We start from the raw sequence: 57,671 nt of genomic DNA, 5'->3' as shown, positions 1-57,671 counted from the left end.
GCGAATGAGCGGTTGGTCATCGACCAGCAGGACACGGATCACGCCGGGGCCACCGGAAGTTCCGCGCGGACGCCGAAGCCACCCTCGCTGCGCGGCGCCGCAGATAAGCGTCCGCCCAGTGCCGCGACTCGTTCGTGCATCCCGAGCAGCCCGACCCCGTACGCCGGCGCACCATCGAGCATGGCCTTGCCGTCGTCATCAACCTTCACGACCACCAGGTCGGGGCAGTAGTCGATGTGGACCGAAGCCGTCGCCGCGTCTGCGTGCCGGGAGATGTTGGTCAGCGATTCCTGAACGATCCGGTAGACGGTTCGGTCCACAGCGGCCGGAACGTTCCGATGTTGTCCCTCGATAGTCAATGTTGCGTCCAAACCCGTTGCGCCGAACCGTTCCAGCAGCTCCGGAACATGCTCAAGACCGTACCGAGGCGCGGCCACGTCCTCGCGCAGTGCCTCCAATGTCGCACGTAGTTCCCGGGCTGCTTCCCTGCCGGCCTCCCGGATCGCCAGCAGCGCCTCCGGCACTTGTTCGCCGCGTTTGCGGGCGACGTGAACCGCGGCCTCGGACTGGATCTTGATCACCGAGATCTGGTGGGTGAGCGAGTCATGCAATTCCCGCGCGATATGCAACCGCTCCTCATCGGCTCGGCGCCGCGCGGTCTCCTCCCGAGTGCGTTCGGCTTCATCAGCGCGCCGCTCGGCTTGGCGCAGCGCCTCACCGGCCGCACCGGCCGCGATCAACCACGCCAGTTGCAGCGCGTCGCGTGCCTGGGCGAAAGCCTCACCCAGCGGCCAATGGGGATGAGCGAGCAGCATCGCGAACGGCAGCGCGAGCACCATCAGTATCGACCCCGCCACTGCGACGAGTCGCTGCCCCGCCCGAACAGTGGCGTACAGCGCGACCAGGAACCCGATAGCGGGAATCTCGAAACCGATTGCCTGATAACCCAACACACACAATCCCGAGATCGCCAGGACAGCGATCGGAGCCCGCCTACCCGCGGCGAGCGAGAGCCCGGCGATCATCAACAGCGCATAGCCAAGCGCATCGAGATTCGTGGAATCCCGGTGCCCGGACAATGCGGTGACCAGCAGCACGGCCGAGACCGCGACGGAGACCGCCCAGTCTGCGATGCCGATCCGCGCCCTGCTCATGGGTGCACCCTAGCCGCAATCGCGTAGCAGCAAATCCGGCGCACGGACGATCAACCGCCTACCACGAACGCGGTAGTTCCGCGACGGCTACGGCATACGCAGCAGTCGACTACCGCACCGAACTCAGCACGAATTGTCCACGCCTGCACGACGATCAGCGGTGTCTCCGGCGACATGATGAAGCGCGAGCACGTCACCGAACGTTGAAGGAGCGCCCGATGTCTGTCCGTTATCTCCCTGCCGTCGTTGCAGCGGCCCTACTCGGAAGTATCGCGGTTGCCGCACCGGCTGCGGCCGAGGTCGAACGCAGCGCCGCCGATGCCGGGTTGACCTCCGGCCGACTCGGGCCCACCGTGACTGCGCTGCTGGGACTCACAGCAATAGTGATCGGCACCCGCGCGTTCACTCGGGTCGGCCGAAGCGGCATCGGCAACGGCCGGTACCAGGCTGTGCTGGCGCTGGTCTCAGGGCTGGTCAGCCTGGCTCTGGGGAGCTGGTTCGCGGTCACAGCCGAGGGTGGTCCCGGTACCGGCAACGGGATAGTCGGGGCCTGGGCAGCCATGGTGTTCGGACTGATCGCGCTGGTCCTCGGCGCGCTGACACTGAACCGATCCCGCCAGGCCATTTCCACGCCGCCCGCGAATCCCTCGTGATCGGAATCCGCTGACCGCCAAACAAATCCGCGACCGGCCCCTGCGACCCGGTGGCCAGGCCGGGGAAGTGCTCGGCCTGGCCACCGTCGCGAATCTCGTGCAGCACAACGACTGGCCGCCGTCGGAGCCCCGATGCGGTTCGTAGCGATCGGCGAACCATGCGTCAACTAGTAGTTGACGATACGCCATTCGTCAACTACTAGTTGACGCATGGCGATAGTTCGTGAGTGGTTTCGCCGACAGCACATCGAACCGAGGAGTCGCAATGGAAGCCTTCGAAAGCGCAGCGCGTGAGCAAGCCGAGTCATCGGGCAGGCGGGCGACGGTCGTCGGCGCAGGGATCGCAGGCTTGGCTGCCGCGTTGCGATTGCGTCAGCAGGGCTGGGACGTCGTCGTGGTCGAACGCGCGCCGAGTCGCCGCAGTAGCGGTTACCTGGTGAACCTGCATGGACCCGGATATGCCGCTACCGAGCGGCTCGGGCTGCTACCGGCGTTGACCCCGCGCGATATCGGATTCTTCACCTCGGTCCTCGTCCACGCCGACGGCCGGGAGAAGTTCAGGATTCCCGCCGCTGTCACCGAGGCCGCCGTCGGGAACCGGGCCTTGAGCTTGTTCCGCGGCGATTTGGAGTCAGCGCTGTACGACGCGGTCGCCGAGTTCGCCGATATCCGTTTCGGCACCACGGTGCGGGCCATTACCCAGACCCCGGGGGCGGTCGAAGTCACCCTCAGCGACGACACCCACCTCCACACCGAACTCCTCGTCGGCGCCGACGGCGTGCACTCCCGGGTTCGGGAGCTCGTATTCGGTGCCGAGTCCGAGTATTTCGTGGACCTGGGCCATATGGTCGGCGCATTTCCGCTGGAAACACCGTCCGCCCACATGCCCGATGGTGTCGGCACCACGTATATCGGTCCCGGACGTACGGCCGCGGTGATGAACCTGGGACCGGAAAGGTCCTCGGCGTTCTTCGCCTACCGCAGCCCCGCCCCTGACACCGAACTCGCTCTCGGTGCCGCACCCGCCCTTACCCGAGCGTTCGGGGATCTCGGCGGCGGTGTCGCCGACGCACTCCGTCAGCTCGACGCCGAGCCCGGCACCGCCTACTTCGATTCGGTCGGCCAGATCGTGATGGACCGCTGGAGTCGGGGCCGAGTCGTCCTGCTCGGCGACGCGGCCTGGTGCGTAACGGTATTCGCCGGTTACGGCGCCGCCCTCGCCCTCGACGGCGCCGACCGGCTCGGCACCGCGCTGGCGACACACGGCGACGACATTCCCGCCGCCCTCGACACCTGGGAGACCGCGTTGCGCCCGGAGGTGAAGAAGCGACAGGCGTTGGCGCGGAGGGGAATCAGCCGATTCGCCCCGCCGTCACGCACCCATGTGTGGGCGGGCGAACTAGTGCTCCGCGCAATCCAGCTCCCCGGCATCCGCAGCCTGGTCCGACGCTCCATCCAACGCGCCAACAACTAACCGCCGAGTCCGCTGATCGGCCGGGCTCAGCGGACTACTCGGCGGCGAGCCCGGCGCACGAGGCCGCGGACAATCTCCGCGACTCGGCCGGTCGTGCACAACGCCCGTCACGAAGCGCGCCTTTGCTCCTCCACTCGATGCACCCCCACAAACGGTAGACCCGTAGATCAACGACTGAAGTGCGGTGAACAGGACCGACGGAACGTGGCTGGGGCTGGTCAGCTTCACGCTGGTCACCGGCAATGGGCACGAACAGCTTCAGCTCCATCAGTGGTGTCCCGCGCATGTGCTGAGCCCAGTGGAACAGCAGACGACGATTCCTTGGTCTCCGCCGTCCTTCTCGGCCACACTTTCCACAACTGCCGAGCTCACGGGACTACCCCACGGTTGCTGATGGATTCGTTCTCGCACAGGTCGCGGAGTAGCGCAAGAGCACCGCGTCGGGGAGTTATCCCTGAGCCCATGTCCACTCCCGCAAAGATGCCTTGGGTAATGCTGTTCACCAGGGCGAACGACGCGCATTCGCGAACGACCATGCAGTCGCCGCAGATGCGCCGAGCCACCGTCACGTATCTGGCTCGGTTTATGCGTGGTGGAAAGAAGACGTCCGGGTAGACATTTTGACATGCAGCCCGCTGCCGCCATTCCGCTTGCATCCACACCTCACTTGGTCGGACCAATTGTCTACTGCTGTCACAGCTTCCATTTGCGCCGCCGACCTGGCAAAGGGCCTTCCGGCCTCGACTCAGAGGACCGAAGTCCCATCGGCGAAACCAGCAGATCGGTCGCCGCGCGCGTGTTCCTGGCTGAGAGGATTGTGAGGAAGTGCCAACGCGAATCATCTTGTGTAACAGTCTTCCTCGATTCGACATCGAGCTCTGTCGGTGACGGCACGATCGGACTCTCGCGCCACAGGTAGGAAATGACGAAAGTCCCTATGCGGATAGACCGTCGGCTCTGCACTGATGTCGACGGCCGCGGCAGTGTGGTGTGCATTGGCACCACCTCGGTGGTGCGGGTGCAAGAGCTGAGGACGAAGAGTTGCTACCGATATCGCAAGCGTGGTCTACGACGAGATATCCAGAGATAGTCGTTTTCGCCGCCGGGTGTGTGCCGAAACTCGAGGGTCAACGTTTCGCTGGAGCGGTTGCCCGGCTGCTCCGCAAGGAGGGTGTCACCGGTGGCTGTCGGCTGCGGATCGCTGGTGCGCAGGGCCGCGAAGCGCCGATGTTGGTGCAGGTCAATCTGAGTATCGGTGGCCCGGCTCGAATCCAGGTTCCGACGAGCGGTCCAGGCGATGCGCTGCCGGTTGTTGCTCGAGTCGAAGAAAGACTGGCCCGGCGGGGGGTGTGCTGGCGGCCCCGTCCGTGGCCGGATCCGACACGGCCTGCCCTCGCGGTGGCGGGGCCGGGACGCCTGACGCGTCGAAAGATGGTGGCTCCGGTCACGTGCGGCCCATACGCGGCGGCACAGGTGATGGACGCGATGGACTACGACGTGCATTTCTTCGTCGATGCCGAGACCGGCCAAGATGCTGTCGTCTACCGCGCCGGACCGTACGGAGTACGCATGGCCCGTCAACGCGAGCTCCGTCCGCCACGTGCGGGTGTCGGTGTGGACACCACACCGATCATCCTGACCCCTCGGTGTGCACCGGTTCTCACCGAACCCGAGGCCGTGATTCGGATGTGCGGGTACGGGCTGCCGTTTCTGTTCTATACCGATGACGGCTCCGGGCGTGGCCATCTGCTCTATCGCCGATACGACGCCGACCTGACCCTGCTCACCCCCGCTGATTCCGGGGCCTGCGACAGCACTCGAACCTGCTGAATCCCTTCCTCGACATCGAAAGGCAGACAAGGACAGTGGCACGCCTGCTGACCCAACGCGAGATCCTCACCGAGCTCGAACCTGTTGCCGAGACCGCGGTGAACAAGCACCTGGCCATGGCCAAGGACTGGCATCCGCACGACTATGTCCCCTGGGAGGACGGCCGCAACTTCGCCTTGCTCGGTGGAACCGATTGGGAGCCAAGACAATCCAGGCTCTCCGAGGTCGCCAAAGCGTCACTGATCACCAACCTGCTCACCGAGGACAATCTTCCCTCCTATCACCGTGAGATCAGCGAGAACTTCTCCCGCGACGGTGCGTGGGGGACCTGGATCGGACGGTGGACTGCCGAAGAAGCCCGCCATTCCATCGTCCTTCGTGACTATCTTGTCGTGACTCGTGGCGTCGACCCGGTCGCGCTCGAGAACGACCGGATGACACATGTGGGGGCTGGGTTCAGTGCGCCCGCCGACCAGGCCATAGCCGGCCAGCCCGGATTCCTGTACTCGGTGGCGTATGTGTCGTTCCAGGAATTGGCCACCCGTGTCAGTCACCGCAATACGGCAGCCGTGTGTGAGGATCCGGTCGCCGACCGGATGCTCGCCCGGATCGCCGCCGACGAGAACCTGCATATGATCTTCTATCGGACCCTCTGCGGGGCTGCCCTGGATGTGGCGCCCGACCAGACCATCGATGCCGTCGCGGCCATCGTGCGCAACTTCCGGATGCCTGGCACCGGAATGCCGAACTTCCGCCGCCACGGCGTCCTGATGGCCAAACACGGCATCTACGACCTACGCCAGCATCTGGAGGAGGTCCTCCAACCGGTGCTACGGCACTGGAGGATCTTCGAGCGCGACGACTTCGGCCCGGTGGGTGAGCGGGCACGCGACGATCTCGCAGAATTCCTCCACGATCTCGAACGCACCCGCGTTCCCCGGTTCGAGGAGCAACGGGACCGGGCGCTCGCCCGGGAGAAGGCCAAGGCCGGGGCCGACCCGCGCTGACCTACCGCCGCCTGGCGAGTCCGACTCGGACAATCTGAGATGTGAGGGTGGATCGACGGCTGCGATCGAGCGGTCGGGCAAGGTGGACTATCTGGTTCGTGTGTCCGTCGGGTCGCTCGCCGCCGCAGCATGCACCTTGTAGAGCACGACCTGCTCATTGGTGAACGGTATGACAGTGGCTGGGCTGGCGTTCGCCTGGCGCGGCACCATGTGCACCGGGAGGTTCGGCCGAAGCTCGAGCACGAAGTCGCGCATGGCATTTCGGTCGGGATCGTCGAGTCCGCCGCCGATGACGACCAGATCGACTGAACCATCGGTTACCGTCGCCTCAACGATCGCGCGATCGTTGGTTGCCATGACGTCGCGGCCGAATCTGCGCAGCTCTTCCGCGAGCACATCGAGTGTCGACTGCCGTCGTCCGATGAGCAAGATCCTGGGTTCGGTCATCGTGAAATCCTAAGGCGGGCATTACGGCATTGTCGACGATGCGTGCGGTAGGGCAGGGCCGCGACCCGCCACACCACCGATCGGTTCCCGAAACCCTCTCCGCCCCCATGCAACAATGCCGAACATGGACCACTCGTCGGCGACCAGTGGGCGGCCCCCGGTGACGGAAACCCTGTCCCAGCTGCGGTTACGTGAACTTCTCGCTGAGGTGCAGGAAAGAATCGCCCACTGAGGGATGGACTTGACACAGCACAGCGAGAACGCGCACCGCTCGACGTCGGCTCCCGTCGTCGTCGGCATCGATGGCTCCGACGCATCGGCCGCAGCCCTGCGATGGGCTGCCCGTCTCGCCGCCGATCGGGACCGCGAGCTGCACATCATCCACGCCATGAACCCGGTGGCCGCGGTGACACCCCACAATGCCTACGACGCGTTCGCGTTTGCGACCATGCAGGACATCCGGCTCGCCGCCGAACGCGAGCTCGCCGCCGCGAGCGACCAGGCCAAGGCCGCCGCGCCGGACATCTCGGTGACCACCGAGCTCAGCACCGGAAACCCGGCCGCGACGCTCATCGAATGCTCGGCCACGGCCTACCTTGTCGTTCTGGGCGCGACAGGATCCACCGGCACCCTCGCCCATCTCGGCTCGACCCTGCTTGCCGTGAGTTCGCACGCGCGCGGTGCGGTCGTCACCGTCCGCGGCCCCGATCCTGACCGACGGACGGGCCCGGTCGTCGTCGGTGTCGACGGCAGCGAGGTCGGTGAGCCCGCCATCGGGGCGGCGTTCGCGGAGGCGTCTGCGCGGGGGGTCGAACTCGTCGCGGTCCACGCGTGGAGCGATCTGTCCCAAGGTGCCTTCGGCGGCTCGGGCTACCTCGAGTTGCCGATCGCGGACTTCGAGGAGGCCGAATCGGCGCTGCTCGCCGAGCGGCTGGCCGGGTGGACGGAGCGTTTCCCCGATGTCGCGGTGCGGCGAGAGGTCGAGGTTTTCGGACCGCGCGAACGACTGGCCACGTGGTCGCGGACCGCTCAACTCCTGGTGGTCGGCAGCCGGGGCAGAGGTGGTTTCCGCGGATTGCTGCTCGGCTCGACCAGCAATTGGCTGGTACAGCACGCCGACTGCCCGGTAATGGTCGTCCACCCCGGCTGAAGTGACATCGAGAGCTCAGAAAGGCGAACCATGACCCCGCACTCCGATCGGAATCGCCCTGTCGTCGTCGGAACCGACGGTTCCGAACAATCGCTGACCGCGCTTCGCTGGGCAGCGCGGTATGCCGCGCACCACCGCGCGCCGTTGCAGATCGTCTACGTCATCGATGTCCCAGTGGAGTACGGACCTGGTGTTTCCGGGCCGCTCTTCGACCAGGAAAGGCTGCGTGAGCACGGCGAGTCCGTTGTCGCGGCGGGCGCCGCAGCCGCCGCGGAGGTCGTCGGGCCGATCGCCGACATCCCGATCGAGACGGCCGCGGCAATGGGAACGACGGTGGCGGTCCTGCGCCACTACAGCGCGTCAGCGCGATTGCTCGTCGTCGGCAGCCGAGGGCGCGGCGCGATACGACGCACCCTGCTCGGATCGGTCAGCACATCGCTTGCTCGACACTCCGACTGTCCGGTAGCGGTGATCCCTGAGCAGGAGGCCGATTCCGGCGGCCGCGTGGTTGTCGGTGTCGACGGGTCCGCCTGTAGTGCCGACGCGGTCGCGATCGCGTTCGAAGAGGCCTCCCAGCGCGGGGCCCGGCTGGTCGCTGTCCATGCGTGGTCGGAGTTCTTCCGTTACGAGGCCCGCGCCACCATGCAGACCGAAGGCGAGGCGCTGCTGGCGGAGAGCCTGGCCGGGTATGCCGAGAAGTACCCCGGTGTGGAGGTCGGACGTCTCGTGGTCGAAGACAAACCCGCCAGGGCGGTACTCGACTTGTCCGCCACAGCTCAACTCGTGGTGGTCGGCAGCCGAGGCAGGGGCGGGTTCTCCGGGATGACTCTCGGATCGGTCGCCCAGGCGGTCCTGCACGGCGTGGCTTGCCCGCTGATCATCGCCCGGTGCGAAGCTGGAGACGACTGACGGTCACGGCACAAGCACCGCCGCACCGTCGAAACCGCCTCGTGCCAGGTCGACCAGTGCGCGATCGGCCTGATCGAGTGGATACCGATGTGTGGTGACTGCCAGCCGATGCCGTTGTGCCACCGCGAGGAATTCTCGGGCCTGCGCCCGGGTATTGGCGGTGACACTGCGAATCTGGCGTTCTCGGAACAGGTGTCGCTGGTAGTTCAACGGCGGAACATCGGTCAGATGGATGCCGGCGATCGCCAGTGTCCCGCCGGCGTCGAGGGCTTCCAGCGCGTGCGGCACCAGTTCACCGACCGGCGCGAACAGGATCGCCGAGTCCAGCGCTTCCGGGGGGTGATCCGCCGCGCCTTGCGCTGAATCCGCGCCGAGCGCAAGAGCCAGTTCCCTGGCCGCGGCGTCCCGGGTCATCACATGGACCCGGGCACCTCGGGCAAGGGCTACCTGCGCGGTCAGGTGCGCGCTGCCGCCGAACCCGTAGATTCCGAGCACCCCGTCCGCGGGGACCTCGGCGCGCGTCAACGCGTGGTATCCGATGATCCCCGCACACAGCAGCGGTGCCAGCTCCTCGTCGCTGTATCCCTCGGGCAAGGGCAGGGCGAACTCAGCGGGAACGGTGGTGAATTCGGCGTATCCGCCGTCGGCATCCCACCCCGTGTAGCGCGATCGCGGGCACAGATTCTCAGCTCCGCGCGTGCAGTAGTGGCACACTCCGCATGTGTACCGCAGCCAGGGAATACCGACCCGGTCACCCACCGCGATGTCGGCGTAGTCGCGGGGAGCCTCCACCACCTCGGCGACGATCTCGTGTCCCGGGATCACCTGCTGCCGGTGGACCGGCAGATCACCTTCCACCACGTGAAGATCGGTTCGGCAGACTCCGCAGGCGAGCACACGCACCAGCAGCTCGCCGACGCCGGGTACCGGGACAAGCTCCCGTCGCCACCGAAGGGGGCCGGTTGCGACCTGGCCGGGGTGATCGACTCGCCATGCTCGCATCATGTCGTCGCTCCGAGGATAGGTTCGATCGTCACCGTCGACCCTGGCACCCTCAGCCGCGAACCGACAAGGGGCGCAGGTCCTGAGGAGGGGCATTCGGCAACACACCAAGGACCCTTCGGTGAGGGCGTTTGTGCCCTGCACCCGAGGGGGAGTTGTCCAGGAAGATCGAAGGCAGTGCCTGTCGAACGCGAGAGGGAGGCCATGAGATGCCAGCACGTCATGCATCCCCCGTTGTGGTCGGCGTCGGCGGCTCGGACGCGAAAGGACGTGAGTGCGTGCACTCGGGTGCTGCCGGCTAGCCCTGAATCTGTGATCGGCCGCCAGATTTGGGATGCTCGCCTGGTCGAGCATTCGGCGCGCAGCTCAGCTCCTCGGACTGCATCCGAATCCGGGGCGCTAGCCGCGTTCACCGAGTGGCGGCCAGTACTGCCGCGAGGCCTTCTCGCAGGTCCTTGACGAAGTACTCGGGAACCTCGAGCGATGGGAAGTGTCCCCCGGTCGCGGGCGTCGTCCATCGGACGATCTGCCGGTACCGCTGCTGTGCCCAGGGTCGCGGACACTTCTCGGTATCGCGGGGGTACATGGTGAGGGCCGACGGGACATCGACCCGGAGTTCGGGGTCCAGCGAGTTGTGACTTTCGTAGTAGAGACGGGCCGCTGATGCGCCGGTCCGGGTGAGCCAATACAGGGTGACGTCGTCGAGAATGCGGTCTCGGGACATCGTCTCGAACGGGCTGTCCTCGGTATCGCTCCACTCGGCGAATTTGTCGAGGATCCAGGCGAGGAGCCCCACCGGTGAGTCGACGAGCGAGTAGCCGATGGTCTGCGGTCGGGTCGCCTGCTGCTTGGCGTATGCCGCACGGTGGCGCCAGAAATCGCGGGTTTCCTCGGTCCATGTGCGCTCGGCCGCCGTCAGCCCGTCCGTAGTCAGCCCGGGTGGTGCCTCCGCGAACGTTGTGTGGATGCCGAGAACCTGTGCCGGGAATCGGCCGCCGAGAACTGTGGTGATATTGCCGCCCGAGTCGCCGCCGTGGGCTACGAACGTGCCGTAGCCGAGCCTTCCCATCAGTTCCACCCATGCGGCCGCGATCTTTTCGGTTCCCCACCAGGTCGTGGCCGGCTTGTCGCTGTAACCGAAGCCCGGTAGCGACGGAACCACAACATGGAACGCCGGCGCGCCTGCCTCTTTCGGGTCTGCCAGCTCGTCTATGACATCGATGAATCGAGCAATGCTGTCCGGCCAGCCGTGCGTCAGGATCAGGGGAGTGGCATCTGCGCGCGCGGAGCGGCGGTGCAGGAAATGGATCCCCAGACCATCAATGAGCGTGCGGAACTGGCCAATTCGGTTGAGGCGCTCTTCGAACGATCGCCAGTCGTACCCGGTGCGCCAGTAGTTCACGACCTCGACGAGGTCGGCTAGCGGCACACCCTGGCCCCATCGGCGAGCGTCGGGTGCGGCGCGATAGACCGTTTCAGCTTCCGGCAGTCGCGCCGCAGCCAATCGCGCGCGCAGATCGTCGAGGTCGGCGTCGGTTGCGTGGGCTTCGAATGCTCGGACGCGCATTCCCACGCCGCAGCGACTCGTCGACTGGCTGGCCGAGTACGGCCTCGGTGTGGACTCCTGCACGACCGCCCAGCTCGAACGTGCTCGGGAACTGAGGGAATCGATTCACGCCGCCGCGACAGCGGCCGCGATCCACGACGTCCTTCCTGTGTCTGCAGTCCACGTCATCAATGACTTCAGCATCCAGGGTCGGGCCGCGGCCGTCCTGACGGCGGAGGGCAACCGTCGATGGCAACTCGGCTCGGCTTCCTGCGTCGAAGATGCCCTGGGTGTCATCGCTGTCGACGCGATCAGCATCATCGCGGTGAACGAGACGGAAGATTGGCCTTGTGCGCAGCGCCGACCTGCCGGGCTGCCTTCTTCGACACCAGCCAGAGCCGCACCCGCAAATGGTGCGATATGAACACGTGCGGGAATCGCCAGAAGAAGGCACGCTTCAACGCCAACCAGCGCAAATAACCAGAGGCTGACAACGCGCGGGCGACCTCGCGCGGGCCGCCGACCTGTACGTGAAGGCGGCGGATACGGCGACCAGTGTCCCGGAACGCGACCACCTCACCCGCGAGGCCGTGGACGTGCGGGAGACCCTGCGCGCGTAGCCGGTACGCCGGTGCCGGCTACAGGAGTCCGGGCCGGTGAACTCGGATAATTGGGAGTTTTCACTCGGGCAATCGGTGCTACTCGCAGCGCCTTCCCGGTGCTGTCGGCGCTTGGTTTGATACTGGCGCGCGATGTGGACCGACCTGCTCGAACCAGCAGTTCAGCACCTGGAATCGCGCTATCGCGAGCCGGAGGAAGACTTGCTGGAGATACGGAACATCACCGTCCGGTTCGGTGGGGTCACCGCCTTGGACGACGTCGGCTTCGCCGTCGGCGAGTCGGAGATGCTCGGGCTGATCGGCCCGAACGGAGCAGGCAAGACCACCCTGTTCAACTGCCTGACCGGCCGCGGCAAGCCCGTGTCGGGCACGGTCACCTACCGCGGGCTGCCACTGCTGCGGCGCCGCCCCGATGAGCTGGCCGGACTCGGCATCGCCAGGACGTTCCAGAATCTAGGTCTCTTCGAGCACATGTCCGTCCGCGACAACGTGCTGGTCGGCGCACATCACCGGGCGAAGGCGGGATTCGGCGCGGCGGCGGTGCGACTGCCCGTGGTGCGGCGCGAGGAGAAGCGCCTCGCCGCCGACGTACACCAGGTGCTGGAACGCCTGGACCTGCTCGACGTCGCCGACCACCCGGCCACCGGATTGCCGTTCGGCACCCTCAAACGCATCGAACTGGCCAGAGCGCTGGCCTGCCGCCCGCGGCTGCTGATGCTGGACGAGCCGGTCAACGGGCTCAGCCACGGCGAGGTGGCCGAGTTCGCCGCGCTCGTCCGCGAGCTGCGGGCCGAACTCGGGCTCACCGTCATGGTGGTCGAACACCACATGGGTTTCGTGATGGGGATCAGCGATCGGGTGGTGTGCCTGGACTTCGGCCGGGTGATCGCCGAGGGCACGCCCGCCCAGGTGCAGCAGCACCCCGACGTGATCGCCGCCTACCTGGGGAAGCCGGCATGAGCGAGTTTCTCGTCGTCGACGACCTGCACGCCGGTTACGGCGCGGCGCAGGTCCTGCACGGGGTGAGTGTGACGGTGGGGCGCGGTGAGGTGTGCGCGATCCTCGGACCCAACGGCGCGGGTAAGACCACGTTGTTGCGCACGCTGAGCGGGATGGTGCGCGCGCGGGCGGGCAGCGTGCGGGTCGACGGGGTGGTGCTGGGCAAGCGCAACCCCGAAGCGGTGGCGCGGCTCGGCATCGCGCATGTGCCGCAGGGGCGTGGCACGTTCGCCCCGCTCAGCGTGGCCGACAATCTGCGCGTCGGCGCGTTCACGCGGCGCGATGCCGCGGCGATCCGCGCGGACCTCGACCGGGTCTTCGGTTACTTCCCGATCCTGAAGGACAAGCTGCATCAGCAGGCGGGCGGGCTGTCCGGCGGACAGCAGCAGATGCTGGCCATCGGGCGCGCCCTGATGATGCGGCCGCGGGTGCTGCTGCTCGACGAGCCGTCGCTGGGTTTGTCGCCGCTGGTCACCCAGGAGCTGTTCGGCATCATCGCCGCCGTCAACACGGCGGAGCAGACCACGGTGGTGGTCGTCGAACAGAACGCGCACCTCGCGCTGGCCATCGCGGATCGGGCGCACGTGCTCGAGACGGGCCGGGTCGTGCTGTCGGGCACGCCGGAACAGATCAACGCCGACGAACAGATCGCACGCTCCTATCTCGGATACCAGGTATGAATCAATTGCTCGAACACACACTGGGCGGTCTCACCGCGGGCGCGATCTACGCGAGCCTCGCGCTGGCGCTCGTCCTCATCTACCGATTCACCGGGGTGGCGAACTTCGCCCAGGGTGAACTCGCCATGTTCTCGGCGTTCCTGGCCTGGCAGTTCGGCCAGAGCGGAATGCCGTTGTGGCTGGCCATGATCACGGCCCTCGCGGTCTCCTTCGCCGGCGGCATGCTGATCGAGCGGGTGGTGATCCGGCCGGTCGAAGGCGCGCCGGAACTGACCCTGGTGATCGTCACGGTCGGGCTGTACTTCTTCGTCAATGCCGCCGCGGGCTGGATCTGGTCGTTTCAGCTCCAGTCGTTCCCCAGTCCGTTCCCCGGCGGCGCGATCAGTACCGGCGGGGTGAGCGCGAGCTATCAGAGTCTCGGGGTGCTCGCGGTGGTCGCGGTGGTGATGACCCTGCTGTTCGCGCTGTTCCGCTTCACCAAGATCGGGCTCGGAATGCGGGCGGTCGCCGCGAATCCGGAGTCGGCCCGGTTGACCGGCATTCGGGTCGGCGCCGTGCTGGCGCTCGGCTGGGGCTTGGCGGCGCTGGTCGGGGCGGTGTCGGGAATTCTCGCGGCGCCGATGCTCTTCCTCGAACCCAACATGATGGGCGGCGTGCTCATCTACGCCTTCGCGGCGGCGACGCTGGGTGGGTTCGACTCCCCGGTCGGCGCGGTCGCGGGCGGTCTGATCGTCGGTGTCACCGAGACGCTGGCAGGCGCCTATATCGAGGCGATCGGCACCGAACTCAAGATCGGCGTGCCGCTGTTGATCATTCTTCTGGTCCTGCTGGTTCGTCCGCAGGGTCTGTTCGGTACGGCGGCGGTGCAACGAGTATGAGCGACATCGAGATTCGGGAATCCCGTCCGGCTGCCGAGGCGACCGCACAGCCGGTGCGCCGGAGCGGGTTCGTGCTGCGGAACCGGACCGCGCTGGTGCTCGCGGCGGTGGCCGTGGTGGCCTGTGTGGCGCCGTTCCAGCTGGCGCCGTTCTACACCTTCCAGCTGTCGATGGTGCTGGTCTACGCCGTCGCGCTGCTCGGCCTGAATCTGCTCGTCGGCTACACCGGGCAGATCTCGCTCGGGCACGGCGCGTTCTTCGGTGCCGGTGCCTATGTGACGGCGGTGCTGATGCAGCGCTGGGACACACCGTATCTCGCGGCGCTGCCGGTGGCGGCCGCGGTGACCTTCGTGCTCGGTGTCGCGGTCGGCATTCCGGCGCTGCGGCTGCGTGGGCTGTATCTGGCCCTGGTGACGCTGGCCATCGCCATCTTCACGGTGCCGCTGCTGAAACGCTTCGACTCGATCACCGGCGGCTCGATGGGGCTGACCGTCGCCAAGCCCGCCGCGCCCGCCTGGACCGGACTGGCCGAGGATCAGTGGCTGTACTTCCTGGCCTTGGCCACGGCGGCAGGGTGTTTCGCGCTGGTGGCCGGACTCTTGCGGTCGCGCGTCGGGCGGGCGCTGCGGGCGATCCGTGACAACGAGATCGTCGCCGAAATGATGGGTGTACGCCTGGCGTACTACAAGACCCTCGCCTTCGCCTGGAGCGCCATGCTGGCCGGCATCGCCGGGTGCGTCTACACCTGGGTGATCGCCTATGTCTCGCCGGACTCGTTCACCGTCGGCCTGTCGATCACGCTGCTCGCGGGCATCGTCGTCGGCGGTCTCGGATCGCTGTGGGGTGCGGTGCTCGGCGCCGCGTTCGTGATGTACGTGCCGAGCCTGGCGCAGGACGTCAACGACGCCGCGCCCGGGGTGATCTTCGGTCTTGTCGTGATCGCCCTGATGTACATCGCACCGACCGGATTGGCCGGACTCGCCGGCCGTCTCAGCCGTCAGATCATTCCCGTGCTTGTTCGGAAAGGCGAGAAATAATGGGAACCAAGGCAATTCGGATCGCCGGCGTCGCCGCGGCGGCGCTGCTCACACTCACCGCCTGCGGTGGGCGTGGCGACACGGCGACCACCGCCGGCGGCGACTGCCAGGGGCAGCAGACCGTCGGCATCACCGACACCAGCGTCAAACTGGGTGGGGTGTACCCGCTGTCGGGGCCCGCGTCGGCCTACGGCGAGGCGGGCAAGGCCGGACGCGCCTACTTCGACTATCTCAATGCCGAAAAGGGCGGGATCAACGGCCGGAAGGTGGAGTACCTGGTGCGCGACGACGCGTATCAGCCGCCCAAGACCGTGGAGGAGACCCGGCGGCTGGTCGAGCAGGACCAGGTGTTCGCGATCTTCCCGACCCTGGGTACCGCGACCTCGTCCGCGGTGTGGGACTACCTGAATCAGCGACAGGTTCCGCAGGTGTTCGTCGCCGGTGGCGCGACGAAGTGGGGCGCCGACACCGCCCACCCGTGGACCATCGGCTGGCAGCCCAGCTACCGGTCCGAGGCGCGCGCGTACGCCAGCTACGTGCGTCAGGAACGGCCGGACGCCACCGTCGCCGTGTTGTATCAGAACGACGACTTCGGCAAGGATCTGCTCGACAGCTTCCGCGCCGCCGTCTCGGGCAGTGGTGTGCGGATCGTGGCCGAGCAGAGCTACGAGGTGACCGACCCGACCGTCGAACCGCAGCTGCGCACCCTGTCCGGATCGAAGGCCGATGTGCTGCTGAACTTCTCGACGCCGAAGTTCGCCGCGCAGGCGCTGGCCGCGGACGCGCGCGCCACCGAGTGGAACCCCCGCCACATCGTGACCACCGTCGCCAACTCGGTGACCACGCTGAAGTCGGTCGGCTTCGACAACGTCCAGGGCGTCATCTCGGCCGCCTACACCAAGGACCCCGCCGACCCTTCCCGCGACACCGACCCGGCGATGCGCGAGTACAAGGACAAGCTGGCCCGCTACGGCCAGGGCATCGATCCGACCAGCGTGTACGCGATCATCGGCTGGGCGAGTGCGGACAGTTTCGCCAAGACCCTGGCGGCGGCGAGCTGCCCGACCCGGGAGGGGCTGCGCGATTCCATGCGCAACCTGAACAACATCCCGGTCGATCTCCTGCTGCCGGGCGTGACGCTGAAAACGGGCGCAGGCGACGCGTTCCCGATCGAGGCGCTGCAGATCCAGCGTCTGACCGGTGACCGGTGGAGTCTCGTCGGCGACATCATCGACACCACCAAGTAGGCCGTCCCAGGGCGACCCGGCGCAGCGAGTTCCCCTCGCCGCGCCGGGGCTGTCTGAGGCGCACTTCCGGGGGTCGGCTTCTGTCGCCGAAGCTCAGTCGGGAGCGAAAGATTCGTCGAATGATGCAGTGACACAGCTCATTCGCGCATCGATACTGGCTCCGACCCGGGTTGCGGGAGGCACCGGCGCCGACCCCGACACGCCCGAACCGCGGCGGTGAGATGGTCGTCGCGCCGAGACCGGCGCCGGAGTGCCTGTGCGGTGCCCGCGAGGAGATGAGGGACAGTGCGAGTACTCGCGCGGCTGACTGTGGGGCGACCGAAAACGGTGGTCGCGGTGGTGGTGTTGCTGCTTCTCCTCGCCGGCGCGGGCGGCGCGTCGGTGCAGCAGCGGCTCTCCGGCGGCGGGTTCTGGAACGCGGATGCCGAATCCGCGCGCGCCGCCAGGATCCTGGCCGAAAAGTACACCACCGGAACTCCGAATGTCCTGGTGCTGGTGGAGGTTCCGGCCGAGGTGGGCACCGTGGACACGCCCGCGGTCGCCACCGCCGGTCGGCAGCTGACCACCGAGCTGGCCGCCGTGCCGGGTGTGCGTTCGGTGAGCTCGTACTGGTCCACCGGATCGCCCGAGTTCCTCCGCGACGCCGACCGTGGAAAGGCGCTGGTCGCCGTAGATATTCCGGGTGACCAGATCGTGGTGGAGTCGGTGGTCTCGCGGTTGGTCGACAGCTATCGGGACCGGGACTACGGCGTGCTCCACCTGCGCCTGGGTGGCGCCGCGGTGAGCTATCACGATGTCACCGAACAGCTCTCGCGTGACTTGAAAGTCGGTGAGGCGGTATCGATCCCGATCCTGCTCGTCCTGTTGGTGCTGGTTTTCGGCAGCCTGGTCGCCGCTGGACTGCCGCTGGTACTCGGGCTGGTGTCGATCATCGGCACCTTCGGAATCCTGCGCGTGCTCACCGAGTTCACCCAGGTCTCCAGCTACGCATTGAATCTCACCACGGTGCTCGGTCTCGGTCTCGGCATCGACTACAGCCTGTTCGTGGTCAGCCGGTTCCGCGAGGAACGGCGCGCCGGCCGCGACGTGCCGAGCGCAGTGCGGGCGACCGTGACGACCGCCGGTCGCACCGTCCTGTTCTCGGCCGCCACGATCGTCATCGCGATGCTGGCGATGCTGGTGTTCCCGATGCCGTTCCTGCGCTCGCTGGCCGCGGCCTGTCTCTCGGTGACACTGCTGGCCGCACTCGCCACAGTGACCTTGCTCCCGGCCTTGCTGATGCTGTTCGGTCACCGCATCGATGCGCTCGATCTGCGTCGCGGCCTGCGACGGCTGCGCGGGCGGCCCGAACCGGCGCCGACGCCGCCCGAGCAGGGCTTCTGGTACCGCATCGCGCGGCGAGTCACGATGCGTCCCTGGCTCTTCGGCGGTGCCGCGTTGCTGGTGGTGATCCTGCTCGGCCTGCCGTTCACCGGCCTGCGGCTTGGCCTGACCGACGATCGGGCCCTGCCCCCCACGGTGGAGAGCAGACAGGTCGGCGACGTCCTGCGCGCCGACTTCCCGGCGACCGCGGCGGGCCGCTTCGATGTGGTGGTCGACGGGCCGATCTCCACGGCCGAACTGTCCGACCTGACCCAGCGGCTCCAGAACCTGCCCCACGTGCGGCTGGTGCGCGGTCTGCCCGGGCCCGACGGCGCGCACCTGACGGTCATCCCCGACCTCGATCCGTATTCGCAGGCAGCCGAGGTCCTGCTCGACGACATCCGCCGCACGGCCTCGCCCGCGCCGCTGCTGGTCGGTGGCGCCACGGCCGAGAACGCCGATACCAAATCCGGGTTGGCGGGGCGCCTGCCCCTGGTCGTCGCGCTCATCGTGATCGCGATGCTGGTGCTGTTGTTCGCGTTCACCGGCAGCGTGGTGATCCCGCTGAAGGCGGTGCTGCTCAACACGTTGAGCCTGTCGGCGACCTTCGGCGCGATGGTCTACATCTTCCAGGACGGGCACCTGAAGTGGCTGGTCGGTGACTTCACCGAGACGGGCTATCTCGCCGCGCCGGTGCCGGTGCTCGTCTTCTGCTTGGCTTTCGGGTTGTCGATGGACTACGAGGTGTTCCTGCTGTCGCGGATCGCCGAGGAGTACCGGATGCGCGGTGTGACCGCCGACGCGGTCGCCTACGGACTGGAGCGGACCGGCCGCATCGTCACCGCCGCTGCCGCCCTGATGGCGATCGTCTGCCTCGGGCTGGCCTTCTCCCAGGTCGCTTTCACCAAGCTGATGGGCGTGGGCCTGACGCTGGCGGTGCTGATGGACGCCACGGTGATCCGTGGCGTGTTGGTGCCCGCCTTCATGCGCCTGCTCGGCGCCGCCAACTGGTGGGCGCCGGGCGTGCTCCGACGAGTCCATCGTCACATCGCCGTCCGCGAGAACTGATCCGGCTGCCGGGCGGCGGTTTGGTTCCTGATGCAGTGTTCCGTCCGCCGCTTCGTCGCGCGCGACCAGCGATCCGGACAATTCCCCACCGATCCGGCCGATTTTCCCCTATAGGTGACTTCCGTTACCGCACAACAACATTGGCTATCAGCCAGCGTGCGTGACACAGTGGCCGTAGTGCCAGTCGAGCACACGGATCATTTGTGACATCGCCCGATCAGCCGGGCGAATACCACCACCGGACGGAACTCCGATCGCAGCAGTGCCGCGCGATCGAGCACACTTCAGCGCTTCACCTCAGGGGTATATCCATGTCCGTTTCCATGCGCTATCCACTCACCGCCTACCAGCGCGACATCTGGACCGTCGTGGAACACTTTCCCGGTCTGCCCAGCTATCTCTCCAGCGTGGTCGGCCGCTTCGCCCTCGCCATCGATGACGCCGCGATGATCGCCGCGATCGAGCGGACCTGGGCGCGCAACGATGGGCTGCGGCTGCGCTACCGCGTCGTCGACGGTGTCCCGGCCCAGGAGTTGTCGACCGGGCCGATGCCGCCGGTCCAGGTGATCGACGTCGGCGACGCCCCCGATCCGCGCGCCGAGGCGCAGCGCCGGATCGAGCAGTGCACCGGCTCCGCGATCGACCTCCTCGGCGCGGTGCCGTTCCGGGCGCACATCATCCACGCGGGAGCTGGCTCGTCCTACGTCGTCCTGACCACGCACCATGTCGCTGCCGACGCGACGGGACTGTTCCACATCGGCGCCCAGGTCCTCACCGACTACGCCACGACGATGTCGGGGAACCCGATCGAGTTGCCGGGATCGTCGTTCCTGCGGTGCCTGGCCTTCGAACGCGACTACCGCGCGAGCGATCACTACGGCATCGACCGTGACGCGGTGGTGTCCCAGCTCGCCGGGACGACCCCCGCCCTGTTCGACCGACCGCGCGCGACCGAGGGGCTGGCACCGGTCGCGGCCTACGAGTTCACCCTGGATCGGTTGCTGGTCAACCGTATTCGCGCGTCCGGCCTGTCGCTGTACCCGTACTTCTGCGCGATGCTCGGCCTCTACCTCTCGCGCGTGCTGCGCGCCGAGGACGTCGTCATCGGCATCCCCTTCGGTAACCGCAACAACCCCACCGAGCAGGCCACCATCGGCCACTTCGCCAACACCCTCCCGCTGCCGATCCACACCGGCGGCCGCGCCACCGTGCGCGAGCTGGTCGCGGCGGTGAAAGCCGATGTGCGCCGGATGAAGCAACACGAGCGCTACCCGCTCGGCGACCTCATGGGCGAGCTGCGCCGTCTCGGCCATCCGGCCAAACAGCTGTTCGACGTGACCGTCGCCTATCCCCGCCTGCCCTCGGCCGCCGGGCTCATCGAGGGACTGGAGGAGGTGCAACAGCCCTCGCAGGGCTACAGCCCGCTGGCCATGGCCTGGACGATCTCCGAGATCGATGACGACGGTCCGCTGCTGATCCGGCTCGATCACGCGACCGACATCTTCGACGCCGACTACCCGATCGAATCCGTCGCCGACCATCTGGTCGCCTTGTTGCGCGCAGGCGTCGACGCCGTCGACAGCGATCCCTCGCGGCTGCCGATGCTGTCGGCGACCGAGCACGACCTGCTCGTCGATCGCGATCGCGCGACATCGCGGCCCTATGCGGACCAGAGCACTGTCATCGCCGAAATCCTGGCCAGGGCCGAGCGCACGCCGGACGCGGTCGCGGTGCACACCGCCACCGGGGACGCGATCACCTACCGCGACCTCGTCGACCGCACCGCCACCCTGTCCGGGTTGCTCCGCGAATCCGGGGTCGGGGCTGGCGATCTGGTCGCGGTGCTGCTCGATCGCGGGCCGGACATGCTCGTGGCGATCCTGGCCACCCTGCACGCCGGCGCCGCCTATGTCCCGATCGATCCCGGCTACCCGGCCGATCGGGTCGCCTACCTCCTGGCCGACAGCGCCGCCAAGGTAGTGCTGACCGCCGCCGAGGTGTCTGGTGACGCGATCGTGCTGCCGCCGGAGCTCTGGTCGACGGGAACACCGGCGCGGACTCCGGTATCCGTCGGCTCCGACCCTGCCTATGTGATCTACACCTCTGGCTCCACCGGCAGGCCCAAAGGGGTTGTCGTAGAGAATCATTCGGTGATCAACCGGATCGGCTGGATGCAGCGGCGGTACCCGCTGCGCCCCACCGATGTGATCCTGCAGAAGACGCCGTCCTCGTTCGACGTGTCGGTGTGGGAGCTGTTCTGGTGGGCCGTCGAGGGCGCCCAGGTGGCGCTGCTGCGGCCGGGTGGCGAGAAGGACCCGCGCGAGCTGCTCGCCGCTGTCGCCGACTTCGGCGTCACCGTCATGCATTTCGTCCCGTCGATGCTGACGCCCTTCCTCGACCTGCTGGAGTCCGACCCGACCGCGGTGACCGAGGCCGCCGGTCTGCGCACGGTGTTCTGCAGCGGTGAAGCGCTGCTCCCGCATCAGGTCAACCGGTGGAACCGGGCTTTCGCCCGCCTCGGGGCCGACGCGCCCCGGCTGGTCAACCTGTACGGCCCGACCGAAGCCACCGTGGACGTGTCCTTCCACGACTGCCCGACGGACCCGGCCGAGACGGTGACCCGGGTGCCGATCGGCCGACCGATCGACAACACGCGCCTCTACGTGCTCGGACCGGCCGACCAACCGCAGCCGGTCGGCGTCGCGGGTGAACTGTGCATCGCCGGGGCCGGACTGGCGCGCGGCTACCGCGACCGCCCGGAGCTGACGACGGAGAAATTCGTCGCCGACCCCTTCCATCCGGGCGAGCGGATGTACCGCACCGGCGATCTGGCCCGCCGCCTCGCCGACGGTGAACTGGAGTACCTGGGCCGCATCGACCGGCAGGTGAAGATTCGCGGCAACCGCGTCGAGCTGGGTGAGGTCGAGAACGCGCTGGCCGCGCTGCCTGCCATCACCGCCGCGGCGGTCATCGACAAGCAATCGCCGGACCGCGGCGCGTATCTGGCCGCCTACTGCGTGACCGAATCCACCCCGGATCCCGGCGCGCTGCGCAAGGCGTTGGCGACGACGCTGCCGGAGTACATGATTCCGTCGCAGTTCGTCGGGGTCGACGCGATCCCGCTGACTCCGAGCGGGAAGACCGACCGTGCCGCGCTGGCCGCGATCACCACAGAGAACCGTTCCGCCGGGTACACCGCGCCCCGAACGCTCGTCGAAGAACAGCTGGCGCTGATCTGGCGCGAGGTCCTCGACCGCGAGTCGGTGTCGGTGTTCGACAACTTCTACGACCTCGGCGGTGACTCGATCCTGCTGCTGCGCGTCCGGGCCAGGGCCGAGGCCAGGGGACTGGTGATCAGCGCTCGCGACATCGCCGAATGCCCCACCATCGCCGAACTGGCCGAACGGGCAGGCACCGGCGCCGTCGCCGCTGTCGCGCTCGCGCCGTTCGAACTGGTGGCCGGGATCGACCGCGCGAGTCTGCGGCATGTGGTGGACGCGTACCCGTTGACCAGGTTGCAGCTCGGCATGCTGTTCCACAGCCGTGAGCGCGCCGAATCATCGCTCTACCACGATGTTTTCCGGTACTCGGTGCGGATGCCGTGGGACGGGGACGCCCTGCGGGCCGCGATGGCGCGCTCGATCGCCCGGCACCCCATGCTGCGCACCTCCTTCGAACTGGCCGGCTACTCCGAGCCGCTGCAACTCGTGCACGCCCACCTCGAACCGCCGTTGACGATCGTCGACCTGCGCACGACCGGCACCGACGAGGCCGAGGCGCTGGTTCGCGAGCATGTCGAGCAACGACGACGGCGCGGATACATCTTCGAACAGCCGGGCCTGTTCGATCTCGCGGTGTTCCGGCTCGCCGACCGGATCGAGCTGGTGCTGTCGTTCCACCACGCCATCCTCGACGGCTGGAGTGTCGCGACGCTGATCTCCGAACTGCTGGCGGACTATCGGGGCGTCGCCACCTTCCCCGCGGAGCTCCCGTCGTTCGCGGAATACGTTCGTGCCGAGCGTGACTCGCTGACCGATCCCGCCGATCGGGACCACTGGGCCAGGGAGCTCGACGGCGCCGAAACGATCCGGATCCCCGGACTGCGACCCCATCTTCCCCTCGATGCGGCACCTGTCGCCGGGCCGTCGGATGCACGGATATCGGTGTCGGTCCCGGTCGGCGCGGATCTGCTGTCCCGCGCCGACGAGGTCGCCGCCGCCGCGCACATCCCGGTCAAGGCCGTCCTGCTGGCCGCGCACCTGTGCACCGTCGGCCTGCTGTCGGGACGCACGGATGTCACCACCGGCGTCGTCACCCACGGACGGCCCGAGCGCATCGACGCCGAGCGGATGGCCGGGCTGTTCCTGAACACGATGCCGCTGCGGCTGGACTTCGCCGGTCGCAGCAGGCGCGAGGTGCTGACGGGTGTCTTCGAGCGGGAACGCAACAGCGCACCGCACAAGCGGTTTCCGCTCACCGACGTGCAGCGCGAGTTCGGTGTCGTCCTCGACACCGCGTTCAACTACGTGCACTTCCACGCGGCGGGCGCGGCCATGAACGCGCTCGATGTCGCCCTGCTCGGGATCGATATTCGCGAGGACACCAACTTCGCGCTGCTGATCAACGCCATCCGTAACCCGCTCGACGGGACGCTGGCGCTGCGCATCGACGGCGACCCCGCCGCGTACACCCGCGAGCAGCTGGCCGCCATCGGCGAGACCTACCTGCGAGTTCTGGACCTCCTCACCGGCGACCCCATGGAAGCGGCGGACTTGGGTTCCCTGGGTGGGGTGCCGGAGACCCTGTCCGCCGCGACGTCGTCGGGCACCGTGATCGATCTGTTCGACGCCCGCGCTGCCGGCTCCCCGGACGCCGTGGCCATCGAATTCGGCTCCCGGACACTGACCTACGCGCAACTGCGCGCCCTGGCCGACCGCATCGCGGCGACCCTGGTGGCGCGTGGCGCACGCCCGGGCGACCGCATCGCGCTGGCGGTGGACCGGTCGCCCGAGCAGATCGCGACGGTGCTCGGAATCGCCAAGGCGGGCGCTGCCTGCGTGCCGCTCGACGTGACCTATCCGCTGCCGCGGCTGCACGCGATGCTCGCGCAGGCACGGCCGTTCGCGGTGATCACCGGCCAGAACCACGAAGCCTTGGTGCCACCGGAGCACGCGCGGCTGTCCCTCGACGAACTGGTCGCCCCCGGGACGACGGTTGCGCTTCCCGACGGCGATCCCGCAGCCACCGCCTACGTGTTGTTCACCTCGGGCTCTACCGGGACACCGAAGGGCGTGGCCATGCCCCATCGCGCACTGGCCAATCTGATCCGCTGGCAACTCTCGACGGCGAGCGGCCTGCTTCCCGGCCGCGACACCGCGCCTGCCACGACACAATTCGCACCGCTGTCGTTCGACGTGTCGTTCCAGGAGATCTACTCGACACTGTGCGGTGGCGGCCGCCTCATCCTGCTCGACGAGGACCAGCGTCGCGACCTGCCCGCGCTGGCCCGGGTGCTCGCGAGCACCGGCGCGGAACGGATCTTCCTGCCCTATGTGGCCTTGCAGCAGCTGTCCGAGGCCGCGATCCGGCTCGGCACCGCACCGGCCGGGCTGCGGGTGATCATCTCCTCCGGCGAGCAGCTCCGCGTCACCGACGAGATCAGGGCGCTGTGCGCGGCCGGAACCGACGTACTGCTGGAGAACCAATACGGCCCCACCGAAACCCACGTCGCCACCCGCTACACTATGACCGGCGACCCGGCGCTGTTCCCGGCGCTGCCACCGATCGGCACCGCCATCGACGGTGTGGAGATCCTCGTCCTCGACGACCGGCTGCGCCCGGTTCCCGGCGGCGCGCCCGGCGAGATCTACCTCGGCGGAGCCGCACTCGCGCACGGCTACGAGCACCGGCCCGACCTCACCGAGGCGGCTTTCGTCCCGCACCCGTTCGCACCGGGGCAGCGGCTGTACCGGACCGGCGACATCGGTCGCAGGCTGCCCGGCGGCGAGGTGGTCAGCGACGGCCGCCGCGGTGGCCAGGTCAAGATCCGCGGCCACCGGGTGGAACCGATGGAGGTGGAGCTGGCGCTGCACCGCGTCACCGCGGACCTGCCCGGCGTCAGCGAGGTCGCGGTGGTGGCGCACACCGCCGCAGGGGGTTCCAGCGCGCAGACGCTGCTGGTGGCGTTCCTGGTCGGCTCCCGCGCGGAGGTCGACGAGCCGGGGATCGTCGCGGCACTGCGGGAATGGTTGCCGGACTACATGATTCCCAGCCGCCTGGTCTGGCTCGACGCGCTGCCGCTGACACCGAGCGGCAAACGGGCCGACGCGGTCCTGGCCGGGATGGCACTGCCCGCCGCCACCTCGGCGAACCGGGTCCGCCCGCGCACAGCCGCCGAATCCGGACTGGCGGCGCTGATGGCCGAAGCACTCGGCCTCCCCGAGGTCGGCGTGCACGACGACTTCTTCGCCCTCGGCGGCACCTCGCTGACCGCGATGCGGCTGATCGTGTCCATCGAACAGCGCTACGGGGTGTCACTGCCGGTCTCGACCCTGGCCACCGGTCCCACGGTCGCCGCGCTGGCCGGACAGCTCGACGAACGGGCCGAGACAGGGTTCGATCCACTGGTGCCGTTGCGTCCTGGGACCGGAACCCCGCTGTTCCTGGTGCACCCGATCGGCGGAAATGTGCTCTGCTACGTCGAATTGAGCAAGCATCTGCCCGACGGACAACCGCTGTACGGCTTGCAGGCAGCCGGCCTGGAGACCGGCAGCACCCCGGCCGAGTCCATCGCCGAGATGGCGGGCAACTACATCGCCGCGATGCGCCGCGTCCAGCCGACCGGGCCCTACCATCTGGGCGGCTGGTCATTGGGTGGCATGGTCGCCTTCGAGATGGCCCACCAGCTGGCCGATGCCGGTCACGAGATCGGCAGCCTGGTCCTGATCGACACCATGACCGTGCGTCACGGTGACGGCATGCCGGTGCCGGAGCACGCGCTCTACGAGTTCTTCCTCTGGGAGCTGCTGTGGCTGGCGCGCGGCGCCGACACCGCGGTGATCGAGATCCCGGTCGACCTCGCCACCGAGGAGGAGGTCTTCGACTTCATCCTCGCCACCGCTGTCGACGCGGGCGTGCTGCCGCCCACCGGATCCCGTGCACTGGTCCGGCGGTTGTTCGAGGTGTTCGTGGCAGGGTGGCGGGCGATCGACGCGTACCGGCCACGAGCCTACGACGGCGACATCACCTTGCTGCGTGCCGCGGAGCCGCTGCCGCAGGTGCTCCGCCCTGCCCACGATCGGGCGGGCACCCTGCATCGAGATCCCACCAACGGCTGGGACGCCTACGCGACCGGGCATCTCGAGGTGATCGAAGTACCCGGTGATCACCTGACATTGATCCAGTCCCCGCAGGTCGCCGAGGTGGCGGCCCGCCTCGCCCGCTTGCTCGGCCAGGCGGCGGCGACCGCATGACGACGAATCCCACTACACAGCAAGGAAATCCAGTGATCTCTCCCGCCAAGTCGGCACTTGTGGTCGGCGCCGGAATCGGCGGACTCACCGCCGCCGCGGCCCTGCGCCGGGCCGGAATCGATGTCGTGCTGTGCGAGCGCGGCCCCGAACTGCGCGCGGCCGGATTCGGGCTGTCGGTGCAGTCGAACGCGATGAACGCATTGCGCACCCTTGATCTCGGCATCGATGAGGAGCTGCTCCGCGTCGGCGGACAGGCCCGATCGTTTACCTTCCGCCGACCAGACGGCTCGGACCTGCGGCGCGTCGACGTGGCGACCATCGATGCCGAGCTGGGCGCGCCCGCCGTCGCGGTCAGCCGCAAGAGCCTGCACGATGTGTTGCTGGCGGCCTGCGGCGAGGACTTGCGGGTCGAGCTGGGCGCCGAGGCGGTCGGCTTCACCGAGACCGCCGACGCGGTGCAGGTCGAATTCGCCGACGGCCGTGTTCTTTCCGCCGATGTCCTCGTCGGCGCGGACGGCATCAACTCCGCGATCCGTGCTCAGCTGCACGGATCGCAGGCTCCTCGACCGGGCAAGTTCGTTTGCTGGCTGGCACTGGTGCCGTTCGCCCATCCGGCGATCGAACCGGGTGCTTCGATCCACTACTGGGGCCGGGGCATGCGCTTCGGCATCCACGACATCGGGCACGGCAACGTCTACTGGTGGGCCACCATGACCACGACCGCCGAGCAGGCCGCCGACTGGCGGCACGGCAAAGACGACCTGCTGCGCAGATTCGCGAGCTGGGCACCGGAGATCACCGAAATCATCACGGCCACCCTGGAATCGGACATTCTCGCACTGCCCGCGCAGGACCGGCCACCGCTGACCGCCTGGGGTCGCGGCCGGGTGACCCTGCTCGGCGACGCCGCCCACCCGATGCTGCCCAGCCTGGGCCAGGGCGCGAACTCGGCGATCGAGGACGCCGTGGTGCTCGCGCACGCGCTGGCCACCCACGACGACGCCGAGACCGCGCTGCGGGTCTACGAGCAGCGGCGGATTCCGCGCACCACCATGCTCGTCGACGGTTCCCGCAAGCTCGGCCGACTCGAACAGACCCGCAATCGCGCGGTGATCGCGATTCGCGACAGCTTCATCGCCAAGGGCAACGAGGCCAAGCTGCAGGCGAGTCTGGCCGAGCCGATGACCTGGCCGGGCCTGGGCGATCCCGCGCCGGTGGCCGCGCTGCCGCGGCCGTTGTCCACGCTGGAACGCTGGCACTGGACCGTGGACCAGGTGGCGCCCCTGCACATCGTGTCGCGAGTGCGCGTCACCGGCGATCTCGACGCGGACGCGGTGCGCGCCGGTCTGGCGGCTCTGGTCCGGCGCCACCCGATGCTGCACGCCGTGGTGCGCAGCGACGGCGGCCGCGATCCACGGTTCGTTCCGGTCGCGCTGCGCCCGATTCCGTTGCGCGAGGTAGCGTCCGGTGACTGGGTCGCCGAGGCCGACGCCGAGTTGCGGACCCGATTCGACGCGGAGGCACCGCTGCTGCGGGCCACCCTGATCACCGTCGCCCCCCACGTCCACGATCTCGTGCTGACCTCCACCTACACCATCGCCGACGCGGTCACCGTGCTGTCGTTCGCCCGGCAGGTGCTCGAGCTCGCCGCCGGCGCGGGTGGCTGGGTCGCCGAGGTGCCTGCCCCGCCCGCACCGGAAGCCCTGTTCCCCAAGCCTTTCCACGGCTGGCGCGGCAAGCGCAAGGCCATCGCCCGCCTCGCGGTCGACGGGGTGCGTGATCTCCGGGTCAAGCCGGTGCGGCTCGGCGCCGGTGCCGATGTGGCGCCGACGCAGCGTTTCACCAAGCTGACGCGGCGAGTGCTGGACGGGACCGAGTACCAGGCGCTCCTGGCCGCCTGTGACGAGCGTGCGGTGCCCCTGTCGAGTCTGGTCGCCGCCGCGCTGGCGCGGGCCGCCGGTAGCGATGCCGGTGCGCCGGACGCCCATTTCCCGGTCGGCGTCTCGGTACTGTTCCGCGAGCAGCTCGACCGGCCGCTGACCCCCGCCCACACCGGTGCCTATCAGGCGATGATCGCCCTGCCGACGCCGGCGGGCCAACCACTGTGGTTGACGGCCATCGCGTTCGCCGCCGACTTCGCGCGCCGGATCGAACAGCGCCAGCACCTGGCCAACCTGGGCGGAATCGGCTTCATGCTGCCCGAGACACCGGCACACCCGGACAAGGTGGTCGGGCTACTGGACGCCCGCGGTCCGGGCAACCTGTGCCTGACCTCGCTCGACACCCGCGATTTCCCCGCCCGCATCGGTGACTGGGAGATCTCGGGCGCCGAATTCGTCTCCGGCATGTCGATCAGCGGTCTCATGATGCTGACCGTCGGCCTGGGCACCAGCGAGTTGTCGTTGAATCTCGGCTACATCGATGGCCTGTTCTCGCCCGAACGCGCCGACGCGCTGATCGACACCGTCGTCGATGCCCTGCGCAGTGTCGTCCCCGCGACGGAGATCGCCTCGGCGCGCTGAGTCGGGTCCGCGTCCATCCCACGGGCCGCCAAGGCTATGAAACGACCTGGGAGCTCAGGTAGCTCAGGAGGATGGGGACGTCGTCGCCGTAGTCGATGTGGGCGGCGGAGGCGTAGAAGTTGGCCATGTCCACGCCTTGGCGGCCCAGTTGGACGAGCTCATCGACGGTGGCGGGGTCGGTGATGCTGAGCAGGGTTCGGGTGGTTGCGTGGAGGTCGGCTCGGATGCCTGCGGCGACGGGGCCGAGCACGGAGCCGGTGAGGTCGGCGCCGGTGACGGCCAAGGTCGCCAGGTCGGCGGCGGCGGCGATGGGGTCGTTGCGATCGAGGGATTCGACCGCACGCCAGAGGATTTCCTGAATCTGGCCGACCCTGTCGGCGATGCTCAGAAAATCGATGTGCATCAGGGCGTCGGCGATGACGCTGACGCCTGCGGTCCGACCAGAGGGGTCGACGGCGGCGGCTGCGCGGATGACCTGGGCGACCAGGACTCGGTCTACACCCGCGGCGGCCTGGACCAACGGGGCCAGGTCAACGTTCAGGTCACGCGCGGTCTGGTGCGCACCGCGAATGTCACCCGCCGCGATGAACTCCGGGAGGCGGGTGAGGTTGTCGAGAATGGTAGGCAGGTTCGCCGCGGTGGCGGTCCAGCCCGCGCCCATGGTGACGGCTTGCGCGATCAGGTTGCTGGGATCGGCCGTGGCGGGGAGGAAGTTCGCGATCGGTGTGGGATCACCGCTCAGGACCCTGCCCAACACGGCGAGGAACGGCGAGGTGGCGGCATCGAGGGAGCAGTACAGGTCGCCGTCGGCACACAGGGTGCGAACCCGATCGCTCAACGCGCCGAAATCCCGGCTTCGCGTTCCGGCTATGCCTCGGCCGGGCTGCGGATTTCCCAGGGAGAGTGTGGTATTCGGGTCACGATGCGGATCGGCCAGTAGTCCGACACCGACCACTCGATCGGCATCGATGGGACCGTCGCCGTTGCCGATCTCGGTGGCGAGATCGCCGATGCCGTCCGCGCCCTGGCTGTAGCCGGCGAGGATGACCCGCGTCGAGCTGCACAGGCCGCGCAGCATCTGGCGCAAGCCGGATTCCAGGGTGCTCAGGGACTCCGCGTAGCTCATACCCTGGTCGAAAGCGCTTGCGGCATAAGGGGCATAGAGCACCGAGATGTCACGGCCGAACTGCCGTCGCAGGCCATCGCCGACGGGCCGGAGCATGCCGACGGGCACCTCAGGATCGGCGCCCAGCGTGGTCTCCCAGGTCCCCGGCCCGAAAACTGCGGTGTACGGGGTGCAGGGCTGCGCGCCCGGCGATTCCGCCCGCGCGACGCCGGCCGCCGCGGTCCCGGTCGCGACGACGGCGGCAACCAACGTCGCCGCGGCGGATCTCGACAACCTGTTCATCGTCCAATTCCTCTGTTGCCGAAGGGAGTCGTGACGATGCGGCAGGTGGTGAGTCGCGCCGAACCGTCGGGCCAATTCTCGCCACTCGCCGTCGGTTTCGCCGACACTTTCAGACACAGTTTCATTTCAGATCCGGTGACGGGGCCACCGGGCCGCACGACCCACCCGCGGTCGGGGGAGTGTTCCTGCTTCTGGCTTCGGCTTGTGAGCGGAGTGCCCAGCGCTCGGGGTGGGATGAACCTCGAGTGGGCACGGAGTTGGTTGGCGCGGCGGCAGCGCCCCGAAAGCGACCAGTCGGTCGTAAATCGTTGGGGTGAAAGGGAATCGGATCGCCATCCATCCGCCCGGCCACCGCGAATACCCTGTGATCGCTTCCACCCCCCGGCAGGAACGGAGTCGCGGAATGCTAGGAATTCTGTTGCAGCTGGCGGTATTGGCGCTCTTCGTGGGCGTCGCGGTGGGGATCTTGGTGCTGGGGGATCGGGTGCGGCCCGAATCGTGGCGGCACGACGACGATTCGGGTGCTGGTTCGATGATGCTGGACATGGTCAACATGTTCTTCGCCGCCATCGTGGCGTTCGTGGTGGTGATTCTGTGGCAGCAGTACGACACCTCGCATGCGCACACCGTGTCGGAGGGCAAGGCCCTGGTGAGCGTGTACGAGTCCGCGAACAGCATGCCCGAGCCGGATCGTGAGAAGATCCAAACCCTCGTGACGGCCTACACCCGGCAGGTGATCAACGAGGAGTGGCAGATCATGGACGAACAGCGCCGGCTGAGTCCGTCCACGCAGGCAACGCTGGATGATCTGCGGGAGGCGGTGAATTCCGTGCCTACCGCCACCGCGGAGGCGAAGGCGGACCAGGACGATACTGCCACCGCCGTTGCGGCGATCACCGAGGCCCGCTTCGACCGTGGCCTGGACGCCGGTTATCGGTTGCCCGGTTTCCTCTACATCGCCCTGTGGTTCGCCACTGCCATGCTGTTGTTCGGCACCGTCTTCTCCGGTGTGGTGGTCACCAAGCGCAGCATCCTCATGACCGGGTTGTTCGGTCTGGTGATCGGTGCGGTCATTGTGGCTGTCTATCAACTGGATCGGCCGTTCGCCGGGGGTAACCACGTCGCCAAGGACGCCTACGAACTCGCGCTCGCACGCTTCCAGCACCTTGCCGCGGAATCGTCGCCCAGCGGCGATATTCCTCGTTGACCGGATCAAACAGCGATCAGTACTGGGTGTTTGGAGGCACGGTGGGCGGAAGACGAAGAACAGTACAAGGATTCGCGGCAGGATCGGTGGCTGCAACTCTGCTTGTCGTCCATGCACCGCTCGCCGCGGCTTCCCCGGGAATTCCGGCGATCGACCAGATCATCAGCGGCAGTGCGGCTCCGGGCACCGTGGCCGCCCCGAGCGACGGACAATCAGACGGGCAGGAGCTGGGGCTCGGCACCGGCAGCAGCCTCGCGAGTGGACCGGGCTGGTCGGCGGCGCCGACCGGCAGCTCGGCGGGGATGGTCCCGAATCCGGCGGCCGCGCAAGCTCTCGGCATCGGCCCGAGCACTCCCAGTGGCACCGCGATGATCGATCCAACCGCCGTGGATCCCACGCCATCCGATCGCGCGCCTGGTACGGCACTGACGACTCCGACCGCCGCCCCGGGCACGCTCGGCGGCCTGCTGCTCCCCAACCCCGATCATGTGCTTCCCGCCTGCGTCGGCAGCGCGGCAGTCGGCAGCGCCGCGCTGGGGTCCGGCATCGTCACCGGTAGCGGCTTGGGCTCGAGCCTGATCGGCCCCGGTTCCAGCGGAATCGTCGGCTCCGGCTCGGCCGGTGCGGGCAGTGTGGCGGTCGGCAGCGCCGCGACCGGCAGCGCCCTGCTGACCTGCGCGCTGTTGCTATCGGTCCCGGGTCCGCCGGAACCCGGTATCCCCCTGACCATTCCACCGGCAGCGGTGGCACCGGCCGTCGTGCCTATCCCAGTGCGATTGCCCGAGGTGATCCCAGCGATCCCCGCAGCGATCCCGCCGCTGCCGCTGCCGCAGCCCCCAGTCGAGTACGCCGCACCCGCGCAGTCACCCCCTGCACTTCCACTCACCGCGCTGCAGGTTATGACGGTCATGATCATCACGATCATCGCAGGCGCGCGTGCTCGCCTGCGTGGCCGGTAGCAGCCGCTCCGCCGTGCGGCCACCGACGCGTTGACCTGGGCACAGGACAAGGCCGACGCACAGTTCGCCGGTCGCGGGGCGGCCCGCCGACTAGAGTATGTCGTGTGTCAGGCTGTCGCTCGATCCTCGGTGCTGGAATCACATGAGGGCCGTCGTGTACGACCACTACGGCGGCCCCGAGGTGCTGTCGGTCGTGGAGGTCCCAGCGCCTTCCCCAGGGCCGAAACAGGTGCTCGTCCAGGTGCACGCGACGTCGATCAACCTCTCCGACTGGGAGACATTGCGGGGGACGCCGCTGTATTCGCGTATCGGCGGGCTCCGGGCACCCGGACGCCCGGTTCTCGGATCCGATATCGCCGGACGGGTCGAAGTCGTCGGCTCCGAGGCCACGCTGTTCGCGCCGGGTGACGAGGTCTACGGCGACAATCTCATGCTCAAGGGTGGGTTCGCGGAGTATGCGGTGGTTCCTGAATCGGCGCTGGCCCACAAACCGGTGTCGCTGAGCTTCGCCGAGGCGTCGACGCTGCCACAGGCGGGGGCGATAGCACTGCAGGGCACGGCCGGCATCACCGCCGGCATGTCGGTGTTGATCAACGGAGCGGGCGGCGGGTCCGGAGCGTTTGCTATCCAGTTGGCCAAGAGTGCCGGGGCGCATGTGACCGGGGTGGACAACGCCGCCAAACTGGCGTTCATGCGCACGCTCGGCGCCGACGAGGTCATCGACTATCGCGCTGAGGACTTCACCCGAACCGGACCGTACGACCGGGTACTCGACCTCGTCGCCCACCGGTCGGTCTTCGCCTATCGCAGGTCGGTCGCGCGTGGTGGCCGGTACCGCTGCGTCGGCGGCACCACGCGCGCGTTGCTGCGGTTGACGACGGTCGGCGTGGTCGCCGGAATGGTGACCGGCCGCAAGCTCGGGGTCCTCGCGGTGAAGGAAGGGCCCGCGCACTTCACACCCCTCGCGGAGTCGTGTGTCGCGGGACGGATCGGTATCCACATCGACCGCAATTTCCCCCTCGACGAGACCGCGAACGCGCTGGCCCACGTCGGTGCGGGACGCGCCCTGGGCAAAGTGGTGGTCGAGATCCGCTGATCGGCACCACCGGATATTCTGAGCCGCAACCGGTCTGGCCGGCCAGCTACCACGACGTGGCCGCTTGGCTCAGCGCGGTAGGCGGCATGAGCGGTTATTCGCCACCATTGCCAGACAGTCCTGCTCGTCGTAGCCGGTGACACCGGCATACGGCGCGATCCACCAGAGGGCTGACTCGTGGCCTCGATCGAATTCGATCCAGAAGCGCCGCACCACGGGCATATACGCCCCCTTCGTAATCACTGATCGTCGAACGCTTGCACGGTATCAACGCTCGTTCGGCGCCCACCACTCGATAATCGGCATGAGCGCGCAGGGTGGATTGCGTGGGCTGAGGGGCAGCGCCTCTTGCTCAATTGTTCAGGGCTAGAGCAGCTTCGATGCTGCCAACGCGGCAGAATGATAGGTCGGTAGAACAGCCCCGGCAGGGTATGTCTCGACCAGCTGCTTTTCTTGCAACTCGTGCCACAGCTGAGAACTCAGGTAGTCGGAAAGTCTCGCCTCCTCCACACCGACCTCGGTCTCGACGAGATACAGCCAGGACGCTGGATTCGCCGCCACGTGTTTCGGTGACCGATACACCCTCCTGACCGCAGTAACGCCCCGCCCTGCGACGGTCATGGCCATCAGACGATCTGCGGCATGAGGTTCGGGGATGTGCTCCGGCGCATCGGGTGTGAACGGAGGTAGGGTCGTAGGTTCGTCGACCAGGCGGTCGACAGGTCCGCGGTGACGGTGGCCGAGAGTGCTTGGGCGACAGCGCCTTCGTCGGCGCGTGATCATTGGCGCAGCAGCCGCTGGTGCGGGAACCTTCCGCGGGCGACCAGTTCGACGACGGTGATCCCATCGGGTGCGGTGGACGACTGCGCCATGGGGAACCCTGGGCTGAGATGCAACCGCGCCCCAGTGCCATCGATTGTGTCGGTGACATCCGGGGCGCGGAAGGGTGAATCAGCCCAGGTCCGGGTGGCCGACCCACTCGACAATCGTCCAGCCCTTCTGCGGGCTGCCCTCGAGGACGACGCGGCCGCCGTTGCGCATCGGATCGGTGCCGAGTTTGCTCTTGTCGGCGTTGTCGGCGTTCATCATCGACCAGAACATGATGGTGCCGCCGTGCGAGAAGATCACCGGGTTGGCGCAGCCGCGGCGCTGCACTTCGAGCAGTGCCTGATCGACGCGGCCGTCGAACTCGTTGCCGTCGATGGAGCCTGGAATCCGTGCGTTCAGGTCGCCGGAGAGCCACTTGATCGGCGCCTGTAGGTACCCGGACAGCGCCTCGGCCTCCGGCGTGCCCTCGTACTGGCCTGCCTCGATCTCCCGGAAACCGGGCTGAATGTTAAGGCTCAGGTCCTGCTTGGCAACGGTCGGTGCCGCAGTCTGCTCGGTACGCACCATGTTGGACGCGAAGGCGCAATCGTAATTCTTGTCGGCCAGCTGGATGGCCAGATTGTCTGCCTGTGTTCGGCCGCGTGAGGTCAGGTCGGGTCCGGGCACCTTGGTGTCGATCAGGCCGGAGGTGTTGCCGAGGGACTCGGCATGGCGCACCAGGGTGATGACCATGTCGCCGCTGCTGCCAGAGCTGCTGCCGGAACTTCCGAAGTCGATATCGGCGGACGCGACGCCGGTGGTAGCGGTTGTGGCCGCGACCGCGGCCGCCATCACCGCACTGGACAATCGAAGAGATCGGATTCGCATGGGTGAGAATGCCTTTCATCGTGGCGAACGCCACTTCAGGTATGCCGAAGAACCGGAACTTGGGGTGTCGCGACTCACAGAAGCAGCTATTTGCCCGAATCAAATGCGGGGTATCCCATTCATCGGGAGCTTTCGCGTACTGGACCGCGCGCAGGCGAAACCACCGGTAGCGGAGGTGCGAGCGGCATGTCGACTCACGCGACCCGCTCACCCGGCCGTTTCGATGCCGCCGATCCCGTCAGGCGACCTGGGAAGATCGCTCCGTCCCGCTCAGGCGGATCACGGGCTGAACTGGCTGCTGGGTGGCCGCGATGAGCCTGGTCATGTCACGTTCCCAGGAGGTGTTCCGGCTGTGCGCCTGCGCAGGGTGATCGGGCCGCCGTCCATCGGGATCGGTCCGGTGCCCCAGGCCAGTGGTGGTTCGTAGTCGGCGGGCACGCTCCACTCGAAATTCAGCAACAGTCGATGCATCACCGACTTGACCGTCATGCCACCGAAATACAGGCCGATGCACTTGTGTGCGCCACCGCCGAACGGTGCCCAGGCCATCTTGTGAGAGCGATCTTCACGGCGATGCTCGGCGAAGCGTTCGGGATCGAACTCATCCGGACGAGCCCACCAACGCTCGTTGCGCATGGTCGGGAACGCTCCGATCATGACGTCGGTGCCTGCGGGAATGTGGTAGCCGAGCAACTCGGTGTCCCGGATAGCCTGCCGGAACAGCGTCCCCGCCGGCGCGTACATGCGGAGTGTTTCCCTGAAGGCGAGGTCCATCGATGCCAGCTGCTCGATGTCGTCGTAGTCCAGGACCGGTTTTCCCAGCGCGATCGACTCCGCGCGCAGCCGCTGCTGCCACTGTGGATGCTTGCCGAGCAGCATGATGAACATCGACAGCGCGAGCGCGCTGGTGTCATGTGCGGCCATGAGGGTGAAGATCATGTGGTTGACCACGTCGTCATCGGTGAAGGCGCGGCCGTCCTGGCTGCGGGCTCGGCACAGCACGCTGAACAGATCGTTGTCGTTCCCGGCCCGTTTGGCGGGCAGTTGCTCGCGGAAGTACTTCTGCAACGTGCGGCGGCCACGGAGGCCGCGGGACCATTTGCCGCCGGGCACATTGGTGCGGACAAGGGCTTGTCCACCCTCGAGGGTGGACACGAAGGCCTGCTCGATCTTCGCCGACTCCGCGCCGAGCTCGGTGCCGACGAAGACCTCGGACGCCAGATGCAGCAGCATGGCCTTGACGTGGGAATATGCCGGGAAGTCCGCGCCGGGCTGCCATGCGTCGAGTTCCCGCTCGATGCCCGGCTTCAGTAGTTCGAGGTAGCTGATCAGGCGTTGGCGGGTGAACGCTTGCTGCAGGATTCGCCGATGGTGCGTGTGCTCCTCGAAGTCCAGCAGCAGAACGCCCCGGCGGAAGAACGGTCCGATCGCCCACTCGAAGCCCTTCTCGCTGGAGAACGCCTTGTCCCGGTTCATCCACAGCGCTTCGAGCGCCTCGGGTCCGGTAGCCAGCACGTACGGGCGCCCCAGCAGATTGGTCCAGGACACTGCGCCGTACTTGTCGATGACGGCGCGAGCTCCTTCCAGCGGCTCGGTCAGCATCGTCAGAGTTCGCCCGAGGAGCGGGGCTCCGGGATCGCCTGGAACCGGCAGCAGGCCGGAGTCGGGAGGGGGTGCCGCCAATGGTCGAGAGGTGGCTGGGTACAGGTCGAGAACCTGCGCTGCGCGGCGCTCGAGTCCGTGCACAAGAGTGCGGTACATCAGCGCTCCTTTCGCGACGTTGCGAGCCGAACGACCGCCCGATAGGTTGTTGGCAGGTGTCAACAATTTAGGCGGATGCCTACAAATTAGAGAAGGGCGGCTGCGACTTGTCAAGATGGAACCATGCCGAACTCTGAGCGGCTGTGGGGCGGCCGAACGGCCGACGAGCGGCAGGCCGAACGCCGCGACAAGCTGGTCGACGCTGCCAAGGACATCTGGGTCGAGTCCGGTTGGGCTGCGGTCACGATGCGTCAGGTATGTGCCCGGACGAAGATCGCCGACCGCTATTTCTGGGGCAGTTTCGAGGACCGGGAAGCCCTGTTGGCCGCCATCTGGGACGAGGAACGCGATGGCGTCCTGGCCGATCTGACCGCGATGCTCGCCGAATCCACCGGCGATCATCCGGTCACGATCCTGCGCCGAGGTGTCGTGCTGGTGACCGATCGGGTCGCTGACGACCCGCGTCGAGCGCAGATTCTCTTCGGTGATCATGCCGGTAACGGGGTGCTCGAACATCGCCGCCACGAGCTGCTGCACATGTTGACCGATGTCTTCGTCGACGCGGCGATTCCCTACGGCCGCAAAGACATCGACGCGAAAGCCTTTCGGCTCAGTGCCATCATGTTCCTCGGCGGCTGGTTCGAGATGATGGTCACCTGGCAGGCCGGGGCGATCGACGCCAGCGCGCGGGAGCTCATCGACCTCACCGTCCAGCACGCAGAAACGTTGGGGCAGCTCTACTTGCGCGCCGACTTCGTCGGCGATCGACAGGCGACCCGCAAGGTGTGATCGTGGCCACCGTCACCGCCCTGCGCATCGGACGAGACCGGTTCCTGCCCGGGTAGCCGAGCCAGTTCGGGGGAGACCAGTGAGGTCGGCAGCAGGAACACGATCGCCGGGATCAAGTACAGGAAGACGCACGCGAGCCCGTAGACGGCCATCGGCGGTACCGGTGAGAGAATCCGGCACGACGATCGAGATTGTTCAGCAGTGTTTGTGCGATTCGTCGCCTTCGAAGCTCAGGTGTCGGCGAATGTGAATCCGAGTCTGGCCCGTGGCGTGCGCCTGCACAGTCGAATATCCGACGCCATCGACAGCGACGTCGGGCCCTGCTCGAACCCGTCATCTGACGATCTCAGCGAAATTTGGATGGAATCGAGCCAGCTCGGATACTAATCGACCGGTTTCTTCCGAACAATCCATCCTGTGGCCTGGTTATCGAACCGATAGCAACGTGGAGTGCGGCCCGTCGAGGGTGGGACGATGGCACCTCGGGACCGCCGATCTGTGCCGGTCCACGGTCGGCCGCCCGATCGCGCTCATCTCTCGTGATTGCGCGACGTCTTGTCCAGCCACATCTTGTTTACAGGAATCCGTTCCGGTAAACTCTGAGCAACCCCACGAATGCGGATAGTTTACCCCCGCAGATACTTTCGCGGGGCCATACGATTCTCGATGATGCGCCACGACACCGAGCGAGCAGTCGCGCACGGAAAAGGGGCATCCCTTATCGTGACTAACCACCACAGGTGGTCCACTGACAAATGGATTCGAACAAGTAGAAGTTTCCGACAGGACCTGCATCCATTCAACGGCGGATTTGCCTGGTGTCGAGTGGGCGGTCCTCAGCATCACCGAGGAGTCGACCATGACCGCACACACGTCTTCGACGCCCGACGTCACACCCGGGGCAGAGCCCGTCGAGCGGCAGGCCGTCGCCGAGGGGATATCCATCGCGGCCGCGTTCATGCTCGTCATCTTGGCGGCGGTCTCCATTCTGCAGGGTATCTCCGCGATCGTGGACGACAAGTTCTACGTCGCCGGAATCGAATACGTCTACGAGTTCGACACCACGACGTGGGGCTGGATTCATGTCGTGCTGGGTGCCGTCGCCTTGATCTGTGGCCTCGGCCTCGCGATCGGATCGACATGGGGTCGGTACGGCGCGCTGGGAATCGCCGCGCTGGTCATCATCGCGAACTTCATGTCCCTGCCGTACTACCCGGCATGGTCCATCGTGATCATCGCGCTGAGTGTCGTGGTCATCTGGGCTGTCTGCACCTGGCGACCCGAACGCTGAGTTCTCGTCGGATGTCTCCTCGATAGCTCGCCCAGCGGTGGGCGAGGCGCCGACCAGGAGGAACGATGGCGTCCCTGTCGATCAACCAACGCGATCGGTTGCACCGCAACGATGTCCGCGCGTTCACCGTCGGTGTGGAGGAAGAGTTCGTGCTGATCGACCCGGCCACCGGCCGCCCGTCCCTGACCAGCACCACCGTGGCGGCAGCCGAGACCGACATCGACGTGCAGCTGGAACTCTCGCAATGCCAGATCGAAACCTGCACTCCGGTCTGCGCGAGTATCGAGGCGGTGCATCGCGAGGTTCGGCGGGCCAGGGGCGCGATCATCGACGCCGCGGCTCGGTCCGGTTCGCTTCCGCTGGCGGTCGGGGTTCCGATCTGGGGCCCGCCTGCCGGTTCCATCACCGACACGCCGAGATACCAGCGCATGGCCGAATGCTTCGGGGCGCTGGTCCAGCAGGTGACCTGCGGTTGCCATGTCCATGTCTGCGTCCCCGAGCGCGACCTCGCGGTGCAGGTCAGCAATCACCTGCGTCGTTGGCTGCCCACGCTGTTGGCGTTGACAGCGAATTCACCGATCGCCGAGGGCATCGACACCGGGCACGCCAGTTGGCGCCACATGCTGTGGGAGCGGTGGCCCAGCGCGGGCCCACCACCGTATTTCCGGTCAGCAGCGCACTACGACGACATCGTCGCGGGACTCGCCGAAGACGGCCAGATTCTCGACCCCGGGATGGTCTATTGGGATGTGCGATTGTCCGATCATCTGCCGACGATCGAGATCCGGATCAGCGACGTGCCCGCCACCGTCGTGGAAACCACACTGTTGGCGAGTCTGGCGCGGGCCCTCGTCATCACCTCGGTCGCCGCCATCGGCCGTGGGCACCTCGCCGTTCCTGTCGCCCGAACGCGCCTGCGCTCAGCGTGCCGCTCCGCCGCCCGCGCCGGGCTCGCCAGTACTCGATTCCCCACAGCCGTCGCGGGTCGTCACCATGCCCTCGCCCGATTGCTTCGCCACGTCCGTCCTGCCCTGGAGGAATCCGGTGACTACGAATTCACCTCCGACACGCTGGCGGCAGTTCTCGCCGGCGGCAACGGCGCCGTCCGGCAACGCGGTGCCCTGCTGGCCGGCGGCCCGGCGAACGTCGTGGATGTGCTCTCGCGCCTGACCGTCGAAGGGTGCGGAGCCGACGATTCCCAGTGGGCGAGATGACGCGACCGGCGAGTCCCGAGCGAGCAGGCGGTGGGTGATGCGAGACGACAACGAATCTGTGCAGATCGATCAGGTGATAGAACGCCTGATCGCCCGTTTCCCCGCGGAATCACCGGCGGAGATCGAGCTCCTGGTTCGCCGTATTCACGAGCGATTCGCCGACGCCCGCGTCCGGGATTTCGTTCCGCTGCTCGTCGAGAAGGCCGCTCGGCAAGCTGTCGGCGTCTACCCGATCGTGGCCATCGGCGAGGGGCCACACAGCGCTGAGACGATGGCTACGATCTAGAGGTTCCCCCACCTGCTGAAGTGCTCTGATCGAGAAAAGGACGGCGCGCTATGGCTGCCACGGACACGGTGCACGCCGTCGTCGAGCCGTCGGCCCCGGTGGCGGCCTTTCCCGCGCGGGCACGAGTACGCTGAGACAACCCGACCATGCCGTGGAAGGAGCGCGTGACCGCCTTACCCGGGATCGCGACAGCCCGCGGATATCGCCGTGCGTGGCTGCGAGCCGATGTCACCGCGGGCCTCGTCCTGACCGCGCTGTTGATCCCCGCCGGTATGGGCTACGCCGAAGCAGCGGGACTTCCCGCGTACGCCGGGCTCTACGCGACCATCGTGCCGCTGCTGGCCTACGCGGTGGTCGGGCCGTCCAGAATCCTTGTTCTCGGCCCGGATTCCTCACTCGCCCCGCTGATCGCGGCCGCGGTGCTACCACTGGCCGCCGTCGATGATCCCGACCGTGCGCTGGCCCTGGCGGGAGTCCTTGCCGTCCTCGTCGGGCTCATTCTGCTCGTCGGTGGATTCCTTCGTCTCGGGTTCGTCACCGAACTGCTGTCCAAGCCCATCCGGCTCGGCTATCTGAACGCGATCGCACTCATCGTCGTCGTCGGGCAACTTCCCAAACTGCTCGGCTTCTCCGTCGATGCGACCGGCCTGCTCGCCGAAATCGCCGAGATCGGGCAGAGCGTGGTCCGCAGCGATGTCGATCCCATCGCGACCGCTATCGGCCTCGGCTCGCTCGCTGTCATCCTGGCCTTCCGCCGGTGGCTGCCCGCGGTGCCGGGGGTGCTGGTCGCGGTCGCGGGCGCCATCGCGATCTCGGCCGCTGCCGGACTCACCGACGACATCGGGATGGTCGGTGCCCTGCCCGAAGGCCTGCCGCTGCCTTCCATCGGCGGCATCAGCTGGGCCGACATCGGGCACCTGATCGGACCCGCGGCGGGGATCGCGCTGATCGCGTTCGCCGACAGCGGCGTGCTGTCGCGGACCTTCGCTTCCCGGCACGGGGAAGATGTCGACGGCAGCACCGAGATGAAGGCGATCGGGGTCGCCAATGTGGCGGGTGGACTGTTCGGTGGATTTCCTGTCTCCGCGAGCGGGTCACGAACTCCGGTCGCCGAACAGAGCGGCGCCCACACGCAATTGGCGTGTGTCGTCGGCGCGATCTCCGTTCTGCTCTTCGTGCTGCTCGCCCCCGGACTCACCGCGTATCTGCCCGACGCCGCGCTCGGGGCCGTCGTCATCGTCGCGGCCACCGCGTTGATCGACGTCCGCGGCATGGTCCGGATGTGGCACATGAGTTCGGTGGAGTTCGCGCTCGCGACGGCCGCCTTCGTCGGGGTCGCGCTGGTAGGCGTGTTGCAGGGGATCATCGTCGCGATCGGTCTTTCGTTCGTCGCGGTGGTCGCGCGAGCTTGGCAGCCCTATCGCACCGAGCTCGTCCAGACGAAGGACCGTCCCGGCTACCACGACATCGAGCGTCACCCCGACGGCCAACGTATCGCGGGCCTGGTGCTGGTGCGGTTCGACGCGCCCTTGTTCTTCGCCAACGGACAGATCTTCGACGAATACGTACGCTCGGTCGTCGCGAACGCTCCGTCCCCGGTCGAATGGGTCATCATCGCCGCAGAACCCATCACCGATCTCGATACGACGGCCGTCGACGAACTCGTCGATCTCGACAATTACTTGGCAGGCAAGGGAATTCGATTGGTCTTCGCCGAGATGAAGGGGCCGATCAAGGACAAGATCATTCGCTTCGGTGTCAGTGACCGGTTCGACGGGACGCACTTCTATCCCACCGTCGAAGCCGCCGTAGACGCCTTTCACCATCGAAGCGACCGTGCGATGGATACTTGAACGTGCTGATCGAGCCGCGGCTCGGCGCCGGCGCCCGCGACGACCTCATCGCGTGGGGCGGCCTGCACCTGCAGTCCGGTCTGGCCGCGTCGCGGTCCGGGCGCCGCGCGCTCGCCGATGACCACCTCGCCGAAGCGCGGGAGACGGTCATTCCGGACGGCTCACCCAGCGAGCGCGTCGGGCACCACTACATCGACCTGTCGCGCGCCTACCTGCTGCACGGCGACCGGCGGCGCGCGTTCGACGCGCTGCTCAGCGCGAAGCGGATCTCACCGGCGCAGACCCGCTACAACCCGATGGTCCACGAGACGACCCGCGCGATCGCCCGCGCCGAAGCGCGCGCGGTCGACAGCGTGCACGGATACGCCGTATAACTCGGAATCGCCGAACGGCTCTAAGCGGGAAGGCCCTTCGCCGGCGCATCGCCCAGGAACTCGACACGAGCCGACTCGACGTACTTGCCGCGGCCGTCGAGGAACGCACGGGTGTGCGGCTGCTGTTCGTGCGCCTCGAACGCCGCCTTGTCGGCGTAGACCTCGTAGAAGAGCCGCGACAGCGGTTCGCCCTCGACGGTGTGCGTGGCGTAGACCAGCGTGCCGGGCTCATGCTCGGTGATCTGGGCGACGAGGTCAGCGACCACCTGGTCGAAGGCGTCGGCGGCGGCCTGGTCGATGAGCGTGAATTTCACGACGAGTGCGAACATGCGCCCGACGGTAGCGTGCCCCGGCCTGTCTCGAGGGCCGGACCGGGACACTGCTCTGGGCTCCCCCCCAGAGGATTTCACCGCCAGGGCGAGATCCACGCTACCGGGGGCAGTCGTGCTCACCACGCAGTATCTGGCCTAGGCCGAACAACTCGCCGACCGGATCGCGATCCTGCACAAGGGGCGCATCATCGTCGACGGCACGCTCGCCGAGCTCGAGCAATTGCTTCCGCCGGCGAAGGTCGAATACGTCGGCGGGGACACCCGTGGCCAGGTGTCGGCGGGACGTCGAGCGGTTGGTCCTTCGGCGGAATTGCCTCTGGTGCATGCCGTCGCAGGGGATACTCCAGGAAGCCGATCCGTCTACCCGGTCGCGATCCGGTGATGCCGAGGGCCGGCTGATTCCGATCCGACAGTTTCGCCAACATGCCGTCGCGCAACAGGTTCGAGGCTAAGAGATGGTACTGACACCGAGCAGCATGCTGATTGTGCTGTGCGTGGCAATGGCCTTCGCGGCGGCCGTGGTGTACCGGATCTGCGGGCTGGGTGCGCCACTGGTGGTTCCGCGAGCCTCGATCCGGGCGGTTCTGCAACTCGGCGTGATCGCTCTCGTCCTGGCTGCGGCACTGCGTCACCTGTGGTCGGCGGCACTGGTCCTGCTCGTGATGTTCGGCGCCGCCGTATTCACGTCGATGCGGCGGGCAGAGGCCGCCTGGTCGGGAATCTGGCTGGGACTTGCCATCGCCACGGGGATAGCCGCGGTATTGCCCGCGACACTGCTCAGCGGTGTCGTCCCGATACACGGCGTGACGTTGGTGTCGATCGGCGGCATCCTGCTCGGTGGCACCATGACCGCAACCTCGTTGGCCGCCCGACGCGGACTCGACGTGATCGATCAGCGCTGGGGCGAGGTCGAGGCCGCGTTGAGCCTCGGTCTCACCGAGCGGACAGCTCGGATGGTGGTGCTTACCGGCGCCGTGACCGACGCGCTGATCCCCGGCGTCGACCAGGCGCGCACGGTCGGTTTGGTCACCCTGCCCGGTGCCTTCATCGGCGTCCTGCTCACCAGCGGTTCCGCCGCCCAAGCGGGCGCGGTGCAGATCCTGGTGCTGATCGGGCTGATGCTGTCGGAGACGTGCGCGGTCGCGGTGGTACTCGAACTGCTCGCTCGTACTCTGGTCTATCGGCCGCGCTGATCATCCGACCCGCCGCACGAGTGCTACTGCACGCACAAGCTGCCGAACAGGCCGTCTTTCTCTTCCTCGGGACCTGCCTGGAAGTACAGGGCGTTCGAATCGCCTAGATCGAGCAGATCGCGTTGCCTGATCGGGACTTCGCGACACCTCTGAGCGCCGAGCAGGAAAACCACTTCCTCACAGTGCTATTCGACCTGCTGGACACCTTCCTCGCCGAACGCGACAGGGTAGATAGTCTTGCCTGAACGGGCAGCCCCTGTCATAGCCAATGTGGGCCTTTCGTCGCCCCCGAACGCAGGTGTCCGCGCCAGGTTTCACGCACTGGAGAAGTGTCCAGCCTTTCGAGCGAGGCAAAACTATCAGGCAGCTATCTATGAACTCTGTCCCGACGGGAAGGCCGCGATGATCCACCAACTCTCCGATGTCGTGGCGATCACGGGGAAGTCGCGGCAGTGGGGGTGCTGGGCCGAACGCGCGCCAGAACTGATGGCCATCGCTGCACCCGACACTCCCTAACACGAGCTGTGGCGTAAGAACCACGAGTACGACCTGCGCGAGGCCTACGGAGCGCTGAGCGCCACAGCTCGGGCCTGCCCGAACCTGCGTGTCCCGATGCGTTTCGTCGAGCCCTTCATCGAGAACTACATGTGGACGGTGGCGCTTTAGCCGCTCGATCTGCTCGTGCACGACCGAACGTGATCTCGGATCGAGGCTGCAGGGGTGCCCCGTACCGCCCGCCTTGATCTAGGCCATGAGGTGGTGGGCGAGGGTGGCGGCTTCCATGGCCAGACCGGGCGGGTTCGTGGCGATGAACGGGGAGTCGGCGGCCAGATTGCCCAGGGCGTGCCAGGTGGGATCGGGCCGGTCCGCGACGAGCAGGCGGCGGGTACCGGGTTCGATGCGCAGGCCGCCGGTGGCCGCCGATTCTGCTGCGCCGCTGGCGAGTAGCGCGCTGACGAGGGGTTCGGTCTCCTGGGGCGTGGTGTACGCGGGCGGGTTGACGGCGTTGAAAACCGCGTCGGCGTGCCATTCGGCGTCGTCGTGGACGGTGAAACCGGCGCCGGGGCCCGCGTCGATCTTGCCGAGGCCGGAACGGAGCCGGAGCTGGCCCGAATCCAGCAGCCGCAATACGATCTTCGCGTTGCGCGGCACCATCGGTGAACTCAGGCTGCTGATCGTACGGAAGTACTCGGAGCGCAGCATGCTCCGGTCCTGCTCGGCCAGCAGCGGCCAGACGATCGGGCCGAGCACTCGGATCGCCATGGTGAGCAGGCGGCGTCCCTGATGCGGGTTGTCCAGCTCGGTCAATTGGCGGCGCAGCCGGGTCACAGGCTCCTCGGTGGCGCGGATCTCTGCGGCAAACGAGTCGAAATCCTGTCCCAGCTCAGCGAGTTCGGCGCGCATGAGCTCGACCAGCTGGTGGAAGTGCACCACGCCGGCGGCGGCCAGCCGCAGCCCATTGGCCGGAGTGAGGTGTTGTGGTGCGAGCGGAAGGGGACGCTGTTGCACGAACGGGAGCACTCCGCTGCGGGATAGAAGACTGATCGGTCCAGTGTGGTTGTTGGTCGTCAGCGCCACGGCGATATCGACCGCCGTCAGACCGCTGCCGACAACTGCGACGCGCGCGTCGGCCGGTATCCCGGCAATCGTCTCGGACAGTGGGTACGGCTCGTTGACGTACCCGGGCGCACCGGTGAGCCCGTAATGGTCACGTGGACGCCCACTCCCGACGCTCAGCACCGCACGATCGACCGGATGATTGCCGCCGTTCGCGGTGTGCAGGACCGCCCGGCCATCGTTCGCGCCACGGCGGGAGAAACCGACGACCCGCGAATTCACCACGCTGACCTGCCAGCCATTCCGTCGCAGTCGACCGATCGCGGTCTGGGCGGTCTGCTCCAGGTATTCGCCGTACACGCTGCGGGGGACCAGCGGCTGACCGAGGCCCTCGTCGAGATATCGGGCCACCTCGTGCCGGTCCTGCAGCCACCGTTCGTAGTGCGCGCGGTCGGTGGCGCGCACCGACATCAGCGCGGGCGGCGCGTTGACCCGGACCGCCTCGAGGTCCGCCTGGTACGGCCGCCCCCGCCACACCGCGGACGAGCCGTCGAACACTGTGATGCTGCCGGGCGTGCCCTCGGTGGCCGCGAGTGCGTCGAGCAGTCCGACCGCCGCAGCGCCCGCACCGATAATGCCGAGATCCATTGTGTTTCCTTCCGATCACTGGGACCGGACCAGCGTCGCCCGCCCGCCGCCACCTCGACCATCCCCCGATCGCGGGGTTCGCTCCGTCTCGGGAATTTCGCGCGCGGTCGGTCGATTACCCCTCATATGTGGGATGGCGGCCGCCGGTCCGGGACGGCAAGGTTGCGGGCATGGGTGTGATTCCGCTCGGGATGCGTGGACTGCTGGCCGGGATCGAGCAGGCCGCGGACGCGCACGCGCTGTTCGCGGAGACCTCGACGCGGTTGCGCCGCGTCACGCCGTTCGACGCCGCGGTCTGGGTGGCGACCGATCCGATCAATGGACTCACCACCGCGCCCGTGCGGGTGGAGAACCTCCACGAAGGCGGGTGCGGCACCTATTGGGAGTCGGAGCTCTTCTCCGAACACGTGAACCTGTTCCGGGATCTGGCGCGGGCGCCGGTCCCGGTCGCGGGTCTGCGCGCGGTGACCGGCGATGACCCGGGACTGAGCCCCCTGTATCGAAACTTCATGTGCCCGCGCGGTTTCGACGACGAATTGCGCGCCGTACTCCGCGTGGACGGACAGCCGTGGGGCCAGCTGAGTCTGTTCCGGGAGCGCGGTCGAAAGCCGTTCCAGGACACCGATGTCGCGCTGGTGAGCGGATTGTCCACGCCGATGGCCCGGCGGCTGCGCAGCTTTGCCCAACCGCTCGCCCCCGCTGCGGCAGGGCGCGCGGAAGCTCCCGGCATGCTGCTGTTCGACCCGGACGGTGGCCTGGTCTCGATCAACGACGAGGCCAGGCACCTGCTCGCCCAGATGCCGCCCGGCCCCGCCACCACGACCGCGCAAGGCATCGAATTGCCGCTGCCCGTGTGGATTCTCAGCACCGCAGGCCGGGCCCGGATCACCGGCGAGAACTCCCGGATCCGCATCCGCACCACGACCGGGCGATGGCTGGTGTGCCACGCCTCCTGCCTACGCGACCTCGCCGGGACACCGGCAATGACCGCGCTGGTCATCGAGTCCGCCACACCGTCAGAGGTGGCCTCGCTGGTGGTGGCCGCCTACGAGCTCACCCGGCGCGAGCTCGACGTCACCGAACTGATCGCGCGTGGCCAGTCCACCGGCGAGATCGCGGCCACCCTGTTCCTGTCCGCACACACCGTGCGCGACCACGTCAAAGCGATCTTCGACAAAGTCGGCGTCACCAGCCGAGGCGAGCTCACCGCCAAACTGTTCACCGACCACTACCAGCCACTCGCCGCCACACAAACCTTGCGAGTGTTCGACGGCGAAAATCGCGCTTAGCCGTATTTACCTGCGTAAACCTGCCTCGGGACCGCGTCGTCGCCTACCGCGCTGGGACCAGCTCGGTGACGAGGTCTTCGATTCGCTTGCGGATTTCATCGCGGATCGGACGGACCGCCTCGACACCCTTGCCTGCCGGATCCTCCAGCGTCCAGTCGCGGTAGTCGACGCCAGGGAAGTACGGGCAGGCGTCACCGCAACCCATGGTGATCACCACGGTCGAGGTCTCGACCGCGTCCGGGGTGAGGATCTTGGGTGCCTGGTTGGTGATGTCGATGCCGACTTCGGCCATCGCCTCGACCGCGGCCGGGTTGAGGGCATCGCCGGGAGCGCTTCCGGCGGAACGTACTTCGATGGCGTCGCCGGCGAGGTGGGTCAGGAAGCCTTGTGCCATCTGGGATCGTCCGGCGTTGTGGACGCAGACGAACAGCACGCTGGGCTTGGTCGACACGGGGGGTCCTTTCAGTGGGTGGTGATGTCGAGAGAGGTGAGGAGGTCGCGGACGCGGTCGCCGATCTCGTCGCGGATGCCGCGTACGACCTCGAGGGACTGGTGGTCGGGGTCGGTCAGTTCCCAGTTCTCGTAGCGGCGGCCCGGGTAGATCGGGCAGGAATCGCCGCAGCCCATGGTGACGATGACGTCGGCGGCCCGCAGGATCTCCTCGGTCCACGGTTTGGGGAACTCGCCGGTGATGTCGATGCCGATCTCGGTCATCGCTTCGACGGCGACCGGGTTGACGTGGGTACCGGGTTCGGAGCCGCCCGACCACGCGATGGCGGAGTCACCGGCCAGATGGGCGAACCAGCCCAGTGCCATCTGAGAACGGCCTGCGTTGTGGGTGCACAGGAACAGCACCACCGGCTTGTCGGTGTGGAGCTTGCCCTCGACCTTGGCCAGTGCGAGCAGCCGCTGCCGGGCGAATCGTTCGGCCAGGAGCGGCAGATAGTTGACCACCGTTGCACGGGAGGCGAACTCGTCGTAGCTGGAGATGAGGAAATGCTCGATGGTCTCGCGTCCGTAGGTGTCGGCGAAGGCCTCGTGTAGCCGGGTCGCGGCGGTGGTGAGCGCGTGGCGCTGGTCGATGGTCAACGTCGCACGATCAGCGTGGGTGACGGGGCTGTCGGACATGCGTGCTCCCGGGGAGGGCTCGGTCAGTGAGTTGTCGGGTCGGATGAGCTGGAGGCAGGACGATCTGAGGTATGCGGGATCACCGCGTTGTCGGCAGCCGCACTCGCCGAGCGGGGGTACAGCACCACAATCAACGCCAAGCCCAGTGCCGCACCGACGAATTGGGCGACGATGAATCCAGGTGCGGACGTGGGTGCGATGCCGGCGAAAGTGTCGGAGAAGACGCGGCCGACGGTGACCGCGGGATTGGCGAAACTGGTGGAGCTGGTGAACCAGTAAGCCGCACCGATATATGCCGCTACCGCCGAAGCGGACAGGGCGGCTCGACTGCTGCGGGCCAGTGCGAAGATCACCGCGATCAGTCCGGCGGTGGCGACGACCTCACCGACCAGATGGCCCGTGGTGATCCGGTCGTGGGTGGAGATCTGCCAGGCACCGAGGTCGAACATGATGTTGGCCAGCACAGCGCCGCAGACCGCGCCACTGATCTGCGCGATCGTGTAGGCGAGGGCGTCGATGAAGTCCAGGCCGGTGCTATGGCGTCGACCGAGCAACCAATCCGCCAGGGAAACAACGGGATTGAAGTGCGCGCCGGACACGGGTCCGAACACCAGGATCAGCACGCCGAGGCCGAAGACGGTCGCGGTGGAGTTGGCGAGCAACTGCAAGGCGACATCGTCGGTGAGCTGCTGGGCCGCGACACCCGAACCGACCACGACCGTGACCAGCGCGGCCGTGCCGACGAACTCAGCCAGGAACCGGCGTTGAATATCGGTCACCGCGCACCCGCCTCGACGGCCGTGACATCGAGCAACTGCGCCAGGGGAGCCAGCGCGCGCGGTTCGATCCGGTAATAGACCCACGACCCACGCCGCTCGCTCGACAACAGCCCGGCCTCGCGCAACACCTTGAGATGATGGGAGATGGTGGGCTGGCTCAACTCGAACCCGGCGGACAGATCACACACGCAGGCTTCGCCGGTTCCACGGCTGGCGACCAGGCTGAGCAGTCGCAACCGCACCGGATCCGACAGCGCCTTGAACGTTGTCGCCAGTTCGGCGGCGGATTCGGCGGACAGAGGTTCCCGGGTCAGCGGGATGACCTCACACGAGGAAGAGTCCTGCGGCTGACAGGACGAAGGCGGTTTCGACACGCATCGATATTGACGGTTGTCGAATCAGTCGACAAGCAAACAATGGGTGAACGCCGCCGTCTCGGCGGAGCTATCAGCAAGCTGATGGCTCACACGCGTCGGAAGAACCGCCGTCCGAGGCGGCGCGACGTTCGAGCAGGACGGTATCGCGCCACGCCCCGTCGAGGATCGCGATGCGCTCCCGCACGCCGACGGTGCGGAATCCCGCCGAGTGATGCAGGCCGATGCTGGCCCGGTTCTCCGGGAAGATCGAGGTCTGCAGAGTCCACAGGCCGTCGGCGTCGGCGGCGATCACCTGTCGATGCAGCAGGGATTTCCCGACGCCGCGCCCACGCGCGGTCTCGGCGACATAGACGGAGTTCTCGGCCACACCGGCGTAGCAGTCGCGACCCGACACCGGCGCGAGTGCTGCCCACCCGACTACTTCGCCGCCGATCTCGGCGACCCAACGATGGTCGGGCAGCCAGGTGGAATCGAGGTGCGCGCGATCCGGTACCTCGGTGGCGAAGGTGGCGTTGCGGGTGGCGATGCCCTCACCGTAGATGCGGCGCACCGCCACCCAGTCGGCATCGGTCATCGCGCGCACCGACACGTCGGCGGGCAGATCCGTCGGGCAGCACGGCCGAGGGGTGAGAACACCCATGACCGCGTCGGCGGCGTGGGGGAGGCCGGTGCAGCAGGCCGGATTGACGGTCACCACCGTCGACGTGCCGTTCTTGTGCACCCGTACGAACCCGACATCGGCGAGCTTGCGGACGTGATGCGACACCGTCGGCTGGGAGATGCCCAGCGACTCGGTCAACTCGCCGACCGTGATCCCGGCGGGCCGGGTCGCGACCAGGTGAAGCAGCCGAACCCGCGTCGGTTCGGCCAGGCAGGCGAACCATTCCGCGTAGGTGGTCGCGTCGTCGACAGGCAACACGTCGACGCGACGCGCGGCGGAGTCGCGGACGGTGGGCATGTCCAGAGACGTCATGCCTCCGATTATATCGACGTTGATCGATGGTTGCATTCATCGACGTGTGTCGATACAGTTTGGATTGTTAGATCGATGAGTGTCGATGAATGGAGTCTGTGATGACCGAACTGCCTGTCGTCGTCGTAGGAGCCGGCCCCATCGGGCTGGCCGCAGCAGCAGAACTGCGCGAACGCGGACTGAGCCCGATCGTGTTCGAACGCGGTCCCCAGGCCGGTGCCGCCGTCGCGCAGTGGAACCACGTTCGCCTGTTCTCCCGCTGGGCCGAACTCATCGCCCCCGCGGGCCGCCGCCTCCTCGACGGCACCGACTGGACCGCCCCGGCCGACGAGGATTACCCCACCGGCCAGGACTGGGCCCGCGACTATCTGACGCCACTCGCCGACGCTCTCGGAGACGCGGTGCGCTACGACACCGAAGTCGTCGGCGTCGCCCGCCGCGGCCGCGACCGCGTCGTGGACTCCGGACGCGACACCGAACCACTGTCGGTACACCTGCGCCGCGCCGACGGATCCGAAGACCGGATCCTGGCACGCGCGGTCATCGATGCCTCCGGCACCTGGACATCACCGAACCCCCTTGGCGGCGAAGGGCTTCCCGCGCTGGGCGAACGTGGCCACCAGGCCGTCGACTACCGTGTGCCCGACCTCGAATCCGACGCCGACCTGGCGCGCTATCGCGGTAAGCACACCGTCATCGCCGGAAGCGGGCACTCGGCCCTGACCGCGATCGTGGCGCTGTCGCAACTGGCGAACGAACCCGGCACCCGACTGACCTGGGTCCTGCGTCGCGGCCAGACCGATGCCACTTTCGGCGGTGGCGAAGCAGACGAACTGCCCGCCCGTGGCGCACTCGGACTGCGCGCGAAGAAGGCCGTCGAGGACGGACTGCTCACCGTTGCTACCGGATTCCGCACCGCCGCAGTCGAAACCGACGACGACAACCGTACGACCCTCGTTGCCGACGACGGGCGCCGCCTCGACGGAATCGACAACGTCATCGCGCTGACCGGATTCCGCCCTGACCTGTCGTGGCTGTCGGAGATCCGTCTGGAACTCGACCCCGTCCTGCAAGCCCCGGTGGGTCTGGCGCCGCTGATCGATCCGAACGTGCACTCCTGTGGCACCGTCTACCCGCATGGTGTCGCCGAACTGTCCCATCCCGAATCCGGCGTCTACCTGGTCGGCATGAAGAGCTACGGCCGCGCACCGACATTCCTGGCGATGACCGGCTACGAACAGGTCCGTTCCATCGCCGCCGAACTCGCCGGTGACCACCAATCGGCCGCCCGTGTCGAGCTGACCCTGCCCGACACCGGTGTCTGCGGCGGCGCCGGAGTCTTCGACGACCCGAACGGTGCGAGCTCCGGCGGCTGCTGCGCGCCCGCCGCGCCCGAGGTACTGACGCTCACGGTTCCCGCACGCTGACCCGCCCATGTCGTCTACCGTGACGGCCACGCAGACCGGACCGGCTTCGCCCGGTGCCGGTCTGCGGCGGCGAGTCCTGATCACGTTGTGCCTCACCGAGATCACCAGCTGGGGCATTCTCTACTACGCCTTCCCTGTCCTGTCGGTGTCGATCTCGGCCGACACCGGCTGGTCGCTGCCGATGCTCACCGCGGCGTTCTCCCTGGGCCAGCTCGCGGCCGCCCTCACCGGTATCCCGGTCGGACGCATCCTCGACCGCATCGGCCCACGCACCGTCATGACCGCGGGATCAGTCCTCGCGATCCCCGCCCTGATCGTGGTGGCACTCGCCCCGAACCCGGTGGTGTTCTTCCTGGGCTGGCTCGTCGCCGGGGTCGCGATGGGCGCGGTGCTATACCCGCCCGCGTTCGCGGCACTGACCCGCTGGTACGGCACCGACCACGTCAAAGCCCTGATGATCCTGACGCTGGCCGCCGGTCTGGCCAGCACCGTGTTCGCGCCACTGACCGCGGTCTTGGTCCAGCGCACCGATTGGCGCGCAACCTATCTCGTCCTCACCTTCGTGCTGGCGGTCATCACCGTGCCCGGACATCTGTTCGGCCTCAGAGGTCCGTGGCCACCAGCACCGCCGCCGATCACCCCGCACGACGACGACCATCAGGCAATCGCCCGCAGCCCCGCGTTCCTGGCCCTGGTGATCGCCCTGAGCCTGGGCGCGTTCGCGGCATTCGCCGGGGTGTTCAACCTCGTCCCCCTGCTCATCGAACGCGGATTCTCCCCATCGCTGGCCGCACTGACCCTCGGCCTCGGCGGCGCCGGGCAAGTTCTGGGCCGCCTCGGCTACATTCCGCTGATGACCCGCACCACCCCGGCCGCACGCATCGTCGGCGCGTTCGCCACCACCGCCATCGCGACCGCGCTGCTGGGCTGGGTCACCACGGTATTCGCGCTGATCGCGGTGTCGATCGGCGCGGGTCTGATCCGCGGGATCATGACCCTGGTGCAAGCGACCGCGATCACCGACCGGTGGGGCGCAACCCATTACGGCCGACTCAACGGCCTGATGTCAGCACCTGTGGTCGTCGTGATGGCGGCCGCACCGTTCGCCGGCACCGCGCTGATGAGCTGGACCGGCACCTGGGCCCGCACCTACCTCGTCCTCGCCGCCATCGCGGCCGTCGCGGCGGTCATCGCCATCGCGACCATCCCACGCACACCCAAGCCCATCGACTCGTAAGGACGTCGTGATGACGCTATGACGCGGTCGGTGCGGTCTTCAGGTCAATCTCGTCGGCGCGATCGAGGTCGACATCGACGCCGAACTCGCCCAGCTCGGCCCAACTGGCTTCTGGCCGCTGTGGGTCGCTTGCTTGCCGATTCGGCTCGGCGACACCAGGTGCTGGGGTAGCCGAGCGAGCGAGGACAATCGAGATAGGTGAGGTGGAGGGCGGCGTGAGATGAGCGACGATCGCATTGTCGACCGGGCCGGGATCGATGCCGAGCTCGAGCGTGTCCGCCGGGAGTTCCACGAGCTGTTGGACTCTGTGGATGCGGACGACTTCGAACGGCGCTCGGAGGGTACGCGGTGGACCAATGAGCAGTTGTTGTTCCACATGGTGTTCGGTTACATGGTTGTGCAGCGGCTGCTGGTGCTGGTGCGGCTGCTGGGCCGGTTCCCGGCGGGGGTGAGCCGCGCGTTCGCGCGAATGCTCGACGCGGAGACGCGGCCGTTCGATTGGATCAACTACCGAGGCTCGTGTGCGGCAGCGCGGGTGTACGACCGGTACCGGATGGGCCGCAAGCTCGACCGCGTGATCGGATCGCTCCGCGCGAGCCTGGCGTCCGAGTCCGAGGCGAGCCTGGTCCGTGGCATGCATTTCCCGACCCGGTGGGATCCCTTCTTCAGCGACTACATGACACTCGAGGACGTATACCGTTATCCAGCAAAGCATTTCGACTTCCATCGCGAACAGCTGACGATCGGCCGCCCGGATGGGCCGCCTGGGCTCCGGTAGCGCTGCACCAGCGCGGCAGTCCTCACCAGCTTCCGTGCGCCCATGCGCTCGGGGAAGCCGCGCCCGAACCCTTCGGATCCTGGCCGCACTACTACGACAGCCTCACCCTGTTCTCGCCCGCTCGAATGGCAACGCAGCCTGTCCTCGGCCTCGCTACGCGGCGTTGGACGCGACTCGGCGTGGCTCATCGGCCGCCTCACTGCGCAACCGCAGCGAACTACGCCTATTCGACAGCGGGACAACGACAACGGTGGATCGCGATAGGTCGGCCGCATCGGACCGACCGGGGATCAGGCGCAGTGGACGTGCCGGGCCAAGGCATCGACGCGCGTGGCCAGATCGTCGAACGCGAGATCGAATGCGGCACCGTCCTCGGCACCGACAGGATCGGGAACCGACCAGTGCAGCATCGGAACATCGGGCAGTTCCTCGTGCGCGCGGTCGCACACCGACACCACCAGATCACCCTCGCGCAGAACATCGTCGAGACGCTGCGGCGACGCCGACACCAACGCCAGCCCACGCCGTTGCGCGACACCGACCGCGCCAGGATTGATCCGCTCGGCAGGATGCGTGCCCGCCGAGGTCGCCGGGAGCTCGCTGGCCCGACACCACAGGGCAGCAGCCAGCTGGGAGCGAGCCGAGTTCGCGGTGCACACGAACAACACTCGCCGCGCGGCCATCACCGTCGTCGACGACAGTGGCGCCAGAGCGTGAGGCAACAGCCGAACGTAGGTGCGGCGACGATCACCCTCGGAACGACGCCGCGTCACAACACCGGCGTCGGTCAGGGTTTGCAGATGATGAGCGACAAGGTTCGACCGCATGCCCAGCATCGACGCCAGATCGGTGGGCGAGGCGTCACCCAGCGTCAGCACGTCCACGATCCGCAGACGCGCGGGATCGGCCAACCCCGCGTGGACCGCCACCCGGCGGGCCAAGATATCATCATTCCACTCAGTGTTCATTGACTCAATCATCGCTGACTAATACTGTGGAATCAAGGACGGACCGCGCAAGCCGCCCGACACCTTCACCGACTGCCCCGCGGCGACCGCCGCGATCGACTCGTTTCAGGAGCGTTGACCCATGCCCGCCGACTTCGGGATCACCCTGGCCACTGCCATCACCACCGCGGAACCGCTGGTGCCGACGGTGGTCGACGACGACCGCGTCCACGACGTCGTCATCGTCGGATCCGGGCCGGCCGGGTACACCGCCGCCATCTACACCGCCCGCGCCGAACTCGCGCCGCTGGTCTTCGAAGGCACCCAATTCGGCGGCGCGCTGATGACCACCACCGAGGTCGAGAACTTCCCCGGCTTCCGCACCGGCATCACCGGCCCCGAACTGATGACCGAAATGCGCGAACAAGCCCAACGCTTCGGCGCCGACCTGCGCACCGAAGACGTCGAAGAACTCCACCTGAACACCCCGATCAAAACCATCGTCGCCGCAGGCGTCCGGTACCGGGCGCGAGCAGTGATCCTCGCGATGGGCGCCGCGGCCCGCTACCTCGGCATCCCCGGCGAACAAGAACTCCTCGGCCGCGGCGTCAGCGCCTGCGCCACCTGCGACGGGTTCTTCTTCCGCGACCACGACATCGCCGTCATCGGCGGCGGTGACTCCGCCATGGAGGAAGCCATCTTCCTCACCAAGTTCGCCCGCAGTGTCACCGTCATCCACCGCAGCGAAACCTTCCGCGCCTCCCGGATCATGCTTGACCGGGCCCGCCACAACGACAAGATCACCTTCCTCACCGACACCACCGTCGAGCGCGTCAACGGCGACACCACCGTCACCAGCCTGACCGTCGCCGACGCCACCACCGGCGACACCCGCGAACTGCCCGTGACAGGAGTGTTCGTCGCGATCGGTCACCAACCACGCAGCACCCTGGTCGCCGACCAGGTCGACCTCGACGACAACGGCTACGTCACTGTCGCACCGTCCTCGACCGCGACCTCACTGCCCGGCGTCTTCGCCGCCGGAGACCTCGTCGATCACCGGTACCGCCAAGCCATCACCGCCGCCGGATCCGGCTGCGCCGCAGCGATCGACACGGAACGCTGGCTTACCCACCAAGCCACCAGCGTGGCCACCGCGAAACGACCCACCGTGCTGTTCGTCTGTGTCCGCAACAGCGGCAAATCCCAGATGGCCGCCGCGCTGATGCGCCAGAGCGCCGGAACCGACATCGAAGTCCACTCCGCCGGAACCGATCCCGGCTCCGATCTCAACGCCCTGTCGGTGCAGGTACTCGACGAAGTCGGCGCCAGCACCGACGGCGAACACCCCAAACCGATCGACCCCAACCTCTACTCCGGCATCGACCTCGTCGTCGTCCTCGGCGCGGAGGCGAAAGTCGAAGCCCCCGAGGGGCTTCCCGTCCAGACCTGGATCACCGACGAGCCCTCCGAACGCGGCATCGACGGCATCGAACGCATGCGCCTCGTCCGCGACGACATCACCACCCGCATCACGCGGCTCGCCGAGCAGATCCGAACCGGGCTCACCGTCTCGGCCTAGGCGATATCGGCTGTGCTCAGCGGAGTCGAGCGCTGGGCCAGTGTGGATGTGGCAAAGGCGGCGACACCGGTGGGGTAGTCGACTGGCCGCCTGCCGGCACCCAATTCGTCCATGCTGGTAGGTATGGCAAATCGATGGGTGGGGATCACGATCGACTGCGCGAACCCCGCGCGGCTGGCATCGTTTTGGAGCGCGCTCCTGAGTATCCCCGCCACCGCCGAACACGGCGATGATCCGGGATGGGCAACCGTCGGCTCGCGCTGTGATGACAGGCCGCGCTTGACCTTTCAACGAGTGACCGAGCCCAAGATCGGAAAGGTCCGCATCCACCTCGACCTCGAGGTCGACGACATCGAAGCCGGTCGCCGCCAGGTGGAGAACTTGGGCGGCCGCTGGTCCGGTGAGCGGCACGACTACGACGAAGGAGTTGTCAT

General features: G+C 67.5%; 48 protein-coding genes and 3 pseudogenes (2 of these 51 only partly in view). 33 read left to right on the top strand and 18 right to left on the bottom strand.

Annotation, left to right across the window (positions count from 1 at the left end; genetic code table 11):
* Positions 1–42 carry the beginning of a response regulator gene (locus ACWF9G_RS07055; protein ID WP_452514264.1) on the bottom strand. 621 nt of this gene lie to the left of the window's left edge, so 42 of the gene's 663 nt are visible here — the first part of the coding sequence; the start codon lies at positions 40–42; the stop codon falls past the left edge of the window.
* Positions 39–1,097: a sensor histidine kinase gene (locus ACWF9G_RS07050; RefSeq protein WP_452514262.1), complete on the bottom strand. Its 1,059-nt coding sequence runs from the start codon at positions 1,095–1,097 to the stop codon at positions 39–41. Before ACWF9G_RS07050 ends, ACWF9G_RS07055 begins: the two co-directional genes overlap by 4 nt.
* A gap of 275 nt (positions 1,098–1,372) precedes the next feature.
* Between ACWF9G_RS07050 and ACWF9G_RS07045 the strand changes: the two genes are divergently transcribed.
* A complete protein-coding gene (locus ACWF9G_RS07045; RefSeq protein WP_379303216.1) occupies positions 1,373–1,807 on the top strand; it encodes a DUF6223 family protein in 435 nt (144 codons plus the stop codon).
* A 265-nt stretch (positions 1,808–2,072) separates the two neighbouring features.
* Complete coding sequence (locus tag ACWF9G_RS07040) at positions 2,073–3,281, top strand: FAD-dependent oxidoreductase (protein ID WP_452514260.1); 1,209 nt, start codon at positions 2,073–2,075, stop codon at positions 3,279–3,281.
* Between the two features lie 368 nt (positions 3,282–3,649).
* Here ACWF9G_RS07040 and ACWF9G_RS07035 read toward each other — a convergent pair whose 3' ends face one another.
* Positions 3,650–3,937 (bottom strand): WhiB family transcriptional regulator, encoded by a 288-nt coding sequence (locus ACWF9G_RS07035; RefSeq protein WP_452514258.1) that lies wholly within the window; start codon positions 3,935–3,937, stop codon positions 3,650–3,652.
* A 571-nt stretch (positions 3,938–4,508) separates the two neighbouring features.
* On the opposite strand from ACWF9G_RS07035, the gene ACWF9G_RS07030 reads away from it, so the two are divergent.
* Complete coding sequence (locus ACWF9G_RS07030) at positions 4,509–5,111, top strand: sigma 54 modulation/S30EA ribosomal C-terminal domain-containing protein (RefSeq protein WP_452514256.1); 603 nt, start codon at positions 4,509–4,511, stop codon at positions 5,109–5,111.
* A 35-nt stretch (positions 5,112–5,146) separates the two neighbouring features.
* Positions 5,147–6,118, top strand: coding sequence for an acyl-ACP desaturase (locus tag ACWF9G_RS07025; protein ID WP_452514254.1), 972 nt, complete (start codon positions 5,147–5,149; stop codon positions 6,116–6,118).
* Positions 6,119–6,205: 87 nt separating this feature from the next.
* On the opposite strand, the gene ACWF9G_RS07020 is transcribed toward ACWF9G_RS07025, so the two are convergent.
* Positions 6,206–6,565: a hypothetical protein gene (locus ACWF9G_RS07020; protein WP_379303206.1), complete on the bottom strand. Its 360-nt coding sequence runs from the start codon at positions 6,563–6,565 to the stop codon at positions 6,206–6,208.
* Between the two features lie 241 nt (positions 6,566–6,806).
* Here ACWF9G_RS07020 and ACWF9G_RS07015 point away from each other — a divergent pair, with 241 nt between their 5' ends.
* Together ACWF9G_RS07015 and ACWF9G_RS07010 are read left to right on the top strand one after the other, a co-directional pair.
* On the top strand, positions 6,807–7,715 hold the full coding sequence (locus ACWF9G_RS07015; RefSeq protein ID WP_452514252.1) for a universal stress protein: 909 nt from the start codon (positions 6,807–6,809) through the stop codon (positions 7,713–7,715).
* A 30-nt stretch (positions 7,716–7,745) separates the two neighbouring features.
* Positions 7,746–8,624: a universal stress protein gene (locus ACWF9G_RS07010; protein ID WP_452514250.1), complete on the top strand. Its 879-nt coding sequence runs from the start codon at positions 7,746–7,748 to the stop codon at positions 8,622–8,624.
* A 3-nt stretch (positions 8,625–8,627) separates the two neighbouring features.
* Here the strand turns inward: ACWF9G_RS07010 and ACWF9G_RS07005 are convergent, their stop codons facing one another.
* Together ACWF9G_RS07005 and ACWF9G_RS07000 are read right to left on the bottom strand one after the other, a co-directional pair.
* Positions 8,628–9,626 carry a zinc-binding alcohol dehydrogenase family protein gene (locus ACWF9G_RS07005; RefSeq protein ID WP_452514400.1) on the bottom strand — a complete coding sequence of 333 codons (999 nt, stop codon included), beginning with the start codon at positions 9,624–9,626 and terminating at the stop codon, positions 8,628–8,630.
* 409 nt (positions 9,627–10,035) lie between these two features.
* Positions 10,036–11,193 carry an epoxide hydrolase family protein gene (locus tag ACWF9G_RS07000; protein WP_452514248.1) on the bottom strand — a complete coding sequence of 386 codons (1,158 nt, stop codon included), beginning with the start codon at positions 11,191–11,193 and terminating at the stop codon, positions 10,036–10,038.
* Between ACWF9G_RS07000 and ACWF9G_RS06995 the strand changes: the two are divergent.
* The 9 genes and pseudogenes from ACWF9G_RS06995 to ACWF9G_RS06955 all read left to right on the top strand — a co-directional run bounded on the left by ACWF9G_RS06995 (position 11,192) and on the right by ACWF9G_RS06955 (position 29,057).
* Positions 11,192–11,652, top strand: a pseudogene (locus ACWF9G_RS06995) (CGNR zinc finger domain-containing protein). The gene ACWF9G_RS07000 and the pseudogene ACWF9G_RS06995 overlap by 2 nt on opposite strands.
* 272 nt (positions 11,653–11,924) lie before the next feature.
* Entirely contained in the window at positions 11,925–12,752 is an 828-nt protein-coding gene (locus ACWF9G_RS06990; protein WP_452514246.1) for an ABC transporter ATP-binding protein, read from the top strand.
* Positions 12,749–13,471, top strand: a complete 723-nt coding sequence (locus ACWF9G_RS06985) for an ABC transporter ATP-binding protein (protein ID WP_379303198.1) — start codon at positions 12,749–12,751, stop codon at positions 13,469–13,471. The genes ACWF9G_RS06990 and ACWF9G_RS06985 overlap by 4 nt, the downstream gene beginning before the upstream one ends.
* Positions 13,468–14,349 carry a branched-chain amino acid ABC transporter permease gene (locus ACWF9G_RS06980; RefSeq protein ID WP_379303196.1) on the top strand — a complete coding sequence of 294 codons (882 nt, stop codon included), beginning with the start codon at positions 13,468–13,470 and terminating at the stop codon, positions 14,347–14,349. Before ACWF9G_RS06985 ends, ACWF9G_RS06980 begins: the two co-directional genes overlap by 4 nt.
* Positions 14,346–15,386 carry a branched-chain amino acid ABC transporter permease gene (locus tag ACWF9G_RS06975; RefSeq protein ID WP_379303194.1) on the top strand — a complete coding sequence of 347 codons (1,041 nt, stop codon included), beginning with the start codon at positions 14,346–14,348 and terminating at the stop codon, positions 15,384–15,386. The genes ACWF9G_RS06980 and ACWF9G_RS06975 overlap by 4 nt, the downstream gene beginning before the upstream one ends.
* Complete coding sequence (locus ACWF9G_RS06970) at positions 15,386–16,633, top strand: ABC transporter substrate-binding protein (protein ID WP_452514243.1); 1,248 nt, start codon at positions 15,386–15,388, stop codon at positions 16,631–16,633. Before ACWF9G_RS06975 ends, ACWF9G_RS06970 begins: the two co-directional genes overlap by 1 nt.
* 285 nt (positions 16,634–16,918) lie before the next feature.
* A complete protein-coding gene (locus ACWF9G_RS06965; RefSeq protein ID WP_452514241.1) occupies positions 16,919–19,063 on the top strand; it encodes an MMPL family transporter in 2,145 nt (714 codons plus the stop codon).
* 311 nt (positions 19,064–19,374) lie between these two features.
* Positions 19,375–26,535 (top strand): amino acid adenylation domain-containing protein, encoded by a 7,161-nt coding sequence (locus tag ACWF9G_RS06960; protein ID WP_452514239.1) that lies wholly within the window; start codon positions 19,375–19,377, stop codon positions 26,533–26,535.
* A 32-nt stretch (positions 26,536–26,567) separates the two neighbouring features.
* Positions 26,568–29,057 carry an FAD-dependent monooxygenase gene (locus ACWF9G_RS06955; RefSeq protein WP_452514238.1) on the top strand — a complete coding sequence of 830 codons (2,490 nt, stop codon included), beginning with the start codon at positions 26,568–26,570 and terminating at the stop codon, positions 29,055–29,057.
* Between the two features lie 34 nt (positions 29,058–29,091).
* On the opposite strand, the gene ACWF9G_RS06950 is transcribed toward ACWF9G_RS06955, so the two are convergent.
* The gene (locus tag ACWF9G_RS06950; protein WP_452514236.1) at positions 29,092–30,465 is read right to left on the bottom strand and encodes a cutinase family protein; all 1,374 of its coding nucleotides are present in this window, start codon (positions 30,463–30,465) and stop codon (positions 29,092–29,094) included.
* Positions 30,466–30,868: 403 nt separating this feature from the next.
* Between ACWF9G_RS06950 and ACWF9G_RS06945 the strand changes: the two genes are divergently transcribed.
* The 3 genes from ACWF9G_RS06945 to ACWF9G_RS06935 all read left to right on the top strand — a co-directional run bounded on the left by ACWF9G_RS06945 (position 30,869) and on the right by ACWF9G_RS06935 (position 33,727).
* Positions 30,869–31,672, top strand: coding sequence for a bestrophin-like domain (locus ACWF9G_RS06945; protein WP_452514234.1), 804 nt, complete (start codon positions 30,869–30,871; stop codon positions 31,670–31,672).
* A gap of 86 nt (positions 31,673–31,758) precedes the next feature.
* On the top strand, positions 31,759–32,631 hold the full coding sequence (locus ACWF9G_RS06940; RefSeq protein WP_452514232.1) for a hypothetical protein: 873 nt from the start codon (positions 31,759–31,761) through the stop codon (positions 32,629–32,631).
* Between the two features lie 142 nt (positions 32,632–32,773).
* A complete protein-coding gene (locus ACWF9G_RS06935) occupies positions 32,774–33,727 on the top strand; it encodes an NAD(P)-dependent alcohol dehydrogenase (RefSeq protein WP_452514230.1) in 954 nt (317 codons plus the stop codon).
* A gap of 951 nt (positions 33,728–34,678) precedes the next feature.
* Here ACWF9G_RS06935 and ACWF9G_RS06930 read toward each other — a convergent pair.
* Positions 34,679–35,386 (bottom strand): histidine phosphatase family protein, encoded by a 708-nt coding sequence (locus ACWF9G_RS06930; RefSeq protein ID WP_452514228.1) that lies wholly within the window; start codon positions 35,384–35,386, stop codon positions 34,679–34,681.
* A 357-nt stretch (positions 35,387–35,743) separates the two neighbouring features.
* Positions 35,744–37,183, bottom strand: a complete 1,440-nt coding sequence (locus tag ACWF9G_RS06925; protein WP_452514226.1) for a cytochrome P450 — start codon at positions 37,181–37,183, stop codon at positions 35,744–35,746.
* A 123-nt stretch (positions 37,184–37,306) separates the two neighbouring features.
* On the opposite strand from ACWF9G_RS06925, the gene ACWF9G_RS06920 reads away from it, so the two are divergent.
* From ACWF9G_RS06920 to ACWF9G_RS06895, 6 genes are all read left to right on the top strand, one after another.
* Positions 37,307–37,972 (top strand): TetR/AcrR family transcriptional regulator, encoded by a 666-nt coding sequence (locus tag ACWF9G_RS06920; protein ID WP_452514224.1) that lies wholly within the window; start codon positions 37,307–37,309, stop codon positions 37,970–37,972.
* A gap of 859 nt (positions 37,973–38,831) precedes the next feature.
* Positions 38,832–39,263 carry a DUF7144 family membrane protein gene (locus tag ACWF9G_RS06915; RefSeq protein WP_452514222.1) on the top strand — a complete coding sequence of 144 codons (432 nt, stop codon included), beginning with the start codon at positions 38,832–38,834 and terminating at the stop codon, positions 39,261–39,263.
* Positions 39,264–39,328: 65 nt separating this feature from the next.
* Positions 39,329–40,477, top strand: coding sequence for a carboxylate-amine ligase (locus ACWF9G_RS06910; RefSeq protein WP_452514220.1), 1,149 nt, complete (start codon positions 39,329–39,331; stop codon positions 40,475–40,477).
* 37 nt (positions 40,478–40,514) lie between these two features.
* On the top strand, positions 40,515–40,763 hold the full coding sequence (locus ACWF9G_RS06905; protein WP_452514219.1) for a three-helix bundle dimerization domain-containing protein: 249 nt from the start codon (positions 40,515–40,517) through the stop codon (positions 40,761–40,763).
* 164 nt (positions 40,764–40,927) lie between these two features.
* Positions 40,928–42,616 carry a SulP family inorganic anion transporter gene (locus tag ACWF9G_RS06900; protein ID WP_452514217.1) on the top strand — a complete coding sequence of 563 codons (1,689 nt, stop codon included), beginning with the start codon at positions 40,928–40,930 and terminating at the stop codon, positions 42,614–42,616.
* On the top strand, positions 42,613–42,990 hold the full coding sequence (locus tag ACWF9G_RS06895) for a hypothetical protein (protein WP_452514215.1): 378 nt from the start codon (positions 42,613–42,615) through the stop codon (positions 42,988–42,990). The genes ACWF9G_RS06900 and ACWF9G_RS06895 overlap by 4 nt, the downstream gene beginning before the upstream one ends.
* 20 nt (positions 42,991–43,010) lie before the next feature.
* Here ACWF9G_RS06895 and ACWF9G_RS06890 read toward each other — a convergent pair whose 3' ends face one another.
* Positions 43,011–43,319, bottom strand: a complete 309-nt coding sequence (locus tag ACWF9G_RS06890; protein ID WP_452514214.1) for a putative quinol monooxygenase — start codon at positions 43,317–43,319, stop codon at positions 43,011–43,013.
* A 112-nt stretch (positions 43,320–43,431) separates the two neighbouring features.
* Here ACWF9G_RS06890 and ACWF9G_RS06885 point away from each other — a divergent pair.
* Together ACWF9G_RS06885 and ACWF9G_RS06880 are read left to right on the top strand one after the other, a co-directional pair.
* Positions 43,432–43,572 (top strand): annotated as a pseudogene (locus ACWF9G_RS06885) (ABC transporter ATP-binding protein); the annotation flags it as partial.
* A 226-nt stretch (positions 43,573–43,798) separates the two neighbouring features.
* Positions 43,799–44,515: an ABC transporter permease gene (locus tag ACWF9G_RS06880; protein ID WP_452514212.1), complete on the top strand. Its 717-nt coding sequence runs from the start codon at positions 43,799–43,801 to the stop codon at positions 44,513–44,515.
* A gap of 23 nt (positions 44,516–44,538) precedes the next feature.
* Here the strand turns inward: ACWF9G_RS06880 and ACWF9G_RS06875 are convergent, their stop codons facing one another.
* Both ACWF9G_RS06875 and ACWF9G_RS06870 read right to left on the bottom strand, forming a co-directional pair.
* A complete protein-coding gene (locus ACWF9G_RS06875) occupies positions 44,539–44,688 on the bottom strand; it encodes a hypothetical protein (protein ID WP_452514211.1) in 150 nt (49 codons plus the stop codon).
* 571 nt (positions 44,689–45,259) lie between these two features.
* Positions 45,260–46,720 carry an FAD/NAD(P)-binding protein gene (locus tag ACWF9G_RS06870; protein WP_452514209.1) on the bottom strand — a complete coding sequence of 487 codons (1,461 nt, stop codon included), beginning with the start codon at positions 46,718–46,720 and terminating at the stop codon, positions 45,260–45,262.
* Between the two features lie 170 nt (positions 46,721–46,890).
* Here ACWF9G_RS06870 and ACWF9G_RS06865 point away from each other — a divergent pair, with 170 nt between their 5' ends.
* Positions 46,891–48,009: a LuxR C-terminal-related transcriptional regulator gene (locus tag ACWF9G_RS06865; RefSeq protein ID WP_452514207.1), complete on the top strand. Its 1,119-nt coding sequence runs from the start codon at positions 46,891–46,893 to the stop codon at positions 48,007–48,009.
* Between the two features lie 43 nt (positions 48,010–48,052).
* Here ACWF9G_RS06865 and ACWF9G_RS06860 read toward each other — a convergent pair whose 3' ends face one another.
* From ACWF9G_RS06860 to ACWF9G_RS06840, 5 genes are all read right to left on the bottom strand, one after another.
* Entirely contained in the window at positions 48,053–48,460 is a 408-nt protein-coding gene (locus tag ACWF9G_RS06860) for an arsenate reductase ArsC (protein ID WP_452514205.1), read from the bottom strand.
* A gap of 11 nt (positions 48,461–48,471) precedes the next feature.
* Complete coding sequence (locus tag ACWF9G_RS06855) at positions 48,472–49,137, bottom strand: arsenate reductase ArsC (protein WP_452514203.1); 666 nt, start codon at positions 49,135–49,137, stop codon at positions 48,472–48,474.
* A 23-nt stretch (positions 49,138–49,160) separates the two neighbouring features.
* The gene (locus ACWF9G_RS06850) at positions 49,161–49,916 is read right to left on the bottom strand and encodes an aquaporin (RefSeq protein ID WP_452514201.1); all 756 of its coding nucleotides are present in this window, start codon (positions 49,914–49,916) and stop codon (positions 49,161–49,163) included.
* Positions 49,913–50,290 (bottom strand): ArsR/SmtB family transcription factor, encoded by a 378-nt coding sequence (locus tag ACWF9G_RS06845; RefSeq protein ID WP_452514199.1) that lies wholly within the window; start codon positions 50,288–50,290, stop codon positions 49,913–49,915. Before ACWF9G_RS06845 ends, ACWF9G_RS06850 begins: the two co-directional genes overlap by 4 nt.
* Before the next feature lie 73 nt (positions 50,291–50,363).
* Complete coding sequence (locus ACWF9G_RS06840) at positions 50,364–51,266, bottom strand: helix-turn-helix domain-containing GNAT family N-acetyltransferase (RefSeq protein WP_379303141.1); 903 nt, start codon at positions 51,264–51,266, stop codon at positions 50,364–50,366.
* 101 nt (positions 51,267–51,367) lie between these two features.
* Between ACWF9G_RS06840 and ACWF9G_RS06835 the strand changes: the two genes are divergently transcribed.
* The 3 genes from ACWF9G_RS06835 to ACWF9G_RS06825 all read left to right on the top strand — a co-directional run bounded on the left by ACWF9G_RS06835 (position 51,368) and on the right by ACWF9G_RS06825 (position 54,708).
* Complete coding sequence (locus ACWF9G_RS06835; protein WP_452514197.1) at positions 51,368–52,693, top strand: FAD-dependent oxidoreductase; 1,326 nt, start codon at positions 51,368–51,370, stop codon at positions 52,691–52,693.
* Between the two features lie 7 nt (positions 52,694–52,700).
* On the top strand, positions 52,701–53,930 hold the full coding sequence (locus ACWF9G_RS06830) for an MFS transporter (RefSeq protein ID WP_452514195.1): 1,230 nt from the start codon (positions 52,701–52,703) through the stop codon (positions 53,928–53,930).
* Positions 53,931–54,150: 220 nt separating this feature from the next.
* Entirely contained in the window at positions 54,151–54,708 is a 558-nt protein-coding gene (locus ACWF9G_RS06825) for a DinB family protein (RefSeq protein WP_379303135.1), read from the top strand.
* 290 nt (positions 54,709–54,998) lie between these two features.
* Here ACWF9G_RS06825 and ACWF9G_RS06820 read toward each other — a convergent pair whose 3' ends face one another.
* Positions 54,999–55,676: an arsenate reductase/protein-tyrosine-phosphatase family protein gene (locus ACWF9G_RS06820; RefSeq protein WP_452514193.1), complete on the bottom strand. Its 678-nt coding sequence runs from the start codon at positions 55,674–55,676 to the stop codon at positions 54,999–55,001.
* Positions 55,677–55,833: 157 nt separating this feature from the next.
* On the opposite strand from ACWF9G_RS06820, the pseudogene trxB reads away from it, so the two are divergent.
* The 3 genes and pseudogenes from trxB to ACWF9G_RS06805 all read left to right on the top strand — a co-directional run.
* A pseudogene (gene trxB, locus ACWF9G_RS06815) lies at positions 55,834–56,793 on the top strand (thioredoxin-disulfide reductase); the annotation flags it as partial.
* Positions 56,794–56,802: 9 nt separating this feature from the next.
* The gene (locus tag ACWF9G_RS06810) at positions 56,803–57,237 is read left to right on the top strand and encodes an arsenate-mycothiol transferase ArsC (RefSeq protein WP_452514398.1); all 435 of its coding nucleotides are present in this window, start codon (positions 56,803–56,805) and stop codon (positions 57,235–57,237) included.
* Between the two features lie 111 nt (positions 57,238–57,348).
* Positions 57,349–57,671, top strand: partial view of a VOC family protein gene (locus ACWF9G_RS06805; protein ID WP_379303132.1) — the 5' portion only. It continues 55 nt past the right edge of the window; 323 of the gene's 378 nt are visible here — the first part of the coding sequence; the start codon lies at positions 57,349–57,351; its stop codon lies beyond the right edge, outside the window.

Source organism: Nocardia sp. NPDC055029 (genome assembly GCF_053608525.1).
The sequence above is the reverse complement of the archived record's forward strand: the minus strand, read 5'-3'. Positions and strand labels throughout refer to the sequence as shown.

Coding starts and splice junctions, on each gene's coding strand:
- ACWF9G_RS07045 (WP_379303216.1), top strand. CDS start 1,373: ATGTCTGTCCGTTATCTCCCTGCCGTCGTTGCAGCGGCCCTACTCGGA.
- ACWF9G_RS07040 (WP_452514260.1), top strand. CDS start 2,073: ATGGAAGCCTTCGAAAGCGCAGCGCGTGAGCAAGCCGAGTCATCGGGC.
- ACWF9G_RS07035 (WP_452514258.1), bottom strand. CDS start 3,937: ATGCAAGCGGAATGGCGGCAGCGGGCTGCATGTCAAAATGTCTACCCG.
- ACWF9G_RS07030 (WP_452514256.1), top strand. CDS start 4,509: ATGTTGGTGCAGGTCAATCTGAGTATCGGTGGCCCGGCTCGAATCCAG.
- ACWF9G_RS07020 (WP_379303206.1), bottom strand. CDS start 6,565: ATGACCGAACCCAGGATCTTGCTCATCGGACGACGGCAGTCGACACTC.
- ACWF9G_RS07010 (WP_452514250.1), top strand. CDS start 7,746: ATGACCCCGCACTCCGATCGGAATCGCCCTGTCGTCGTCGGAACCGAC.
- ACWF9G_RS07005 (WP_452514400.1), bottom strand. CDS start 9,626: ATGCGAGCATGGCGAGTCGATCACCCCGGCCAGGTCGCAACCGGCCCC.
- ACWF9G_RS07000 (WP_452514248.1), bottom strand. CDS start 11,193: ATGCGCGTCCGAGCATTCGAAGCCCACGCAACCGACGCCGACCTCGAC.
- ACWF9G_RS06990 (WP_452514246.1), top strand. CDS start 11,925: ATGTGGACCGACCTGCTCGAACCAGCAGTTCAGCACCTGGAATCGCGC.
- ACWF9G_RS06985 (WP_379303198.1), top strand. CDS start 12,749: ATGAGCGAGTTTCTCGTCGTCGACGACCTGCACGCCGGTTACGGCGCG.
- ACWF9G_RS06980 (WP_379303196.1), top strand. CDS start 13,468: ATGAATCAATTGCTCGAACACACACTGGGCGGTCTCACCGCGGGCGCG.
- ACWF9G_RS06975 (WP_379303194.1), top strand. CDS start 14,346: ATGAGCGACATCGAGATTCGGGAATCCCGTCCGGCTGCCGAGGCGACC.
- ACWF9G_RS06970 (WP_452514243.1), top strand. CDS start 15,386: ATGGGAACCAAGGCAATTCGGATCGCCGGCGTCGCCGCGGCGGCGCTG.
- ACWF9G_RS06960 (WP_452514239.1), top strand. CDS start 19,375: ATGTCCGTTTCCATGCGCTATCCACTCACCGCCTACCAGCGCGACATC.
- ACWF9G_RS06950 (WP_452514236.1), bottom strand. CDS start 30,465: ATGAACAGGTTGTCGAGATCCGCCGCGGCGACGTTGGTTGCCGCCGTC.
- ACWF9G_RS06945 (WP_452514234.1), top strand. CDS start 30,869: ATGCTAGGAATTCTGTTGCAGCTGGCGGTATTGGCGCTCTTCGTGGGC.
- ACWF9G_RS06935 (WP_452514230.1), top strand. CDS start 32,774: ATGAGGGCCGTCGTGTACGACCACTACGGCGGCCCCGAGGTGCTGTCG.
- ACWF9G_RS06930 (WP_452514228.1), bottom strand. CDS start 35,386: ATGGCGGCCGCGGTCGCGGCCACAACCGCTACCACCGGCGTCGCGTCC.
- ACWF9G_RS06925 (WP_452514226.1), bottom strand. CDS start 37,183: ATGTACCGCACTCTTGTGCACGGACTCGAGCGCCGCGCAGCGCAGGTT.
- ACWF9G_RS06920 (WP_452514224.1), top strand. CDS start 37,307: ATGCCGAACTCTGAGCGGCTGTGGGGCGGCCGAACGGCCGACGAGCGG.
- ACWF9G_RS06915 (WP_452514222.1), top strand. CDS start 38,832: ATGACCGCACACACGTCTTCGACGCCCGACGTCACACCCGGGGCAGAG.
- ACWF9G_RS06910 (WP_452514220.1), top strand. CDS start 39,329: ATGGCGTCCCTGTCGATCAACCAACGCGATCGGTTGCACCGCAACGAT.
- ACWF9G_RS06905 (WP_452514219.1), top strand. CDS start 40,515: ATGCGAGACGACAACGAATCTGTGCAGATCGATCAGGTGATAGAACGC.
- ACWF9G_RS06890 (WP_452514214.1), bottom strand. CDS start 43,319: ATGTTCGCACTCGTCGTGAAATTCACGCTCATCGACCAGGCCGCCGCC.
- ACWF9G_RS06880 (WP_452514212.1), top strand. CDS start 43,799: ATGCTGATTGTGCTGTGCGTGGCAATGGCCTTCGCGGCGGCCGTGGTG.
- ACWF9G_RS06870 (WP_452514209.1), bottom strand. CDS start 46,720: ATGGATCTCGGCATTATCGGTGCGGGCGCTGCGGCGGTCGGACTGCTC.
- ACWF9G_RS06865 (WP_452514207.1), top strand. CDS start 46,891: ATGGGTGTGATTCCGCTCGGGATGCGTGGACTGCTGGCCGGGATCGAG.
- ACWF9G_RS06855 (WP_452514203.1), bottom strand. CDS start 49,137: ATGTCCGACAGCCCCGTCACCCACGCTGATCGTGCGACGTTGACCATC.
- ACWF9G_RS06840 (WP_379303141.1), bottom strand. CDS start 51,266: ATGACGTCTCTGGACATGCCCACCGTCCGCGACTCCGCCGCGCGTCGC.
- ACWF9G_RS06835 (WP_452514197.1), top strand. CDS start 51,368: ATGACCGAACTGCCTGTCGTCGTCGTAGGAGCCGGCCCCATCGGGCTG.
- ACWF9G_RS06830 (WP_452514195.1), top strand. CDS start 52,701: ATGTCGTCTACCGTGACGGCCACGCAGACCGGACCGGCTTCGCCCGGT.
- ACWF9G_RS06825 (WP_379303135.1), top strand. CDS start 54,151: ATGAGCGACGATCGCATTGTCGACCGGGCCGGGATCGATGCCGAGCTC.
- ACWF9G_RS06820 (WP_452514193.1), bottom strand. CDS start 55,676: ATGAACACTGAGTGGAATGATGATATCTTGGCCCGCCGGGTGGCGGTC.